At 67.8% G+C, this 55,943-nt stretch carries 57 protein-coding genes and 2 pseudogenes (1 of these 59 running past the window's edge); 39 read left to right on the forward strand and 20 right to left on the reverse strand.

The annotated features are described in order from the left end of the window. Positions 1–549: 549 nt before the first annotated feature. Entirely contained in the window at positions 550–921 is a 372-nt protein-coding gene (locus A3ES_RS0136420; protein ID WP_020391773.1) for an FKBP-type peptidyl-prolyl cis-trans isomerase, read from the reverse strand. A gap of 35 nt (positions 922–956) precedes the next feature. Next, positions 957–1,820 (reverse strand): alpha/beta fold hydrolase, encoded by an 864-nt coding sequence (locus A3ES_RS0136425; protein ID WP_020391774.1) that lies wholly within the window; start codon positions 1,818–1,820, stop codon positions 957–959. Positions 1,821–1,898: 78 nt separating this feature from the next. Between A3ES_RS0136425 and A3ES_RS0136430 the strand changes: the two genes are divergently transcribed. Beyond that, complete coding sequence (locus A3ES_RS0136430) at positions 1,899–2,606, forward strand: carbohydrate-binding protein (RefSeq protein ID WP_026163534.1); 708 nt, start codon at positions 1,899–1,901, stop codon at positions 2,604–2,606. A gap of 571 nt (positions 2,607–3,177) precedes the next feature. Here the strand turns inward: A3ES_RS0136430 and A3ES_RS57295 are convergent. Continuing rightward, the gene (locus A3ES_RS57295) at positions 3,178–3,513 is read right to left on the reverse strand and encodes a hypothetical protein (RefSeq protein WP_169501836.1); all 336 of its coding nucleotides are present in this window, start codon (positions 3,511–3,513) and stop codon (positions 3,178–3,180) included. Between A3ES_RS57295 and A3ES_RS57300 the strand changes: the two genes are divergently transcribed. From A3ES_RS57300 to purD, 6 genes and pseudogenes are all read left to right on the forward strand, one after another. Then, complete coding sequence (locus tag A3ES_RS57300) at positions 3,442–3,753, forward strand: lasso peptide biosynthesis B2 protein (protein WP_169501837.1); 312 nt, start codon at positions 3,442–3,444, stop codon at positions 3,751–3,753. The two genes, A3ES_RS57295 and A3ES_RS57300, sit on opposite strands and share 72 nt — an antisense overlap. A 23-nt stretch (positions 3,754–3,776) precedes the next feature. Further along, positions 3,777–4,481 (forward strand): protein-L-isoaspartate O-methyltransferase family protein, encoded by a 705-nt coding sequence (locus A3ES_RS51870; RefSeq protein ID WP_020391777.1) that lies wholly within the window; start codon positions 3,777–3,779, stop codon positions 4,479–4,481. Beyond that, a complete protein-coding gene (locus tag A3ES_RS0136445) occupies positions 4,481–4,825 on the forward strand; it encodes a hypothetical protein (protein WP_020391778.1) in 345 nt (114 codons plus the stop codon). The genes A3ES_RS51870 and A3ES_RS0136445 overlap by 1 nt, the downstream gene beginning before the upstream one ends. A gap of 92 nt (positions 4,826–4,917) precedes the next feature. Next, positions 4,918–5,109 (forward strand): annotated as a pseudogene (locus A3ES_RS57305) (Imm1 family immunity protein); the annotation flags it as partial. 206 nt (positions 5,110–5,315) lie between these two features. After that, a complete protein-coding gene (serS, locus tag A3ES_RS0136450) occupies positions 5,316–6,608 on the forward strand; it encodes a serine--tRNA ligase (RefSeq protein ID WP_026163535.1) in 1,293 nt (430 codons plus the stop codon). A gap of 355 nt (positions 6,609–6,963) precedes the next feature. Next, a complete protein-coding gene (gene purD / locus A3ES_RS0136460) occupies positions 6,964–8,253 on the forward strand; it encodes a phosphoribosylamine--glycine ligase (RefSeq protein ID WP_026163536.1) in 1,290 nt (429 codons plus the stop codon). Here purD and A3ES_RS0136465 read toward each other — a convergent pair. Then, positions 8,246–8,914: a TetR/AcrR family transcriptional regulator gene (locus A3ES_RS0136465; RefSeq protein ID WP_026163537.1), complete on the reverse strand. Its 669-nt coding sequence runs from the start codon at positions 8,912–8,914 to the stop codon at positions 8,246–8,248. The genes purD and A3ES_RS0136465 overlap by 8 nt on opposite strands. A gap of 90 nt (positions 8,915–9,004) precedes the next feature. Between A3ES_RS0136465 and A3ES_RS0136470 the strand changes: the two genes are divergently transcribed. From A3ES_RS0136470 to A3ES_RS0136510, 9 genes are all read left to right on the forward strand, one after another. Further along, positions 9,005–9,991 carry an NAD(P)-dependent alcohol dehydrogenase gene (locus tag A3ES_RS0136470; protein WP_237745159.1) on the forward strand — a complete coding sequence of 329 codons (987 nt, stop codon included), beginning with the start codon at positions 9,005–9,007 and terminating at the stop codon, positions 9,989–9,991. Positions 9,992–10,224: 233 nt separating this feature from the next. Further along, positions 10,225–10,728 carry an RNA polymerase sigma factor gene (locus A3ES_RS49675; protein WP_020391784.1) on the forward strand — a complete coding sequence of 168 codons (504 nt, stop codon included), beginning with the start codon at positions 10,225–10,227 and terminating at the stop codon, positions 10,726–10,728. After that, positions 10,721–11,290, forward strand: coding sequence for a hypothetical protein (locus tag A3ES_RS0136480; RefSeq protein WP_020391785.1), 570 nt, complete (start codon positions 10,721–10,723; stop codon positions 11,288–11,290). The genes A3ES_RS49675 and A3ES_RS0136480 overlap by 8 nt, the downstream gene beginning before the upstream one ends. Before the next feature lie 12 nt (positions 11,291–11,302). Continuing rightward, positions 11,303–12,748 (forward strand): adenylosuccinate lyase, encoded by a 1,446-nt coding sequence (gene purB / locus A3ES_RS0136485; RefSeq protein WP_020391786.1) that lies wholly within the window; start codon positions 11,303–11,305, stop codon positions 12,746–12,748. A 3-nt stretch (positions 12,749–12,751) separates the two neighbouring features. Next, on the forward strand, positions 12,752–13,108 hold the full coding sequence (locus A3ES_RS0136490; RefSeq protein WP_020391787.1) for a hypothetical protein: 357 nt from the start codon (positions 12,752–12,754) through the stop codon (positions 13,106–13,108). 1 nt (position 13,109) lies between these two features. Further along, on the forward strand, positions 13,110–13,502 hold the full coding sequence (locus A3ES_RS0136495) for a membrane protein (protein WP_020391788.1): 393 nt from the start codon (positions 13,110–13,112) through the stop codon (positions 13,500–13,502). Positions 13,503–13,573: 71 nt separating this feature from the next. Further along, the gene (locus A3ES_RS49680; protein ID WP_020391789.1) at positions 13,574–14,806 is read left to right on the forward strand and encodes a bifunctional glycosyltransferase family 2/GtrA family protein; all 1,233 of its coding nucleotides are present in this window, start codon (positions 13,574–13,576) and stop codon (positions 14,804–14,806) included. Then, positions 14,806–16,836 (forward strand): ArnT family glycosyltransferase, encoded by a 2,031-nt coding sequence (locus A3ES_RS0136505; protein ID WP_020391790.1) that lies wholly within the window; start codon positions 14,806–14,808, stop codon positions 16,834–16,836. The genes A3ES_RS49680 and A3ES_RS0136505 overlap by 1 nt, the downstream gene beginning before the upstream one ends. A gap of 510 nt (positions 16,837–17,346) precedes the next feature. Beyond that, positions 17,347–17,769: a hypothetical protein gene (locus A3ES_RS0136510; protein WP_020391791.1), complete on the forward strand. Its 423-nt coding sequence runs from the start codon at positions 17,347–17,349 to the stop codon at positions 17,767–17,769. Here A3ES_RS0136510 and A3ES_RS0136515 read toward each other — a convergent pair. After that, complete coding sequence (locus tag A3ES_RS0136515; protein ID WP_020391792.1) at positions 17,753–18,343, reverse strand: TetR/AcrR family transcriptional regulator; 591 nt, start codon at positions 18,341–18,343, stop codon at positions 17,753–17,755. The two genes, A3ES_RS0136510 and A3ES_RS0136515, sit on opposite strands and share 17 nt — an antisense overlap. A 47-nt stretch (positions 18,344–18,390) precedes the next feature. Here A3ES_RS0136515 and A3ES_RS49685 point away from each other — a divergent pair, with 47 nt between their 5' ends. Then, positions 18,391–19,479, forward strand: a complete 1,089-nt coding sequence (locus tag A3ES_RS49685; protein WP_020391793.1) for an FAD-dependent monooxygenase — start codon at positions 18,391–18,393, stop codon at positions 19,477–19,479. Then, positions 19,476–20,348 carry a phosphoribosylaminoimidazolesuccinocarboxamide synthase gene (locus A3ES_RS0136525; RefSeq protein ID WP_020391794.1) on the forward strand — a complete coding sequence of 291 codons (873 nt, stop codon included), beginning with the start codon at positions 19,476–19,478 and terminating at the stop codon, positions 20,346–20,348. The genes A3ES_RS49685 and A3ES_RS0136525 overlap by 4 nt, the downstream gene beginning before the upstream one ends. Positions 20,349–20,360: 12 nt before the next feature. Here the strand turns inward: A3ES_RS0136525 and A3ES_RS0136530 are convergent, their stop codons facing one another. From A3ES_RS0136530 to A3ES_RS0136540, 3 genes are all read right to left on the reverse strand, one after another. After that, on the reverse strand, positions 20,361–20,849 hold the full coding sequence (locus tag A3ES_RS0136530; RefSeq protein WP_020391795.1) for a VTT domain-containing protein: 489 nt from the start codon (positions 20,847–20,849) through the stop codon (positions 20,361–20,363). Positions 20,850–20,924: 75 nt separating this feature from the next. Next, entirely contained in the window at positions 20,925–21,920 is a 996-nt protein-coding gene (locus A3ES_RS0136535; RefSeq protein WP_157630946.1) for a hypothetical protein, read from the reverse strand. 61 nt (positions 21,921–21,981) lie between these two features. Beyond that, positions 21,982–22,509, reverse strand: a complete 528-nt coding sequence (locus tag A3ES_RS0136540; protein ID WP_020391797.1) for a PadR family transcriptional regulator — start codon at positions 22,507–22,509, stop codon at positions 21,982–21,984. A gap of 115 nt (positions 22,510–22,624) precedes the next feature. Here A3ES_RS0136540 and purS point away from each other — a divergent pair, with 115 nt between their 5' ends. The 6 genes and pseudogenes from purS (at position 22,625) to A3ES_RS0136570 (ending at position 29,002) form a co-directional block, all read left to right on the forward strand. Then, positions 22,625–22,879, forward strand: a complete 255-nt coding sequence (purS, locus tag A3ES_RS0136545) for a phosphoribosylformylglycinamidine synthase subunit PurS (protein WP_020391798.1) — start codon at positions 22,625–22,627, stop codon at positions 22,877–22,879. After that, positions 22,876–23,547: a phosphoribosylformylglycinamidine synthase subunit PurQ gene (purQ, locus tag A3ES_RS0136550; RefSeq protein ID WP_020391799.1), complete on the forward strand. Its 672-nt coding sequence runs from the start codon at positions 22,876–22,878 to the stop codon at positions 23,545–23,547. Before purS ends, purQ begins: the two co-directional genes overlap by 4 nt. Before the next feature lie 14 nt (positions 23,548–23,561). Next, the gene (locus tag A3ES_RS0136555) at positions 23,562–25,643 is read left to right on the forward strand and encodes a hypothetical protein (protein WP_020391800.1); all 2,082 of its coding nucleotides are present in this window, start codon (positions 23,562–23,564) and stop codon (positions 25,641–25,643) included. After that, positions 25,621–27,882, forward strand: a complete 2,262-nt coding sequence (gene purL / locus A3ES_RS0136560; RefSeq protein ID WP_020391801.1) for a phosphoribosylformylglycinamidine synthase subunit PurL — start codon at positions 25,621–25,623, stop codon at positions 27,880–27,882. Before A3ES_RS0136555 ends, purL begins: the two co-directional genes overlap by 23 nt. Before the next feature lie 18 nt (positions 27,883–27,900). Then, a pseudogene (locus A3ES_RS51875) lies at positions 27,901–28,446 on the forward strand (tyrosine-protein phosphatase); the annotation flags it as partial. Between the two features lie 58 nt (positions 28,447–28,504). Continuing rightward, positions 28,505–29,002, forward strand: a complete 498-nt coding sequence (locus A3ES_RS0136570) for a DUF1707 SHOCT-like domain-containing protein (RefSeq protein WP_020391803.1) — start codon at positions 28,505–28,507, stop codon at positions 29,000–29,002. A gap of 21 nt (positions 29,003–29,023) precedes the next feature. Here A3ES_RS0136570 and A3ES_RS0136575 read toward each other — a convergent pair whose 3' ends face one another. Together A3ES_RS0136575 and A3ES_RS0136580 are read right to left on the reverse strand one after the other, a co-directional pair. Further along, positions 29,024–29,884, reverse strand: a complete 861-nt coding sequence (locus tag A3ES_RS0136575) for a hypothetical protein (RefSeq protein ID WP_020391804.1) — start codon at positions 29,882–29,884, stop codon at positions 29,024–29,026. Continuing rightward, the gene (locus A3ES_RS0136580) at positions 29,871–30,446 is read right to left on the reverse strand and encodes an RNA polymerase sigma factor (protein WP_020391805.1); all 576 of its coding nucleotides are present in this window, start codon (positions 30,444–30,446) and stop codon (positions 29,871–29,873) included. Before A3ES_RS0136580 ends, A3ES_RS0136575 begins: the two co-directional genes overlap by 14 nt. A gap of 338 nt (positions 30,447–30,784) precedes the next feature. Between A3ES_RS0136580 and A3ES_RS51880 the strand changes: the two genes are divergently transcribed. Further along, positions 30,785–31,423, forward strand: coding sequence for a cupin domain-containing protein (locus A3ES_RS51880; RefSeq protein WP_020391806.1), 639 nt, complete (start codon positions 30,785–30,787; stop codon positions 31,421–31,423). A gap of 109 nt (positions 31,424–31,532) precedes the next feature. Here the strand turns inward: A3ES_RS51880 and ptsP are convergent, their stop codons facing one another. From ptsP to A3ES_RS0136605, 4 genes are all read right to left on the reverse strand, one after another. Continuing rightward, complete coding sequence (gene ptsP, locus A3ES_RS0136590) at positions 31,533–33,896, reverse strand: phosphoenolpyruvate--protein phosphotransferase (RefSeq protein ID WP_020391807.1); 2,364 nt, start codon at positions 33,894–33,896, stop codon at positions 31,533–31,535. A gap of 46 nt (positions 33,897–33,942) precedes the next feature. Next, entirely contained in the window at positions 33,943–34,563 is a 621-nt protein-coding gene (gene dhaL / locus A3ES_RS0136595) for a dihydroxyacetone kinase subunit DhaL (protein WP_020391808.1), read from the reverse strand. A 2-nt stretch (positions 34,564–34,565) separates the two neighbouring features. Beyond that, positions 34,566–35,570, reverse strand: a complete 1,005-nt coding sequence (gene dhaK, locus A3ES_RS0136600; protein WP_020391809.1) for a dihydroxyacetone kinase subunit DhaK — start codon at positions 35,568–35,570, stop codon at positions 34,566–34,568. Between the two features lie 70 nt (positions 35,571–35,640). Then, a complete protein-coding gene (locus A3ES_RS0136605) occupies positions 35,641–36,201 on the reverse strand; it encodes an RNA polymerase sigma factor (protein WP_040456388.1) in 561 nt (186 codons plus the stop codon). Positions 36,202–36,262: 61 nt separating this feature from the next. Here A3ES_RS0136605 and A3ES_RS51885 point away from each other — a divergent pair, with 61 nt between their 5' ends. Continuing rightward, the gene (locus A3ES_RS51885; RefSeq protein ID WP_237745160.1) at positions 36,263–38,008 is read left to right on the forward strand and encodes a serine/threonine-protein kinase; all 1,746 of its coding nucleotides are present in this window, start codon (positions 36,263–36,265) and stop codon (positions 38,006–38,008) included. A gap of 129 nt (positions 38,009–38,137) precedes the next feature. Here the strand turns inward: A3ES_RS51885 and A3ES_RS0136615 are convergent, their stop codons facing one another. The 3 genes from A3ES_RS0136615 to A3ES_RS0136625 all read right to left on the reverse strand — a co-directional run bounded on the left by A3ES_RS0136615 (position 38,138) and on the right by A3ES_RS0136625 (position 40,273). Then, the gene (locus A3ES_RS0136615; protein WP_157630948.1) at positions 38,138–38,833 is read right to left on the reverse strand and encodes a hypothetical protein; all 696 of its coding nucleotides are present in this window, start codon (positions 38,831–38,833) and stop codon (positions 38,138–38,140) included. Between the two features lie 106 nt (positions 38,834–38,939). Beyond that, the gene (locus A3ES_RS0136620; protein WP_020391813.1) at positions 38,940–39,665 is read right to left on the reverse strand and encodes a hypothetical protein; all 726 of its coding nucleotides are present in this window, start codon (positions 39,663–39,665) and stop codon (positions 38,940–38,942) included. Further along, positions 39,662–40,273 (reverse strand): thiaminase II/PqqC family protein, encoded by a 612-nt coding sequence (locus A3ES_RS0136625; RefSeq protein WP_020391814.1) that lies wholly within the window; start codon positions 40,271–40,273, stop codon positions 39,662–39,664. Before A3ES_RS0136625 ends, A3ES_RS0136620 begins: the two co-directional genes overlap by 4 nt. A gap of 195 nt (positions 40,274–40,468) precedes the next feature. Between A3ES_RS0136625 and A3ES_RS0136630 the strand changes: the two genes are divergently transcribed. The 5 genes from A3ES_RS0136630 to A3ES_RS0136650 are packed head-to-tail and all read left to right on the forward strand — an operon-like array spanning position 40,469 to position 45,959. Then, on the forward strand, positions 40,469–41,761 hold the full coding sequence (locus A3ES_RS0136630) for an ABC transporter substrate-binding protein (protein WP_020391815.1): 1,293 nt from the start codon (positions 40,469–40,471) through the stop codon (positions 41,759–41,761). Then, on the forward strand, positions 41,758–42,696 hold the full coding sequence (locus tag A3ES_RS0136635) for a carbohydrate ABC transporter permease (RefSeq protein WP_020391816.1): 939 nt from the start codon (positions 41,758–41,760) through the stop codon (positions 42,694–42,696). The genes A3ES_RS0136630 and A3ES_RS0136635 overlap by 4 nt, the downstream gene beginning before the upstream one ends. Continuing rightward, positions 42,693–43,520, forward strand: a complete 828-nt coding sequence (locus A3ES_RS0136640) for a carbohydrate ABC transporter permease (RefSeq protein WP_020391817.1) — start codon at positions 42,693–42,695, stop codon at positions 43,518–43,520. The genes A3ES_RS0136635 and A3ES_RS0136640 overlap by 4 nt, the downstream gene beginning before the upstream one ends. A gap of 4 nt (positions 43,521–43,524) precedes the next feature. Then, positions 43,525–45,120 carry an alkaline phosphatase D family protein gene (locus tag A3ES_RS0136645; RefSeq protein WP_020391818.1) on the forward strand — a complete coding sequence of 532 codons (1,596 nt, stop codon included), beginning with the start codon at positions 43,525–43,527 and terminating at the stop codon, positions 45,118–45,120. After that, positions 45,117–45,959: a discoidin domain-containing protein gene (locus A3ES_RS0136650; RefSeq protein ID WP_026163542.1), complete on the forward strand. Its 843-nt coding sequence runs from the start codon at positions 45,117–45,119 to the stop codon at positions 45,957–45,959. Before A3ES_RS0136645 ends, A3ES_RS0136650 begins: the two co-directional genes overlap by 4 nt. A gap of 62 nt (positions 45,960–46,021) precedes the next feature. On the opposite strand, the gene A3ES_RS49705 is transcribed toward A3ES_RS0136650, so the two are convergent. Both A3ES_RS49705 and A3ES_RS0136660 read right to left on the reverse strand, forming a co-directional pair. Then, positions 46,022–46,828 (reverse strand): hypothetical protein, encoded by an 807-nt coding sequence (locus tag A3ES_RS49705; protein WP_202806673.1) that lies wholly within the window; start codon positions 46,826–46,828, stop codon positions 46,022–46,024. Between the two features lie 230 nt (positions 46,829–47,058). Continuing rightward, entirely contained in the window at positions 47,059–48,501 is a 1,443-nt protein-coding gene (locus A3ES_RS0136660) for a family 43 glycosylhydrolase (RefSeq protein ID WP_020391821.1), read from the reverse strand. 116 nt (positions 48,502–48,617) lie between these two features. Between A3ES_RS0136660 and A3ES_RS0136665 the strand changes: the two genes are divergently transcribed. Beyond that, a complete protein-coding gene (locus tag A3ES_RS0136665; RefSeq protein ID WP_020391822.1) occupies positions 48,618–48,854 on the forward strand; it encodes a hypothetical protein in 237 nt (78 codons plus the stop codon). Here the strand turns inward: A3ES_RS0136665 and A3ES_RS0136670 are convergent. Continuing rightward, the gene (locus A3ES_RS0136670; RefSeq protein ID WP_020391823.1) at positions 48,815–49,525 is read right to left on the reverse strand and encodes a hypothetical protein; all 711 of its coding nucleotides are present in this window, start codon (positions 49,523–49,525) and stop codon (positions 48,815–48,817) included. The genes A3ES_RS0136665 and A3ES_RS0136670 overlap by 40 nt on opposite strands. Before the next feature lie 216 nt (positions 49,526–49,741). Between A3ES_RS0136670 and A3ES_RS0136675 the strand changes: the two genes are divergently transcribed. The 7 genes from A3ES_RS0136675 to A3ES_RS0136705 form a co-directional block, all read left to right on the forward strand. Continuing rightward, complete coding sequence (locus A3ES_RS0136675; RefSeq protein ID WP_020391824.1) at positions 49,742–49,975, forward strand: hypothetical protein; 234 nt, start codon at positions 49,742–49,744, stop codon at positions 49,973–49,975. 100 nt (positions 49,976–50,075) lie between these two features. Beyond that, entirely contained in the window at positions 50,076–51,440 is a 1,365-nt protein-coding gene (locus A3ES_RS0136680; protein WP_020391825.1) for an FGGY-family carbohydrate kinase, read from the forward strand. Further along, positions 51,437–52,054, forward strand: a complete 618-nt coding sequence (locus A3ES_RS0136685; RefSeq protein WP_020391826.1) for a histidine phosphatase family protein — start codon at positions 51,437–51,439, stop codon at positions 52,052–52,054. Before A3ES_RS0136680 ends, A3ES_RS0136685 begins: the two co-directional genes overlap by 4 nt. Beyond that, a complete protein-coding gene (locus A3ES_RS0136690; protein WP_020391827.1) occupies positions 52,051–52,848 on the forward strand; it encodes a DeoR/GlpR family DNA-binding transcription regulator in 798 nt (265 codons plus the stop codon). Before A3ES_RS0136685 ends, A3ES_RS0136690 begins: the two co-directional genes overlap by 4 nt. 35 nt (positions 52,849–52,883) lie before the next feature. Further along, positions 52,884–54,344, forward strand: a complete 1,461-nt coding sequence (locus tag A3ES_RS0136695; protein WP_020391828.1) for an FGGY family carbohydrate kinase — start codon at positions 52,884–52,886, stop codon at positions 54,342–54,344. Continuing rightward, the gene (locus A3ES_RS0136700) at positions 54,344–55,372 is read left to right on the forward strand and encodes a 2-hydroxyacid dehydrogenase (RefSeq protein WP_020391829.1); all 1,029 of its coding nucleotides are present in this window, start codon (positions 54,344–54,346) and stop codon (positions 55,370–55,372) included. Before A3ES_RS0136695 ends, A3ES_RS0136700 begins: the two co-directional genes overlap by 1 nt. A 40-nt stretch (positions 55,373–55,412) precedes the next feature. Beyond that, positions 55,413–55,943: the 5' portion of a carbohydrate ABC transporter permease gene (locus tag A3ES_RS0136705; RefSeq protein ID WP_020391830.1), read on the forward strand. It continues 375 nt past the right edge of the window; the window shows 531 of its 906 coding nt (coding positions 1–531); the start codon lies at positions 55,413–55,415; its stop codon lies off the right edge, out of view.

Below are 55,943 nucleotides of genomic sequence, written 5' to 3' on the forward strand. Positions count from 1 at the left end.
GCTGGTCCGACCTGCTATCGGAACTGTCGTAGCCACCACCTTCGTCATGCTCCCCAGTCAACCTGCTGGGCCGGTAACGCGGATGCGTAGTACTACGGAATTACGCTACTAAGCGGCAACGGTCCGGGACGGCTGGTCCACTAGCCGGTTGCTTGACCGATAGCGCCCTACAGGGCCTGTTGCGAATTGGCTCGGCAGCGGCCGATTGTGTACCGACCGACAGGAAGTAGTCGACCGTTCGGCCGCGCGCCACGCTCACGCAGGCCGCGGCCGGCCGCAGAACAGGCACTACTGCCTGTCGGTCGGAACACAACGCAAACCCCAGACCCACTTCCCAACAGGCTCTACAACCGGCCAGCCGTCCAACGACCGGCTAGCCGACCCGGCAATGCCGCCAGAGATGCCGACCGGGGAGGAAAATACGCCCGTCCGGCTTGCACCACCAGCCGGCGCAGGCAACACCGCGAGTGACCTACGGATCAGTCAGGAGAGCGCAGAAGCCCCCGGTCGCGTCACGGTGACGCAACCGGGGGCTGAGAGTTGGAGGGATCAGCTCACACTGAGCAGGTCGACCACGAAGATCAGCGTCTCACCGGGCTTGATCGCGCTGCCCGCGCCGCGGTCGCCGTAGCCCAGGTGCGGCGGGATGACGAGCTTGCGCCGGCCGCCCACCTTCATGCCCTGGACGCCGGTGTCCCAGCCCTGGATGACCTGGCCGACGCCGAGCTGGAAGGCCAGCGGCGTACCGCGGTTGTAGGAGGCGTCGAACTCCTCGCCGGTGGAGTGGGCGACGCCCACGTAGTGGACGTTCACCCGCGAGCCGGCCTTGGCCTCGGCGCCGTCGCCCGTGGTGATGTCGGTGATCTCCAGATCCGCCGGCGGCGGGCCATCCGGAAAGTCGATCTCAGGCTTGTCAGTCATGTCTCCAGCTAAGCAGATGGGTCGCCGGGGATGGGTCAGCGGGCCAGTACGTCGCGAAGTTTCGCGCCGAACTCGGCCGGCTTGCCGGGCATCCCGTACTCGTCGCCCAGGAACCCGCCGTGGTTGCTCGGGAACACCACCGGGGTCAGCCCGAGCCGCTCGGCCACCGCGTGCCCGCCGCGCCCGGCGAGCTGGTTCGTGGACTCCTCGCCGACCCCGACGATGATCCGGTCGCTCACCTTGGCGAGCGCGTCGAAGTCGGGCCGGTACGACGTACAGCCGCGGATGTTCTGTCCGAGCAGTGCATCGTCACGCGAGCCGTCGTCCTCGGCCGGCAGCCCGAACATCGCCGGGTCCGGCGCCGGCTGGTCGGTGTAGTCGGCCGGGATCTCGCCCTCGAAGCTGACGATGGCGATGAACTTCGCCATCCCCGCGCCCATCCCGTCGCGCTGGTAGGTCTGGTAGATGTCCTCGCAGGCCTTGAGTGCCGCCTCGCTGTCGGGGACCAGCCCGGCCAGCGGTGGCTCGTGTGCGATCAGCGTCTTGACCAGGTCCGGCCTTTGAGCCATCAACGCCAACGCGTTCACCGCACCGCCGCTGCTGGCGAACAGGTCGACCGGTCCGGCGCCGAGCGCCTCGATCAGGGCCGCCAGGTCACCGGCGTGGTCGTCCGGCGAGAGCTCACCCGTGCCATCGGTCCGCGTACTGCGCTCGACGCCGCGCGGGTCGTACGTCACGACCGTCCGGTCCTCGAAGTGCGAGGCCAGCGTCGGGAACCCGCTCGCGCCCATCGGCGAACCGATCATCAGCAGCACCGGCTGATCGGCGAGCTCACCGCGGACGTCGTAGGTCAGGACGGCACCAGGGACGTCCAGCGTGCGGCTGACAGGCTCAGGCATTTTGCGCTCCTCGGATCCAGGCTTTTCTGGACCTTAGACCGGCCCGGGTGCATCTGGACAGCACTACTCTCGGTGTTCATGCGGAAGAAAATCGCAGTACTGCTCGCCGCCGTCCTGCTCACCGCCGGTACTCCGGCCGCGGCGGCGCCGACCGAGAACTACGGCCAGTACTCCCTGATGTTCGAGCGCTCAGCCGGCCAGTACTGGGCGGGTGGCGCTGCAGCCGGTCAGTGGACGTGGTCACCGCTGAGCGCGACCGAGTCGGACATCTCCTGGGGCGACCCTCAGTCATGGCCGCCGAAGTCCGCGGAGCGCTTCATCCGCAACGGCGACTGGATCCTCCTGGACGGCTACAACGACGGCGCCGGCCGCCCGCTCACCCAGATCCAGCGAGTCACCTCGGAACAGATCGGGTCCGCCACCTGCACCGGCATGCAACCGATCCCGTCAGCCGGCGGCAAACAGCACTACGTGAAATGGAACATCCCGTCGACCGGCTACTGCCTTGACGCCACCGGCACGATCAAACCCCCCAACGGCTCCACCACCGTCAACTTCCGCCATGTCCAACGCTGGAGCCCGCCGCACCCCTGCTCCAACCCGTACTTCACCAACCAGACCTGCATCACCCAGCACGAACAATGGTGGGACGACAACAACCACGCCTACTCCCTCCAACTGGACCGCACCCTCGAACTGGCCCGCGGCCTCGGCCCCGCTTTCACAAACCACACAACGGTTCCCGTCCCATGGAACGCCAACGCCCGCTACTACTGGCACTACTAAGGCATACCGCAGCAGGCGTAGCGGGAAGGCCCTCCAGCGGGTGACGACTGGGCGCGACGCGCACCGATAGCTTGCCGGCAAGCCGCTGCTCAACAACCTCGCTGACGACCAAGGCGAGCGGCGCAACCTCGCAGTACGGCATCCGAAGCTGGTTCATCGGCTCACGCGGCTCGCCCGCCGTTTCGACACCCAGATTCAGGCACAGAAGGCCGAGCCCTGCAACGCGCCAGAGGCGAGTGATCAGTACCAGCAGAACGTCCAAGGAGCGCCAACTATCGCAAGCTGGGCGGTCGGAGCGGTCTCTAAGTACTACAGCCGGAGTTCGTGATGTTCAGCGTGCGGTCGTCGCGTTGGGCCGGACCGCCGCCACTCACAAACCTCAACTGATCACACCCGGCCAGGCGTGCACAGGCGTGCTCCCGGGCGGAAACTGGAGGTTTGTGAGTGGCGGAGGTCCGGGTCTGCCGCCCAACATCACGAACGCCGGCTGTCGTACTAGCTGACGACGGGTTCGGGGAGGGTATGCGAGGGGGACTCGTGTTGATCTCGATCGTGGTGCCGATTGGGAGGATTAGGGTTTCGACCTGGTGGCCGATCTCGCCGATCTGGATGACCGGGAATGTGTAGTCCGCCGTGTCTCCAGCACGATGTCGGCGATGTCTCGGTCATTGCCAGTTCCGGGTGCGTCGCTGCCCAGGCAGTAGCCGACTATCAAGCTGCGGATCGACTCGAAGACGCCTCTGAGTTTGAGGGTCGCGAGAAGCGCCTGAATGTGCCCCTTCTGGAGTCGGTAGGCCTCGAGGAAGAGGATCGGCCCACGACTGTCACTGCACCGTTGCGCCTCACTCTGAGTATCGCGAGAAGGGTCCAGTGGCTCGTCGGGCGCAGGCCTGCCTCGCGCGCTCATGCGGAGCTGGTCATCGCAGCTCGCGACTGGGCCGCCGCACGGTTCCCTGGACGCTCGGCCTGCCTGGAAGCCTCCCTCGCAGCGTTCCTGCTCACCGCGCTCACCGGCCGCGCCGTCGACTGGTGCATCGGATGTCGGTTCTCCCCGGCAGAATCCCACGCCTGGATCGAGACTGGGCAGCGACCGGTCGGCGAGCCAGACACCCCTGACCGTCCGTTCCACGTCACCATCCGAATCTGACCATGAACGCCGAGAGGAAATTCGTGTCCGACCTCATTGCTGCCGCCGTCAACGTCGTACCCCGCGACTACTACACCGACCACCCTGAGCTTGGCTCCGCTTGGAAGCGGACCGCGCAACCGGCGATCGAGCGGGACCTCGCGCGAGCCGGGGTGGAGCGGGGGATGCGGGTGATGGAGATCGGCACCGGCACCGGCTACACCGGCGCTCTGCTGGCCGAGATGGTCGGAGCTGAAGGCCACGTGGTCTCGATCGACATCGACCCCGAGCTGTCTGAGCGGGCAGCCGAGCTGCATGCCGAACGAGGCGTCACCAACCTGACGCTGATCACCCGTGACGGTCACGAAGGCGCAGCCGAGCACGGTCCTAATGACGTGATCGTCGCCTGGGCGACACCGACGCTTGTCCCGGCAAGTTGGGTTGCGCAGGCCCGCGTTGGTGGCCGAATTTCAACGCCGATCTACCTCGCGCCCGTCTCCCGGAACGTCGGACACGTTGTGGCCGTCGTCAACGATCAGGGCGAACCCTCGCGCCCGATCCTTGGCCCGGCGGTCTACATCGACATGGGGCCGGAAGTGAACATGACCAAGGGCATGCCGCTGTTCTATGTCGATGCCAGCACCGACGACGGACACTGGATCTCCGTTGGATGGCGGAACATGACGCCTGACCCGACCCGCACGAGACGCTGGACCTGCTGTGCAGCCCGAACTTTGCCCAGACTGTGATGTTCTCCGACGACGAACGAGAGCAAGCTGTCCACTGGCGCGACTTCCGCGCCTACTGCGTGGGCCGCGACAACGGCGAACGCTCCAATGTCACGGCCTACGGCACCGGCGAACCCGACTGGATCACCTCGATCGGATTCAGCAGCGGACACAACGCCGCCGTCCTCACGGCGGACGGTCAGCTGATCGCCAACGCTGAGGACTCACCGGCCCTCGCCAAACTGCGCGAGTTCATCCAGGACTGGTACGACGCCGGCAAGCCCGGACTTGAGTCACTCCACGGGGTCCTCAACCAGCGTCCCGACGGCTGGACAGTAACCGCGGTCCTGCGCGCCCAGCAGTGATCGCCCGGCCATTGCGCTGCTGAGAAGGCTTCAAGGAAACCTGCACACGTAGGAAGTTCGCCGGCACGGTCGAGGGGACGACCGGGGTCTGGTACGCGGCCGGGCAGCCAGCTCAGCACGACGAGGTCTTCTACGAGTACGTCGGCCATCCAGAAGACCTTCCTGTCGACTCCGAGCTCACTCTCGACCACGTCCGAGCGGCGATCAAGGAATTCCTTCGCGGCGGCGGCGGCAAGCGTCCAGCCTCGATCGAATGGCAGACCTGGCCAGAGGGCATCGCCTGAAGAGGTCCGGCGACCTGCGGCAAGACCAGCAACCACATCACCGTGTCATTTGGCGTCCGCCCAGCATGTTGAGATCGACCTGCCTGACGGTCAATTGGCTGACTTGGTAGCGACTCGGCTCCGCCGAATAGGGCAGCCAGAAAGTGCGCACCCGGCTGCTACCTTCGACGGCACTTGCCCGCTGCTGGAAATGAAGGACTCTCGCTATGCATGATGCTCGCGCTCTCCTTGAGATGGGATCCGAGGCGGTTCGCCGGTTGGCCCGTCGTGGATACACCCTCGATCTGTCCGCGTTGGAGGATCTGCAGTCGCGGCGGAACCGGAGTATCCACTCGATCGATGAACTCAGAGCAGAGTCCAAGCGGGTTGCCAATGAGGTTCAGCAGACGGTTCGTCAGGGCGGTGACATTGCCGCGCTGAAGGAGACCGCGCGCAAACTCAAGGAACAGATCCGCGAGATCGAAGTTGACCAAGACGTTGTCAAGAGGGAACTAACGGACCTCCTGCTCAGCATTCCGAACCTCCCGGACGACCGCACGCCTGAGGGTGACTCGGACGAGTTCGCGACTGAGATCCGGCGAGTAGGAGCTCAGCCTGCGTTCTCTTTCACTCCCAAGGACCATGTGGATCTTGGAGAGGCCACAGGAATCCTGGACCTCACCCGCGCAACGAAGCTGTCCGGCCCGCGTTTCGCGGTCACACGTGGCACTGGTGCAGCTCTCGAGCGTGCGCTGGGGACGCTCTTCCTGGACCTTCACACCCGTCGTCATGGTTACCTTGAGCACTCGGTCCCATACCTGGTCAATCGAAGGACAATGACAGGCACAGGACAGCTGCCCAAGTTTGAAGCAGACCTCTTCAAGACTGGCGTGGCTGACCGCGATCTGTTCCTGATCCCGACGGCCGAGGTTCCGCTGACGAACCTCTACGCCGACGAAATCCTCCAGGCGTCCGACCTGCCCGTTGCCATGACTGCGCAGACCCCTTGCTTCCGTTCGGAGGCCGGTTCGTACGGCAAGGACACTCGCGGTCTGATTCGTCAGCATCAGTTCATGAAGGTCGAGATCGTCCGGATCGTCGATCCTGAGCGGGCAGACGACGAACTGGAGAAGATGCTCGGTCACGCCGAGGCCTGCCTGAAGGAACTTGGTCTCGCGTACCGCGTGGTCATGCTGCCTGCCGGCGACACGGGCTTCTCGGCGCAGCTCACCTATGACATCGAAGTCTGGTTCCCGAGCCAGAACAACTATCGGGAGATCTCCTCGGTCTCCAACTTCGGCACCTTCCAGGCCCGCCGCGCGAACATTCGGACCCGTGGTGCCGACGGCAAGCCGAAGCTGGTGGCAACCCTCAACGGGTCAGGTCTGCCCATCGGCCGGACCCTGGCCGCGTTGATCGAGCAGTGCCAGCAAGAAGACGGCTCGATCCTGCTTCCTGAATGTCTTGTCCCCTATCTCGGCTTCCGCCGCATAGCGGCGAACGGATCACCGGACGAATAGTGCGTATCGGCGTCTGGGACTTCCCGAGCGACTGCCCGTTTCAGCCTGCCACCTACGGTGGCATCGCGTTGGATCTGGGCAGTTGCAGTCGGTGCTCGAGCCGCAGCCGCCGAGGTACATCTCCTGGGGCCGGCCTGGATTCCCGAAGACGAGTGGATCCGGAAGCCGGTTCGCCTGGAGGACGTCGTAGCCGGGTCCTTGGCTGAGCGCGAGCTACGCGATACGGCGTACGACCTTCTCGTTGTTGGGAACGAGGCTTCAATGCTCATGACGGAGGTGGCCGACTGACGTTCTGGTGCCATGACTCGCGCTATGCGTCGCGTGGGGATTTCTGGGTGCACTAGGCTCAATGCTCGTGAAGGTTTTAGTTGTTGGCACTGGCGGTCGTGAGCATGCACTCGTCTGGGCGTTGAGCCGGGACTCTGAGGTCGAGCAGGTTGTCGCGGCCCCGGGGAACCCTGGGATTAGTGCGTTGCAGCCGGCGTACGACGGGCAAACGATCGTTTGCCGGGCGGTGGATGTCTCGGACCACGACGCGGTTGTCGCGCTCGCGACCGAGTTGGGTTCTGACCTGGTTGTCGTCGGACCCGAGGCGCCGCTTGTCGCTGGGCTGGCCGATCCGCTCCGGGCGGCCGGCATCGCCGTCTTCGGCCCGTCGAAGGACGCGGCCGAGCTCGAGGGCTCGAAGGCTTTCGCCAAGGACGTGATGGCCACGGCGAGCGTGCCGACCGGACGGGCCTACGTCTGTACGACGCCGGAGCAGGCCGCCGAGGCGATCGATGCCTTCGGCCCCCCTTATGTGGTCAAGGACGACGGCCTTGCCGCCGGCAAGGGTGTGGTCGTCACCGCGGACCGCGCGGAGGCGCTCGAGCACGCCGCCGGCTGCGACCAGGTGCTGATCGAGGAGTTCCTGGACGGCCCCGAGGTGTCGCTGTTCGCGATCACCGACGGCGTCACCGTGCTGCCGATGCAGCCCGCGCAGGACTTCAAGCGCCTTGCGGACAACGACGAAGGCCCGAACACCGGCGGCATGGGCGCCTACACTCCGTTGCCCTGGGCACCGGAAAAGCTGGTCGAGGAGATCACCGAAAAGGTGCTCCAGCCAACAGTCGACGAAATGCGCCGCCGTGGTACGCCGTTCAGCGGCCTGCTGTACGCCGGACTGGCGCTGACGTCGCGTGGGGTCCGGGTGATCGAGTTCAACTGCCGCTTCGGCGACCCGGAGACCCAGGCCCTGCTGCCGTTGCTGAAGACGCCGCTCGGCGGACTCCTGTACGCCGCCGCGACGGGCAAGCTCGCCAATGTCCAACCGCTGAGCTGGAAGTCCGGCGCCTCGGTGGCCGTGGTCGTCGCAGCCAAGAAGTACCCGGCCAAGCCGCGCAGCGGTGACGTGATCACCGGGATCGACCAGGCCGAGGCCGGCGGCGTCCGCGTCTTCCACGCCGGTACCACGATCGAAGACGGTGAGGTCGTCACCGCAGGCGGCCGCGTCCTCGCTGTCAGCGCCACCGGCAAGGACCTCGACGAGGCTCGCCAGCGCGCCTATGCCGGGGTCGGCCAGATCCGCATCAAGGGTTCCCAGCATCGCACCGACATCGCCCTCAAGGCCGCCCGCGGCGAGATCGAGCTGCAGCCGGTCAGCTGACGGGCAGTGATCTCGCCAGGCCGTCGAGGATGAGGTCGAGGCCGAAGTCGAACTCGTCGCCGAAGGAGTAACCGGGCTGGAGGACGTGATCGGTCACCAGCTCGGTCAGGTGCGGGTACTGACCTGAGCTGAACTGGTCCATCATCGTCACGGCCACCTCGGCGGCGCCGTCGGTGCCTTCGAACGGCAGGGCCGCTTCCTGGAGCGCGAAACCGTAGATATAGGCGTCGAGCAAGGCGTAGGCATGCGCCGTCATCGGCACCGAGAAGCCGGCTCCGCGCAGGGTGCCGAGGTTCGCGTCGTGGTGCCGCAAGGTCGCCGGGCCGGAGCTGGTCCGCGAGTCCATCAAGGCGATCGCCCACGGGTGCTGCCGCAGTACTGCGCGGGCCGAGTGGGCGCGCTTCGTGATCTCCGCCCGCCAGTCGCCGTCCGGTGACGGCAGGTCGATCTCGGCGAAGACCAGGTCGACGATGCCGTCGAGGATCTCGTTCTTGTTCGCGACGTAGTGGTAGACCGACATCGGCTTGACGTCCAGCTGGATCGCCAGCGACCGGATCGTCAGCCCGGCCAGGCCGCCGCCGTCGGCGACCGCGATGGCGGCCCGGAGGACGCGTTCGCGGCTGAGCGGGGGGCGGTCCGGAGAACCCTCTGATCGTGGCATCGGTCGGACCATAGCAGTTTCGTACTAAGTACGATACCGTCCCGTACTAAGTACGGCGGACCCTGGTTCCGCCGGCCCGAGGGGGAGTGGATGAGGGTGGACGGCAAGATGCAGGCGGTCGTGCGCGACAGCTACGGTTCGGCCGACGGAGTGCGGGTGGCCGAGATCGCGCGGCCGGCGCCGGGTGCCGGCGAAGTACTGGTGCAGGTGGAGGCGGCAGGGCTCGATCGGGGCGTCTGGCACCTGATGACCGGGAAGCCGTACCTGCTGCGGCTGGTGTTCGGACTGCGGCGACCGAAGAATCCGGTGCTCGGGGCTGACCTCGCCGGCCGAGTGGTCGAGGTCGGCGCCGGGGTGACAGCGTTCTCCGAGGGCGACGAGGTGTTCGGTATCGGTACGGGGAGCTTCGCGGAGTACGCCGTCGCGCGGGCGGACAAGCTGGCCCTGAAGCCGCTCGACCTCAGCTTTCCGCAGGCGGCGGTGGTCGGCATCTCCGGCCTGACGGCTCTGCAAGCCCTCGACCTCGGCCGGGTCGAGGCGGGACAGCAGGTGCTGATCACGGGTGCATCTGGCGGCGTCGGCAGCTTCGCAGTACAGCTGGCCAAAGCCCTTGGAGCTGAAGTCACCGGCACAGCCAGTACTGCGAAACTCGCGCTGGTCCAGTCGCTCGGCGCCGACCACGTCGTCGACTACACCCAGGAAGACTTCGCGGACGGCGTCCATCGCTATGACCTGATCATCGACCTCGCGGGCAACCCGACCCTGTCACGCCTGCGTCGGGCGCTCACCAAGACCGGTACCGCGGTCATCGCGGGCGGCGAGGGTGGCGGTGCCGTGGCCGGCGGGATCGATCGGCAGCTCCGGGCGCGACTGCTGTCGCCGTTCGTCGGGCAGCGGCTGACCAGCCTGCTTTCCCAGGAGAAGGCCGCCGATCTCGAGCGGCTGAAGGAGTTCATCGAGGCCGGCCGGCTGACGTCGAGTATCGACAGCGTCGTGAAGCTGGCCGAGGTCCCGCAGGCCGTCCGCGACCTGGAAGCGGGCCTGATCAGCGGCAAGCTCGCGGTCACCACGTCCTGACGGTTACCTTAGCTCTTCGCGCCGGAAGTTCTTTTCGGTGGCAGGCAACGTTTCGGGGGGTCCACGGCGTGTACCTAGGTATGCCGACGCCCTGGGTCATCGAGGAAGTAGCCCTGGACGACTCGCCCACGGCCGACCCGCCACCGTCTGCCGCCGACGAGCCGTCCGACCAGCATGTTCGGTGGCTTTGGCGGTGAGGGAACCGTCGGCCCGGCCCGGGGGTGTAGAGGGGTATGAGGCTGACGGAAGCGGACGAGGCGGCGCTGCGCGAGTTCTACTCGGCACAGCAACCGCGGCTCGTCGGCGTGGTTTCGCTGCTGACCGGGTCCCGCGCCGAGGCTGAGGACATCGTTCAGGAGGCGTTCGTCCGGCTGGTACCGCGGTGGGCGAAGGTCTCCCGGTACGAGTCGCCCGAGGGCTGGTTGCGGCTGGTCGCGATGCGGCTGGCCGCCAACCGGCATCGCAACGCGACCCGATTCGCCTCACTCCTGCGCAGGGTGCCGACGTCCGACGTACCGGATCCGGCCGACGGGCAGGGGCTAGATCTCGAACGGGCACTCACGCAACTGCCGATGCCGGCCCGCCAGGCCGCCGTCCTGTACTACGTCTGCGACCTGCCCGTGCCCGAGATCGCGACCACGCTCGGAGTCGCCGAGGGGACCGTCAAGTCGCGGTTGTCCCGGGCCCGGGCGGCTCTTTCCCAGTCGCCGACTCTCAGAGGTGCCGACCATGAATGACCTGAAACACGATCTGCAGACCATCGCCGACCGGCACGCGCAACAGTCCGGCGGCGACTTCGAAACCATCCTCCGTACTGCGACCAGCCGGCGCCGGCGTCGTTTCGCGGGTGTGTCCGCCGCTGCGTGCGCAGTACTGGCTGTCGGTGGGATCGCCACTCTCGCGCCCTGGCAGAACGACGGGTCTCCCGCACCGGTCGCTTCGGGGCCGACGCTGGACCCGAGGTACCAGGGCACGATGACGATCACGCCGGCCACAGCGGCGCCGGGGGCGGAGATCGCTCTCACGTACCCAGCCGGGTACGGACGCGGTATCGGCTTCGTGCTCGTCCAGCCGGCCGACGGCAAGCAGCTCTACACTCTGATCGCAGGTCGCGGGAAGACGAAGCCGTCCTGGTACAGCGCGAAGGACGCCGAAGGGCGCGTCATCCAGAGCATCGGCATCAACGGCCCTGGACCGGACCAGCTTGTCGTACCGGACACGGCCGCGGACGGCACCTACCTGCTCTGTACTGCGAACGCCGCCACCAAGGCTTGTGCCCTGCTGACCGTGGCTCGCTGAGTCTGGGAGACAATGGGGTACGTGCCGACTCCCAGCAAGCCCCGGATCCCGAACGTTCTCGCCGCGCGCTACGCCAGCCTGTCGATGGCGCAGCTGTGGTCGCCGGAGTACAAGATCGTGCTCGAGCGGCAGCTGTGGCTCGCCGTCCTCGGGGCGCAGCGGGACTTCGGGGTTGATGTCCCGGACGGGGTGATCGAGGACTACCGCAGGGTGATCGACCAGGTCGACCTGGAGTCGATCGCGGCGCGTGAGCGGGTCACCCGGCACGACGTGAAGGCGCGGATCGAGGAGTTCAACGCGCTCGCCGGGCACGAGCACGTGCACAAGGGCATGACGAGCCGGGACCTCACCGAGAACGTCGAGCAGCTCCAGATCCGGGCCGGTCTGGAGCTGGTCCGCGACCGCGCCGTGGCGACCGCCGTCCAGCTCGGGCAGAAGGCTGCCGACCACGCGGCGCTGGTGATGACCGGCCGCTCGCACAACGTCGCGGCACAGGCGACCACGCTCGGCAAGCGGTTCGCCTCGGCGGCCGACGAGCTGCTGGCCGCTATCGCCCGGCTGGAAGACCTGATCGAGCGCTACCCGCTGCGCGGCATCAAGGGCCCGGTCGGTACTTCGCAGGACATGCTCGACCTGTTCGGCGGTCAGGAGAGGCTGCTCGCCGGGCTGGAGTCGGAGGTCGCGCAGCACCTGGGCTTCCGTCGCGTGCTGACCAGCGTCGGGCAGGTCTACCCGCGCTCGCTCGACTACGACGTCGTCTCGGCGCTCGTCCAGCTCGCCGCCGGGCCGTCCAGCCTGGCGACGACGATCCGGCTGATGGCCGGGCACGAGCTGGTCACCGAGGGTTTCAAGGACGGCCAGGTCGGTTCGTCCGCGATGCCGCACAAGATGAACACCCGGTCCTGTGAGCGGGTCAACGGGCTGGCCGTCATCCTGCGCGGCTACGCGTCGATGACCGGCGAGCTGGCCGGCAATCAATGGAACGAGGGCGACGTCTTCTGTTCCGTCGTACGCCGGGTCGCGCTGCCGGACGCCTTCTTCGCGCTGGACGGGTTGTTCGAGACGTTCCTGACGGTGCTGGACGAGTTCGGTGTGTATCCGGCCGTGGTGGAGCGGGAGCTGGAGCGGTACCTGCCGTTCCTGACCACCACGAAGGTGCTGATGGCCGCGGTCAAGAACGGCGTCGGCCGGGAGACCGCGCACGAGGTGATCAAGGAGCACGCCGTCGCGATGGCGCTCGACCTGCGCAAGGGCAGCTCGGACAACGACCTGTTCCGCCGGCTCGGTGAGGACGGCCGGCTGGGGCTGACCGAGGAGCAGATCGTCGGCATCGTCGGCGAACCGCTGTCGTTCACCGGAGCGGCCGTCGGGCAGGTCAACGCGGTCGTCACCAGGATCGACGAACTGGCCAAGCGCTACCCCGCAGCCGCGTCCTACACGCCGGGTGACATCCTCTAGTTCGTGTTCGAACCGCTCACCTGGGCCCTGGTGGCCCTGTCCCTGGCCGCGACGGTCTTCGCGCTGGTGCTGGCCGGGCTGGACCGCCGGATCAACTGGTGGCTGCTCGGGCTGCTCGGCGTGGTCGAGGTCGCCCTGCTGGCCCAGTTGGTGGTCGGGATCGTCCAGCTGGTTGGCACGGATCGCGATGTCTCCGGACCGTCCTTCATCGGCTACCTGATCGGCTCGTTGCTCATCCTGCCGATCGGGGCGCTGTGGGCGCTGGCCGAGAGCAGCCGCTGGGGTGCGGGGGCGCTGGCGATCGCGTGCATCGTGATCCCGGTGATCGAGCTGCGGCTGCACACCATCTGGGTCGCCTGAGATGACCGACGCCTCGGCGACCAGGCACGGGCCGGGCAGGATCCTGATCGCCGTCTATGGCGTCTTCGCGCTCTCGGCGACGGCGCGGGCCGCAGTACAGCTCGCGACGCAGTTCTCGGATGCGCCGATCGCGTACCTGCTGTCGGCCGTTGCCGCGATCATCTACTGCGCCGCCACCTTCGCGTTGGCCAAGGCAACGATCTTCTCCCGCCGGGTCGCGACGGCGGCGATCATCGTGGAACTCGTCGGAGTCGTCGCCATCGGCGCCTTCAGCTACGCCGTCCCCGACGACTTCCCCGACGCCACAGTCTGGTCCCACTTCGGCCAGGGCTACGGCTACGTCCCCCTCGTCCTACCAATCCTCGGCCTGCTCTGGCTTCGACGTACCCGTTAGGTGTGGGACTCCCAGGGAACTGCCAGGTGGGTACAGGGAGTGGCTAAGGTTCGCCGGACAGCATCGGTGACATGCAGATTTCAGGTCATCCTCGGGTCGAGATCGTCGTACCCGTTCGCAATGAGGAGTACGACCTCGGTCCCAATATCCGGCGGTTGCGCGCGTTTCTGGACACCGCGTTCCCGTTCACGGCCGAGGTCTGCATCGCCGACAACGGCAGTACCGACGCCACCTTGGAGATCGGCTCGCTGCTCGCGGCCGAGCTGCCCGGGGTCCGGATCGTCCGGATCGAGCAGCCGGGCCGCGGTCGCGCGCTGAAGCAGGTCTGGTCGGCCGGTCAGGCCGAGGTGCTGGCCTACATGGACGTCGATCTGTCGACAAATCTGAACGCCCTGCTGCCGTTGGTCGCGCCGCTGCTGGCCGGTCACAGCGACGTGGCGATCGGGTCCCGGCTGGCGCGCGGTTCGCGGGTGGTCCGGCGGCCGAAGCGGGAGGCGATCTCGCGCGGCTACAACTTGTTGCTACGGGCAACCTTGGGGACACGCTTCTCGGACGCGCAGTGCGGATTCAAGGCCATCCGGCGCGATGTGGCGGCCGAGTTGCTGCCGCTGGTCGAGGACACCAGCTGGTTCTTCGACACCGAGCTGCTGGTGCTGGCCGAGCGAGCCGGGCTGCGAATCCACGAAGTACCGGTCGACTGGGTCGACGACCTGGACTCGCGGGTCGCGATCGCCAAGACCGTGGTCGAGGATCTGCGCGGGATCGCCAGGCTGAGCAAGGATCTCGGCCGTGGACGGATCCCGCTGGAGCCGATCCGGGTGGCGTTCGGCCGGCCCGCCATCGCCGATCCACGCACCGCGCTGGCAGCTCGCGTACTGCGCTTCGCCGGGGTCGGCGTGGTCAGCACGCTCGCCTACATCTTGCTGTACCTCGCCCTGCGACATGCGATGCCAGCCCAATTCGCCAACGTGCTCGCGCTCCTGATCACCGCGATCGGCAACACCGCACTCAACCGACGCGTCACGTTCGGCGTACGGGGTGTGGAGAACCGTGGCCGGCATCAGTTGCGCGGGCTCGTCACCTTCGGCATCGGCTGGAGTCTCACCGCATCGTCGCTGTGGTTGCTGCACGCGGCCGTCGCAGTACCGGCGCACGGTCTGGAGATCGCCGTCCTGACGGTCGCCAACCTGGCCGCGACGGTGGTCCGGTTCAGCCTCTTCCAGAGCTGGGTCTTCGACGACGAGGCGCCCACCCTTCCCACCTTCGAACCCCCGGCGGTTCTCGACAGCACCCGGAGCAACTGATGAGCACTCTCACCGAACCGACCACCGCCCCGGCGCCACCGCGCGCCGAACGCACCAGACCGCGAACCCGCGTTACGGCGTACTCGATCAGCCGGGACAAGGCCCTGTACGCCGGCCTGCTGGTGCTGACCGCGATCGCCTATGTGTGGGGGCTGTCGAAGAACGGCTACGCCAACGAGTACTACGCCGCGGCGGTGCAGGCGGGGTCGACGAGCTGGAAGGCCTGGTTCTTCGGGGCTTTCGACTCGTCGAGCTTCATCACCGTGGACAAGACGCCGGCCTCGTTGTGGGTGATGGGACTGTCCGGGCGGATCTTCGGGTTCGGCGTGTGGAGCATGCTGATCCCGCAGGCGTTGATGGGAGTCGCGACCGTCGGCTTCCTCTATGTGTCCGTCCGTCGATGGTTCTCGGCCAACGCGGCGCTGCTCGCGGGGGCGGTGCTGGCACTCACACCGGTCGCCGTACTGATGTTCCGGTTCAACAACCCGGATGCGCTGCTGATCCTGCTGCTGGTTGCCGGTGCGTGGGCGGTCACCCGGGCGATCGACTCGGAGAAGTACGCCTGGCGGTGGATGGCGCTGGCCGGCGCGCTGGTCGGGTTCGGATTCCTCACGAAGATGATGCAGGCGTTCCTGGTACTGCCGGCCTTCGGTCTGGCCTACCTGATCGCGGGCAAGCCGGCGTTGGGCAAGCGGCTGCTGCACAGCCTGGTCGCGCTGGGTGCTCTGATCGTCAGCGCGGGCTGGTGGATCGCGATCGTGGAACTGGTGCCGGCGTCGGCCCGGCCGTACATCGGTGGGTCGTCGACGAACAGCATCATCGAACTGACCCTTGGCTACAACGGGCTTGGCCGGCTGAACGGCAACGAGACCGGCTCTGTCGGCGGTGGGACCGGAAACCCCGGCTGGGGTGGCGCGACTGGACTGCAGCGGTTGTTCGGCGGCGAGTTCGCGAGTCAGATCGCGTGGCTTCTGCCGGCCGCGCTGCTGGCGACTGCCGTACTGGTAGTTGCTGCAGGCAAAGCTGGGCGGACCGACAAGACGCGCGCCTTCGCTGTCCTGTGGGGCGGCTGGCTAGTGGTGACCGGGCTGGTCTTCAGCTTCATGCAGGGGATCATCCACAGCTACTACATGATCGCGTTGGCGCCGGCGGTTGGCGCGTTGGTCGGTGCCGCGGCGATGGTCCTGTGGCGGCGGCGCAACGAGTGGTTGCCTCGGGCGACACTTGCCGGAGGCACCTTGCTGACCGCTGGCTGGAGCTTCTCGTTGCTGAATGCAACGCCGACCTGGGTGCCATGGCTGCGCTGGTCGGTGCTGATCGCCGGCGTACTGGGGGCTGGGCTGGTGCTGATGCTCCCGGAGTTGAAGCTGCACCGGACCGCAGTACGGCGTACTGGGTTGTTCGGGGCGACGCTCCTCGCGTTGACGGCACTCGCTGGGCCGGCGGCGTACTCGGTGCAGACGATCAGCACGGCACACGCCGGCGCGATCCCGACGGCTGGACCGGCTAGCGCCGGCGGACGGATGGGCGGCGGTCCTGGCGGTGGCGGGCGGATGGGAACGCCTCCTGGGCAGACCGCCAACGGAACGCCTGGCACTACTACCGCGCCAGGCACCAACACGCAGGGCGCTCCGACCGGACGCACTGGCGGTGGAACGGGTGGATTCCTTGGTGGCGGTGGGATCAGCAGCGTGTCCAGCGATCTGGTCACGCTGCTCCAGCAGGGCGCGAAGGGATACACCTGGGCGGCCGCGGCGGTCACCGCGAATGGGGCGGCGCCGCTGCAGATCGCGGCCGAGGTCCCGGTGATGGCGATCGGCGGCTTCAACGGCACCGACACGGCACCGACACTCGCCGAGTTCCAGCAGATGGTTGCCCAGGGCAAGATCCACTACTTCGTCGGGAGCAGTGGCGGCGGCTTCGGTGGCGGGCGCGGCGGAGCCTCCAGCGAGATCAGCACCTGGGTCGCCGAGAACTTCCAGGCGACCACCGTCGGTAGCGCCACCGTCTACGACCTCGCCAGCAACTGACCTTTCGATACGGGAGCAAGAAGATGACCGAGACAACCAACCCGACCACAGCCCCGGACACTGCGGCGAAGGAGGGTGCCGGCCGGCCGAGTGGACTGGTGCTTGCCGGTGCCGGGTCGTTGCTGGCGGTGTTCGCCTTCCTCGGCGGGACAGCCGTCGGGCACGCCTGGGGCGGATCCGACGGCACCGGACAGACGCAGTTCAACGGCCCTGGAGGTGGACTCCGCCAATTCCCGGGCCAAGGGCAACAAGGAACGGTGCCCGGGCAAGGAACAACACCCGGGCAGGGAACCGTGCCAGGGCAGGGACAGCAGGGGACGGTACCCGGGCAAGGCCAGCAGGGGCAAGGGGTCACGCCACCCGGATCTGACACACAGAACTCGAGCGCGGTCCCTGGCCAGGCCAGAACCACTTGATCTGATGGTCTTCTGAGCGTGTCGTCCGGGTCCCAGCACACGGACGACACGCTCATGCGTTCGTTTCAGGTAGTTGTGGGGTAAGGATCGGGTCGTGGAATGGTCGAACATCACCTGGTTCCTGACCGCGCTCGGAGCGGTCGTCGTGCTGCTGACGCGTGTCCGGCTGGGCGGTGACAAAGGCGACGACACGGCCAGACCCAGCGGGGTGGCGAGTTTCTCGTCCGCCCTGGTGCGGATTCACACCACCGTCGGCGTCCTCACCCTGATCGTCTGGGTGGTTGCCCTCGTCATCGGCCGCCGCGAGATCGCGTTCGGTGCGCTGGCCGGCTGGTGGGCGCTGTCGGTCGTCGGGTTGTTGCTGCTGGCCCGCTGGTTGCCGAGCGCGAGCAAGCACGCCAAGGACAAGGCCACCGACGCCTGGGGCTCCGGCGCGGGCCTCTCCCTCCTCGGCCACGTCGGCATGGTTGTCGGCGTCACCTACTTCAGCTTCGTCACCTTCACCGACCGCCTCTAGCCAATCCGGCCAGCAATGCCGACAGGGCTTCCCGTACTGCGCTCTCCCACGCCTCGGCCGACAACGCCGTACCGGCTCCTGCGACGCGGTCGTAGAGCAGTCCGTCCATCATCGCCGCGACGGGCCAGGCGATCGTGTCGGCCTCCGGAATCCCCGAGCCGGCCAGCAGCTCCGCGAGACCTTCGCGGAGGCGGCGGCCGCCCTGGACGATCGCATCCCGCAGTTCGGGTTGGCGGCTGGCCTCCAGGGACAGTTCGTAGCGGGCGATCAGGTCGTCCGGACGGTCGCGGACCAGGTGGAGGACCATCCCGGCCAGGAGTTCTTCCAGCTCCAGGTCAGCGGGTGGTTCGGCGGATCCCCGGGCTAGGTCCTGCTCGAGCATGCGGTTGACGCAGGCGGTGAGCAGAGCGCCTCGGGTGCGCAGGTAGTACGACGTGGAGCCCGGTGGCAGGCCGGCTTCCTCGTCGACCGCGCGATGGGTAAGGCCACGCAGACCGCGGGTGGCTACGAGATGGATGGCGGCATCGGCGATGGCGGCCCGGCGGTCCTCGCCGAGCGGCACCTTTTTCGTCACAGGCTCCACTCTACTGAACTCGACTCTACAGATGTAGAGTCGAGGGCATGAAGACAGCGATCGTGGTGGGAGCGGGGATCGGTGGGGTGACGGCGGCCGTCGCGCTGGAGCAGTGCGGCTGGCAGGTCACAGTGCTGGAGCGAGCGCCGGAGCTCGGCGAGGTCGGCGCGGGCATCTCGGTCTGGCCGGGTGCCGTCGCCGTCCTGGAGAGCCTCGGCGTGGAGGGAGTCGCGCAGGCCGCACGAGTGGGCGAAGCCGCCGGGATGCGCCGAGCGGACGGTCGCTGGATCGTCGAGGCGGCCGAGCTCAACATCGAGCTGCCGGTGATGATCCATCGCGCGCAACTGCATGAGCTGATCACCAATCGCTTCGGCCTGGCCGTCAGCGTCCACACCGGCACCACTGTCACCGGCCTCACGCAGGACGCGACCGGCGTCACCGTGACAGCGGGCGAGCAGGAGTACCGCGCGGAGCTGGTGGTCGCCGCCGATGGGATTCGCAGTGTCGTCCGCGGACTGCTCTATCCCGAGTACCAGGGGCCGCGGTACTCCGGCTACACGGCGTACCGGGGGATCGCCGAGGTGGAGGTCGCCGACGGCGGTGGCGAGACTTGGGGCCGAGGGCAACGATTCGGGTTCGCGAAGCTGATCGACGGCCGGATCTACTGGTACGCAACGGCAAATCGTGAGGCCGGTGGCGCGGGCAATGACGTGGGGGAACGGTTCGCCGACTGGCACGAACCGATTCCGGCGTTGCTCGCGGCGACGCCCGCAGTACTGCGGAACGACATCTACGACCTGCCGACGCCGCTGGTCCCGTTCGTGCAAGGACGCGTGATCCTGCTCGGCGACGCGGCCCACGCGATGACGCCGAACATGGGTCGCGGCGGGTGCTCGGCGATCGAGGATGCCGGCGCCCTAGGCCGGGTGCTGCGGGATTCGCAGGCCCTGGCGGCCTACGACGCCGAGCGGCGGCCCGCGACGACCAAGCTGGTCAAGCGGTCCAGGTCGATCGGGGTGATGGGCCAGCTGGACAACCCGATCCTCTGCACGGTGCGTGACGGCCTGCTCGGTCTCGGTGGCAAAGCGGCCGGGTTGCTGGCCAAACGGCGGAAGGTGGAACAATCGCCGGTGTGATCACACCTCCGCAGGCTGTCGAGATCCCTGGCGCGAAGCATCTGCACTCCGGCAAGGTCCGCGACCTGTACGAGCTGGAGTCGGGTGACCTGCTGATGGTCGCCAGCGACCGGATGAGCGCGTTCGACTGGATCCTGGACCGGCCGATCCCGGACAAGGGCAAGGTGCTGACCGCGATGAGCCTGTGGTGGTTCGAGCAGTTCGGCGTCCCGAACCACCTCATCTCGACCGACGTACCGGCCGAGGTCGCCGGGCGTGCGGTGATCTGCGAGCGGCTGGACATGCTGCCGGTCGAGTGCGTCGCGCGCGGCTACCTGAGCGGCTCCGGCCTGCTGGACTACAACGCCACCGGCGAGGTCTGTGGCATCCCGCTGCGCGCCGGCCTGGTCGAGGGCTCACGGCTGGACGAGCCGATCTTCACCCCGGCGAGCAAGGCCGACCTCGGCGAACACGACGAGAACGTCTCGTACGACGCGGTGGTGGCGACCGTCGGCGCCCAGACGGCCGAAGCGTTGCGGAAGCTCACGCTGGACATCTACTCGCAGGCACACGTGATCGCCGAGCGCCGCGGGATCATCCTGGCCGACACCAAGTTCGAGTTCGGTACCCGCGCGGACGGCACGATCGTGCTCGCCGACGAGGTGCTGACGCCGGACTCGAGCCGGTACTGGCCGGCCTCCGAATGGGAGCCGGGCAAGCAGCAACCGTCGTACGACAAGCAGATCGTGCGTGACTGGCTGCAGTTCGAGTCCGGCTGGGACCGGCACTCCGGCGAAGCCCCGCCGCCGATGTCGGACGAGGTAGTCGAGCGGACCCGCGCGGCGTACGTCGACGCCTACGAGCGACTGACCGGCCAGACCTTCAGCTGAGCTCACCGCGGCTCAGAACAGGCTGACGCCCAGGGCGAGGGTGATGAAGCGGGCCAGGCGGCCGGCTAGGACTGAGAGGGTGAAGGTGGTTACGCCCATTCGGCTGGCGCCGGCGATCAGGGCCACGCCGTACAGGGGTGGGATGCCGACCGAGGAGCTCAGGAGGGTGACTGGGATGCCCCAGCGGCGGTCGCTGAGGGCGTCGAGCAGGCGTTTGCTGACGTCGCGGTTCCACTGGATGAAGCGGCCGCGGCGGGTGTCGAGGTTGGCCGGCTTGAGCGCCTTGGTCTTCCGTGCCGCGTAGCCGGGCCGGTATCGGACCGCCAGGAACATCGCCAGCTTGCCGATGGTCTGGCCGACCGAGACGCCGATCGCAGCGGCCACCGGGTCGAGCGCCCCAGAGGCGCCGGCGCCGACGACATAGACCTCGGCGTTCAGCACAGGGATGACGGCGGACCCGATCCCGAAGCCCACCGCCAGCACCAACTGCCACGCCCACATGTCCTAGAGGCTATGCGGCGATACCTGCCGAATCAGGGAGGCCAGCACCACTTCCGGGGGAACCCAGCACTACCCCTAGGTGGACCGCAGGTTCTCCGCGGCCACCGCTTCGTGCACCTGCCCACGCAGCAGGTACGCCGCCGCGTTCGCGGCCAGCCAGGTGAGCAGTGCGCCTCCGGCGATCGCAGCGGCCACCATCAGCGCCGCGCTGGACTTGTCGCCCCCGTAGAACAGCTGCACTGACGCGAGGTCGTAGTTGAGGACCACGCCGATGGCGAGTCCTGCAGTAACGGCCGGTGTGATGCAGGACGTCAACTGGTAGCGGACCGAGGTGCGTAGCTCGGCCTCTCCGACACCGAGGACGTTCAGCGCGGTCAACTGGCGCCGCTGGTCCAGCAGGTCGTCGGCAGTACCGGCCAGCAGTCCTACGCCCGCGATCAGCGCGATGAACATGGCGGCACCCGCTGCGAAGGCGAACCCGGCCAACTGGAAGCCGGTCGTGTGCCTGCTGTAGTCCTCCCGTGAGAGTTGCTCGGCCAGCGTGCCGGCCATGTAGCCGAGGGTCAGGCCGCAGAACGCCAGCAGTCCGAGCATCCGGCCGAGCGGGCGGATCGTCCGGAGCAGCCGTCCGCCGGCCAGCACCTTCAGCGGGTTCCCGGACCGGGTCAGCCGCCGGCCCTGCCAAGCCAGTACCGCGGTGGGCAGAGCTAGACAAATCACGATCGCGCTGAGAGCCGGTAGTGCGGAGACGGTGAAGAAGGAGACGCCCTGACGGTCGACGAGGCGACACAGCAACCAGACTCCCAGCGCGCCCACGACGACCAACGTCGCCCGGGTCGGCTTCTGCGCCTTCACCGGCTTGTCCCGGGGATCCGAGACGACACCGCGCCCGAACAACCCGCCGACCGCAGCTGCGGCCGCCGCCAGCACGAAAGCCACGATCGGCCAGGTCGCCAGATCCACTGCATTGCCTGGCGGCAGCATGCGCGCGGTCCTCGGCAGCAGCTGGATCGCCAGCACCAGCACGAGGTACAGCGGTCCCGCGAGGAGGCCACCGATGAGACCGCCCACCCCAGCCTCGACTGCGCCGAGCCCGCGCACCTGACGCGGAGCAGCTCCAGGGCGAGGTCGGTCATCGACGGGTCTCCTTCAGGTCGTTGATCCGGTCGAGCGCGCTGTCGAGCCAGCGCAGGTCGGCGTCCAGGTGGATGGCGACGAAGTCCCGGGCCAGCCGGGCCGGGGTGTCGTCCTCTTCGCCGGTGGAGGCGCTGCGGAGTTCGCGGATCCGGCGCAGGTGGCTGGACCGCTGCCGGGCCAGGAACGCGGTCGCGTCCTCGCCGGTGTGGATGGTCGCGATCACCTTGCGGACCATCTCGTCCACCGCCCCCAGCGCGGGCTGAATCGGCTCTGCCAGCCAGGCGGCAAGGTGCTCGCGGCCCTGCTGGGTGAGCCCGTAGACGGTCCGCTCGGGCCCTCCCTCCGAGCCGCGGTCCACCACCTCGACGAGTTGGTCGCGCTCCAGTCGGGACAGCGTCGTGTAGACCTGCCCGAACGCCAGCGGACGGCTGTCGGGGAACCACGCGTCGTGTCCGCGCTTCACGTCGTACCCGTGCGCGGGGCCGCCGTGCAGCAGGCCCAGAACGAGCTCAGCAGTTGCCATGCCGATGACTATACACACGATGTATGTACTGAGTGAATAGTCGTGCGATGCGGGTGAACTCCGGTTCGGTCGGTAGGATTCACCGCGTCAGCCGGATCGAAACCAGGAGTTATCAGTGGCTCGCGTTGTCGTCGACGTCATGCTCAAGCCCGAGATCCTCGACCCGCAGGGCAAGGCGGTGCACGGCGCGTTCGGCCGGCTCGGCTTCTCTCGTGTGGCCGACGTCCGCCAGGGCAAGCGCTTCGAGATCACCCTGGACGGTGAGGCGACCGAGGAACAGGTCGCCGAGATCCGCAAGGCCGCGGACACCCTGCTGGCCAACCCGGTGATCGAGGACTACACCCTGCACGTCGAGAGCGACGAACAGTGAAGATCGGGGTCGTCACCTTCCCGGGCTCGCTGGACGACGTCGACGCCCGCCGGGCCGCCGCGGTCGCGGGCGCCGAGGCGGTCGCGCTCTGGCACGGTGACGCCGACCTGCACGGCGTCGACGCGGTCGTCCTGCCGGGCGGCTTCTCGTACGGCGACTACCTGCGCGCCGGAGCGATCTCCCGGTTCGCGCCGGTGATGGACACGATCATCAAGAAGGCCGGCGGAGGCCTGCCGGTGCTCGGCATCTGCAACGGCTTCCAGGTGCTGTGCGAGTCGCACCTGCTGCCGGGCGCGCTGATCAAGAACCACCACCGCAAGTTCATCTGCAAGGACCAGGCGCTGCGGATCGAGAACAACCGCACCGCGTGGACCAGCGACTACGACGCGAACCACGAGATCACCATCGTGCTGAAGAATCAGGACGGGTCGTACGTCGCGGACGAGGCCACCCTGGACCGGCTCGAGGGCGAGGGCCTGGTGGTCGCCCGCTACCTGGACGAGAACCCGAACGGTTCGTACCGTGACATCGCCGGGATCAGCAACGAGCGCGGCAACGTGGTCGGCCTGATGCCGCACCCGGAGCACTGCGTCGAGACCCTGACCGGCCCGAGCACTGACGGCCTGGGCTTCTTCACCTCGGTCCTGAAGGCCGTCGTCGCCTCCTAATGACGTCACGGAGGGTGCGGCGCTTCCTGGCCCGCGCCCTGTTCCTAGCCGCCGCGGTTGCGACCTCAGCCGGTGCTGTCTCCGCCGGTACTGCGTCGGCCGTTCGGCCGCAGGACCCGCAAGCCCTGCTGGCGAAGGTTGTTGTGATCGGTGTTCCGGGGCTGAGCTGGTACGACGTGCAGGCTTCGCCTGAGCTGACGGCGCTGGTCGACCAGTCGCATGTCGGCTCGATCACCGTGAAGACCGCCGGACCGCACACCTGTCCGGTCGACGGCTGGCTGACGATCAGTGCCGGTACTCGTGCCTGGGGCAGCGTCCCTGACCAGCAGTGCGGTGACCTGCCGAGTGTGGTCGACGGCAAGGTGCAGAACTGGCAGACGTACGTCGACCGCCAGGCCGAGCACCACACCGGCGCGCCCATCGGCCGCCTTGCGGAGAGCCGAAGCCGAAACAACATCTGCGGCTTCGGCCCGGGTGCTGCTGTCGCCCTCGCCCGTACCGACGGCACGGTCGAGAACTGGCAGCCCCAGCTCGACCAGGCGAAGCTGGCGAGTCCTGCCTGCGGCTACGCGATCATCGACGCCGGTGCCCTGCCGCTGCGTGAAGGCCGGGAGGAAGCCCGCAAGAAGGTCGCCGACCTGGTTGCCCAAGCCCGTGCTGCCGATGGTTGGGTCCTGCTCGTCGGCATCAGCCAGTCGGCTGCCAATGCCCACCAAGAGCCCCTGGTCGCGATGCAGCTCCCGCCGGACGACGGCCCGCGCTGGCTGACCAGCGACTCCACTCGCCGGCCAGGCCTGATCCAGCTCACCGACCTCACCGCGACCGTACTGCGCGGCGCAGCGAAGCCCGTCGACCCAGCCGGCGCCGAAGAATCCGGCCCGCTCGACGGCAACGAGATCCACTTCACCGGCGACCGGCACACGGATGCAGCCGCCGTGATCGAGGACCGCCTCGACACGAACGAGCGCTTCGAGCACCCTCGCCCGATGCTGGTCGCCGTCGCGATGACCTTGCTGGTGGCGCAGCTGGCCGCCCTCGGCTGGTTCCTCAAGACCCGCAGCCGACGGGCCCGGAGCACGAGTGAATTCACCATGCTGGCCCAGGGCGGGTTCTTCATCGCCGTCTTCCTCTCCACGGCGACCGTCTGGTGGCGCTGGCCGGATCCAGGCCTCTCCCTGTACTTCGTGGTGCTTGCGATCAGCGCGGCCTTTGCCGGAGTGGCCCGGGCGGTGCTGAAGCAATGGGCCGGCCTGGGCATCCTGCTGGCGGCCTACCTGATCCTGTTGGCCGACGGGATGCTGGGGACGCCGCTGCAGTTCGGCAGCATGTTCACTGACGGCCCGGTCATCGGTGGGCGGTTCTACGGCTTCGGGAACTCCACCTTCGCCACCCTGGCGGTCGCTGCGCTCGTCACGGCCGGCTGGGTCGCCCAGCGGCTGCTGGACCAGAGCCGGGTCAAGGCGGCGCTCGCGGTACTGGCTATCGGCGGCCTCGCGATCATCGTGGACGGCAAGCCGGGCTGGGGGACCGACTTCGGCGGCATCATCGCGCTGACGCCCGCAGTACTGCTGATGGCGTGGCTGACCTGGCGAGGCGGCATCACGCTGAAGGCAGTGGTCGGCATCGGCCTTGCGGGAGTGCTTGCTGTCTCCGCTGTCGCCTTCCTGGACTACCTGCGGCCGGCGGACCAGCGCAGCCACTTTGGCACCTTCGTGGAGCGGCTGCTCGACGGTGACGTGGGCGATGTGCTGATCCGGAAGCTGCAGATGTCGCTGGGGTTCTTCCAGTCGCCGGCCGGCTGGTTCATGCTCGCCGGCGTCGTACTGGCGATGATCGCGACCGTGTGGCCGGACAAGGTCCCCTTCGAGAGCTACCGCCGTTTCTACGCCAGCCGGCCTATGGTTCGGCCGACGCTGCTCGCACTGTCGACCTGCGGTCTGGTCGGCATGCTGCTGAACGACGCCGGGGTCGCCCTGCCCGCGATCATGACCGGCTTCACCCTGCCCTTGTTAGTGGCCCACCTGCTGGCCGCTACCGTTTCACCCGAGTCCCACCTAGTTCAGGAGTCATCAAGTGTCGACCGACACCGTCAGTAACGCGACCAGTACGCCGGACGTGGAGCAGCCGTGGGCGGAGCTCGGGCTGAAGCCGGACGAGTACCAGCGGATCCGCGACATCCTGGACCGGCGGCCGACCAGCTGCGAGCTGGCGATGTACTCGGTGATGTGGAGCGAGCACTGCTCGTACAAGTCCTCCAAGGTGCACCTGAAGAAGTTCGGTGACATCCCGCAGGAGACCCCGGCCGGCAAGATGCTCGCCGGGATCGGCGAGAACGCCGGCGTGATCGACATCGGCGAGGGCTACGCCGTCACCTTCAAGGTCGAGTCGCACAACCACCCGTCGTACGTCGAGCCCTACCAGGGTGCGGCGACCGGCGTCGGCGGCATCGTCCGCGACATCCTGGCGATGGGCGCGCGCCCGGTCGCGGTGATGGACCCGCTGCGGTTCGGCCCGCTGGACGCCCCTGACACCAAGCGCGTACTGCCCGGCATCGTGTCCGGCGTCGGCGGCTACGGCAACAGCCTGGGCCTGCCCAACATCGGCGGCGAGGTCGTCTTCGACTCGACGTACCTGGGCAACCCGCTGGTCAACGCGCTCTGCGTCGGCGTGATGCGGCACGAGGACCTGCATCTGGCGAACGCGACCGGCATCGGCAACCAGATCATCCTGTACGGCGCCAAGACGGGTGGCGACGGCATCGGCGGCGTCTCCGTGCTCGCCAGCGAGACGTTTGCCGACGGCGGCCCGACCAAGCGCCCCGCAGTACAGGTCGGTGATCCGTTCATGGAGAAGCTGCTGATCGAGTGCACGCTCGAACTGTTCGCGGCGCGGATCGTCGAGGGTATCCAGGACCTCGGTGGCGCCGGGCTTTCGTGTGCGACCTCCGAGCTGGCCAGCGCGGGCGACGGTGGCATGCACGTGTCGCTCGACAAGGTGCCGCTACGCGACGCTTCCCTTGCTCCGGAAGAGATTCTGATGAGCGAGTCGCAGGAGCGGATGATGGCGGTCGTCACTCCGGCAGGAGTCGAGGAATTCCTGAAGATCTGCGCGAAATGGGATGTGCAGGCCGACGTGATCGGTGAGGTCACCGACACCGGGCTGCTGCAGATCGACTGGCACGGCGAGCGTGTGGTCGACGTACCGCCGCGGACCGTCGCGCACGACGGACCGGTCTACGAGCGCCCGATCGCGCGGCCGGCCTGGCAGGACGAGCTGCAGGCCGACGGTGCCGAGAAGTTGCCGCGGGCAACCACTGGCGAAGAGCTGCGGGACACGCTGCTCAAGCTGATCGCTTCGCCGAACCTGTGCGACAAGTCGTGGGTGACGGACCAGTACGACCGGTACGTGCTCGGCAACTCGGTGCTCGCACAGCCCGAGGACAGCGGGATGATCCGCGTCGACGAGACCAGCGGCCTCGGTGTCGCGGTCTCCACCGACTGCAACGGCCGTTTCGCGAAGCTCGACCCGTACACCGGCGCCAAGCTCGCGCTGGCCGAGTCGTACCGCAACGTCGCCACCACGGGCGCGCGGCCGGCCGCCGTCACGGACTGCCTCAACTTCGGTTCGCCGGAGGACGCGGGCGTGATGTGGCAGTTCAGCGAGGCCATCCGCGGCCTGGTCGACGGCTGCATCGAGCTGGGTATCCCGGTCACCGGCGGCAACGTGTCGTTCTACAACCAGACTGGCGAGACGCCGATCCTGCCGACGCCGGTGGTCGGCGTCCTCGGGGTCATCGACGACGTCACCCGGCGGACCCCGATCGGTTTCACCGCCGAGATGGAGGGCCACCAGCTCTACCTGCTCGGCGAGACCGAGGAGGAGCTGTCCGGTTCGGAGTGGGCGCACGTGATCCACGGTCACCTGGGTGGTCGCCCGCCGGCCGTCGACCTGGCGGTTGAGGCGCAGCTCGCGGACATCCTGATCAACGCGTCCCGCGACGGCCTGATCGACGCCGCCCACGACGTCAGCGACGGCGGTGTCGCTCAGGTCCTGGTCGAATCCACCCTCCGCGGCGGCACCGGCGCCCGCGTCTGGGCCCCGGACGGCCTCGACCCGTTCCTGTTCCTCTTCGCCGAATCAGCCGGCCGCGCCGTCGTCGCCGTACCGCGAACCGAAGAGGTCCGCTTCACCGACATGTGCACCGCCCGCCGCTTCCCCCACACCAAGATCGGCGTAGTAACCGGCGAATCCCTCGACGTCCAGGACCAGTTCGAGGTCTCGCTCACCGACCTCCGCGAAACCTGGACAGCCACCCTTCCGGCGGCGCTGGGCTGACGTGAGCCGCTCGCCGATGCCGGGGTCAGCACCGTCATCGACCTGCGGAACGACTACGAGCGGCTCGAAGTACGGGTGCTCGATGTCGTGCATCACCATCCCGTCGAGGATCAGCAGGACGCCGACTTCATGGCGGTGTGGGGTGAGCGGCTCGACACCCCGGCGTACTACGGCGAGGCGCTGCGCCGTTGGCCCGGGCTGATCACCTCGGTGTTCGCGCGGATCGCGGATGCGCCGCCGGGCGGCGTGCTCGTGCACTGCAAGGCCGGCCAGGACCGCACCGGGATGATCGTCGCGATGCTGCTTGCGCTCGTTGGTACGCCGGTTGCGGAGATTCTGGATGACTATGAGCTTGCCGTGCGGACTATGAACGCGTACTACGAAGAGCACCCCGGCGCCGGGGAAGAGGCGATGGGGGCGGAGGTGCTTGAGGCGCATTGTGCGGATGCGTGTCTGGCGATGGTCGCCTTCCTCGGGTCGACCGATGTGGCCGGTTATCTCACCAACAGTGGGCTCACCTTCGAGCAACTCGACCAGCTTCGGGAGCGGTTGCTGGTGGCTTGATCGGTTGGGTGTCGCCCTCCTGCCTGGCACACTCGGGTAGAGGGAGTGGGGTGTGAGGATGACCGATCGGTACAAGCCTCGGCCGAGAGCTGATCTGGCGAACCTGGCCGGGATGGCCGCAGCCGCGGGCCAGGAGGCTCGGGCGGTTGCCGCGCGCCGACGGCTGCAGCCGGTTCGGTTGACCGACGAGGAACGCCGGGTGAGCATCGACGAGCTCTCCGAGCAGTTCGCGATCGGGCGCCTCGACGAGGTCGAGCTGCACCGCCGCGTCGACATCGTCAACGAAGCCGTCACCCACGCCGATCTTCAGCCGGCCTTCAACGGTCTTCCGCAACCCGCGCTCTACGCGCCGAAACCACGCCAGCCAGGGCGCTGGCGCTGGGCCGCGTTCGTGGGTGCCGTCTGGATGGCACTGCCGTTCTTCCTGACCGGCTTGGTGTTCCTCGTCTTCGGCCGCGAGATCGCCGCCGCCATCTTCGGCCTGCCGGCGCTGGCCTGGGTCGCCGTGACGTGGCGCTGGGCCAAGGCCCCCACGCGCCGATCCCGCCGGACCTGAGGCCCGGCGGGAGTTCGGCGGCTACTTTGCGGGTTCGGAGCCGATCCAGAGCTGGACGACTCCCGGAGACTGCGGCCGAGCCTCGTGGACGTACCAGTCACCCGGTGCCGGGTCGACTTCCTTGGCGGTGGTGACGCCGTCGACCAGCTCCGTCTTCGAGTTGAGGTAGCTCCCGACGGTGACGCCGCGCGCCGCGATGAGCTTCTGTACCTCGGCCACCCGCTTGTTCTTGTACGCCATGCCCGCCAGCTCCTCGCCAGGAGCGTTGGATTCGCTCGGCATGTACTGGTACAGCTCACCAGGCTTGGCGGCCCGGCCGAACATGATCTCGGCCTTGCCCTTGAACTTCTTGCCCACCTCGACGCCGTACTGGCAACCGGGGTCGCTCGCGTTCAGCGTGCTCGGACAGTTCTCGCCCGGCTTGAGCAGCCCGAGTTTCGTCCCGTCGCTGCCGTCGTAGTACAGGAAGGTCGCGTACTTGCCGACCGCTGTCGGCGCGACGGGCACCATCCGCACCTTGATGTCCAGCCCGAGCTTCTTGAACTGCTGGTTGTAGGCCTCGGGGTCGGCGTACTGATCGACCACCCGGACGGTCAGCCACTCGCCCTGATCCGTCACGGACAGCGCCTGCGGAAGGTCCTGCCCCGGACGGTCCACCACGGCCGCGGCGACCACTCCGCCGATGAGCAGCGTGCAGGCGGCCACCAGCGCCAGCCGCGGACGGGCCGGCGTACGGCGTGGGGCCAGCTTGGTGACCCGGGTGGTGTCCTCGACGGTGGCGGTGATGCCGTCGGACAGTTCCGCCCAGGCGCTCTCACTGACCGAGGTGCCGGGGGAGGGGTTGAGCCCGCGGGTCACCGCGTCGATGTCATGCGTCTTCATGGGAGACCCCTCTCTCAGGGTGAACAGTTTTCAGTGAGACCAGGGATCGGTTGGCCAGTGGGGCGGTCAGCAACTTGGCGAACCGCTTCCTGGCCCGGTGCAACCTGATCCGTACTGCGTTGCGCGTGATGCCGAGCGTGATCGCGATCTGGGCGGTGTCGAGCTCTTCCCAAGCCACCAGGGACAGCAGCTCCCGGTCCTGCTCGGGCAAGCACCGGAAGGCGATGGCGGCGGGGGAGTCGTCGGGAAGCGTGCGGGCCGGTTCGTCCGGCTCGGCCAGTTCGCTGCGGAGCCGGTCGGCCAAGGCGTGGCGACGGCCTTCGCCGCGCAGATGGTTGGCGAGCACCCGCCTCGCCACGCCGTACAGCCAAGGTCTGGTCTGGTCGCCGGGCGGGACGTCGTCGAGCCGGCGCCAGGCGACCAGGAAAGTGTCGGCGAGCAGGTCGGCGGCGTCGTGCCGGTTCCCGGTCCGGCGGAGCAGGTAGCCGAGCACTGCCTCGCGATTGGCCGCGAAGAACTGCTCGAACCTCTCCCGCCGGCGGTCCCGCGGTCCGTCGCCCACGCCCGCCTCCCTGACCGGCCCCGGTCGGGCCCTTGTCGGTGTCTGCGTCATACCCCACACATGTCCGGCACCCGCACGGTCCATTTCACCCCGCCCACATTGCAGCAACCTGCAGGTTTGTCCTCGACTCGATGACCGTCCGGCGTGGACCTGGTCGTGGATGCATCCGGTAGCTGAAATAGCCTGGCGGCGTGGAGCCACAGCAGCGGTTGGCCGGGCCGGCTGTACAAGGCATTCGGCTTCACCGAGGTCGAGCCCGCCGAGCTGACGATGCCAGACGGCGTCGTCCTGCCCGCAGTAGCGATGGAACGCGCAGTTGATCAGAACGGAGACGCACGATGACCGCAGGCACCACCGTCCAGGCCCCCGACGGCACCGAGGTCGTGCTGGGAGAGATCGGCACCCGGGTGCTCCTGGAGAACTCCCGCGTCCGCGTCTGGGAGGTCTCTCTCGCGCCCGGCGAGGCACAGGGCTGGCACCTCCACCACAACCCGTACGTCGTCCTGTGCCTGGCGACGTCGCCGTGCCACATGGACTGGCTCGACGGCAGCCCGGCCCGCCAGCTCAGCGAGACCATCGGCGGCTCGGTATACCGTCCGGTTTCCCCGGTTCACATGCTCACGAACGACGGCGATTCGCCGTACCTGAACCGCCTGATCGAGCTGCTGGACCTGGGCGAGGAGGCGTCGGGCGAGCCGTACGCCAGCTCCGCCATGGGCGAGGGGAGCTTCGCCTCCATCGGCGAGGTCCCGGCCAAGGTGATCATCGACGACCCGGACGTTCAGGTCCTGCACGTAACCCCCGACGCGGGCGAGACCTACACCTGGATCGCGGGTGTGCACCCCACACTGGTGGTAGACCTCGATCTGGACAGCCCGGACGTCACCTACCTCCAGCCCGGCGAGTCCTACGACCTACCGGCCAAGGCGACCAGCACCAACGGCTACAACCTGGTCGAACTCCGCTACTACAGCTGATCTCGACGCCGCCGCGGACCGCCAGCACTACGTAACCCGTGCTGGCGCTGCGACACGCCGTGGGAAAGCGTTCGCTGGGGAGGTTCGGTAGTGGTGGCGGTCCGGCCCTTTATCCAGTCAGGGCGCGAACGGCCGCTGCGCTGTCGAGCTGGAGCGCCTTGGCGGCGAGTTTGGTGGCGTTCGCCAGGTTGGTTTTGCGGAGGCGGGCCTTGATGGTGGGGACCTGTGGGCCAACAGCGCTCAGCTCGTGGACGCCTAGTCCGGCTAGCAGGACGGCCGCGTCGGGGTCGCTTGCCAGGTCTCCGCAGACGGCGACCTCGACGCCCGCGGGGACTCCGCGGACCACTCGATCGATGAGCTGGAGGACTGCCGGATCCAGCCCATCGGCGAGCCCGGCGACCGCGCTGTTCCCGCGGTCAGAGGCCGTCGTGTACTGCGTGAGGTCGTTGGTCCCGATGCTGACGAAGTCGAGCCCGTCAGCCAGCGTGGCAATTCTCAACGCGGCGGCCGGCACCTCGACCATGATCCCGACCTTGAGCCCTTCCGGCGCACCGATCGCGGCGAGCTCCTCACGGGCCCAAGCGACCTCCTCGGCCGTCGTGACCATCGGGAACATCACCTGGACCGGCGTCTCGGCCGCCACCTGGCAGATCGCCCGCAGCTGATCCCGCAGCAGCTCCGGCTGCCGTCGAAACACCCTGATCCCACGCTCACCCAGGAACGGATTCGCCTCGCGCCCCTGAGGCAGGAACGCGAGCGGCTTGTCCCCACCGACATCCCAGGTGCGGATCGTGATCGGCTTCCCATCGAGGGCAGCCGCGATCGCCCGGAACGCCTCGACCTGTTCGTCCACGGTCGGCGCCACCCGCCGGTCGCCGAACAGCACCTCCGTCCGCACCAGCCCGGATCCGTCGGCGCCACGCGCATCCAGCGCGTCCTGCACCGACCCAACGTTTGCGAGTACTGCGATCGTCTGGCCGTCCACGGTCACTGCCGGCTGCTCGGCCTCCGCCAGAGCCACTTCCCGTTCGACGGCGCGCTCGCGTAGCGCAGTACGGAATCTCTTGCCGCCGTCTGCGGGGTCGACGACGAACTCGTGAGCGCGTGCGTCGAAGGCGACGAGTGCACCGCTCGGGACCGCCACGTCGCCGATCCCAGTGAAGACAGGGATTCCGCGGGACCGAGCGACGATCACCCCGTGCCCGGTAGTCCCGGCCGCCCGCACGGCAACCCCGACGATCCGCTCGGCGTCGACACTGGCCGCGGTGGCCGCATCCAGCTCCCGTACTACGAGCAGACCGCCATCGGCCGGGCTCGCTTCAACCGCGCCCACCAGAGCTCGCAGTACCCGGTCGCGGACGCTCCGGACGTCCTGAGCCCGCTCGCGTTGGTACGGATCGTCAAGCCCTTCGAAGGTCGAGGCGAGTTCATCCATCGCCGACTTCCAGGCGTCCGGCGCGCTTTTGTCGGCGTGCAACACGGCGTCGAGCAACACCGCGTCGTCCAGCAACGCCAACTGGGCATCGAAGATCGCGGCTTCCGCGGTGCCGACCGTCGCGGCTGTCTGGTCCCGCAGCGCGATCAACTGCACCTCAGCGGTCCGTCGCGCATCCTTCGAGCGTTGCCGCTCGACGTCGGCATCATCTGCTTGGTATCCGCTCAGGTCGATCTCTTGGTCAGCAACGATCGCCGGCCCGATCGCCACATCCAGCCCGGATCCACTCTTGCCAACTGCGGCCGGGGTCGTGGCTACCGGTACGTCGTCGAAGCCGCGATCAGCGAGCGCACCAAGCGCCGCCAAAGCTTCGTGCGCGTCCGGCCCGCTCGCGCCGACCCTCAGTCGATGGCCCTGCTGGACGTTGAGCGTCGCCACCATGCTCAGACTGCCCGCGTCGACCGGGCCCTTGCCGGTGGTCAGATTCGTCAGTGTCACCCGGGCTTCGAACTTCTGCGCCAACCCGACCACCTTCGCCGCGGGCCGGGCGTGCAGTCCATGCTCGTTGCTAACAGCAACTTCAATGACGTGGTCCGAGGCATCGTCGGTCGGTGAGGTTTCCGAGACGGCATCACCGAGGTGATCCTGCTTGCCCGCCAACCCGCGCGAAGCCTCGGCCAGTACTGCGTCCAGGGTCGCGCCGGTCGATGCCGTCACCACCGCCGCCACAAGCCCTTCAACCAAAGGCGCGCTGGACAGCTTCACCCGCTCGGCGACCTCGGGATCCACGAACTCCAAGGCCATCTCGGCGCTCAACACCGCACTGCCCAGATCGAGCAACACCAGCACGCCATCCGGGCTGTCGGCCACCGCGATCGCCTCGGCCACCGCCGCGGCATCCGTCCCGAACGTCGTCTCGTCCAGCCCGGCCGCCACCGCGATCACCGGCCGGTCGCCCTCGGCAACCATCTCGGATGCCAGCCCAACAACCGCCTCAGCCAGCGCCCGACTGTGCGATACGACCACGATCCCAATCATGCGACCACCGCATCGCGTCCAGCGTCAGGCGGTCCTGCGTTCGACGTCATGCCAGTGTGCGGGCAGCGGATTCCAGCAGGAGGGTTGTGCTGGTGGCTCCGGGGTCTTGGTGACCCGCGCTGCGTTCGCCGAGGTAGCTCGCTCGTCCCTTGCGTGCCACTAGCGGCGTGGTCGCATCCCGCCCCTTCGCAGCCGCCTCGGCCGCCGCCGCGAGCGCCCCACCGAGATCGGCCCCGCCCGCGACAGCATCGTCGTACGCGTCGAGCGCGGGTGCCCAGGCGTCGTACATGGTCTTGTCGCCAAGCTCCGCCTTGCCGCGCGCGAGGATGCCGCCGACGCCCGCCTTCAGCGCCTCGCCGACCGTCGCGGGCGTGATCTCCGCGCCCGCCAGTGCCGTCCCGAAGCGCAGGAAGAACGTCCCGTACAACGGTCCGCTCGCTCCGCCGACCTTGCTGACCAGCGTCATCCCGGCCTTCTTCATCAGTTCATCGACCGACTCGAAGGACACTTCGTCCAGCACCGCGACCACCGCCGCGAACCCGCGATCCATGTTGCTGCCGTGGTCGGCATCGCCGATCGCCGAGTCCAGCTCGGTCAGGTACGCCGCGTTCTCGTGCAGCGTGCTCGCGGCGTCGCGCAGCCAGTTCGTGAAGTTCTCGACTCCCATGCTCACGCGTTCCAGCGTAGGCCGGGGGTGTTCACTGGCGCGTCCCAGAGGCGTACCAGTTCGTCGTCCACCTTCAGCAGGGTGACCGAGCAACCGGCCATCTCCAGTGAGGTGATGTAGTTGCCGACCAGCGACCGGGCCACTGTGATGCCCGCGCGGTCCAGCAGTTGCTGCACCTCGTTGTACATCAAGTAGAGCTCGAGCAGCGGTGTCCCGCCCATCCCGTTGACGAAGGCAATCACCGAATCGCCTTGCTGGTAAGGCAGATCGCCGAGGACCGGATCGACCAGCATCGCGGCGATCTCCTTGGCCGGTGCCAGCGGCAACCGTTGCCGGCCGGGCTCGCCGTGGATGCCGATGCCGAGTTCCATCTCGTTCTCGGCCAGCTCGAAGGTCGGCTTGCCCGCGGCCGGCACGGTGCACGACGTCAGCGCCATCCCCATGCTGCGGCCGTTGTCGTTCACCCGCTTGGCCAGGTCGGCGACCTCCTGCAGGGGCCGGCCTTCCTCCGCCGCGGCACCGACGATCTTCTCCAGCAGCACGGTCACGCCAACGCCACGGCGTCCAGCGGTGTAGAGGCTGTCCTGTACTGCGACGTCGTCATCGGTGACGACGGACAGTACTTCGGTACCGGCGTCGGCGGCGGCCAGTTCGGCGGCCATCTCGAAGTTCATCACGTCGCCGGTGTAGTTCTTCACGATGTGCAGCACCCCGGCACCCGTGTCGACGGCCTTGGTCGCGGCCATCATCTGATCCGGCACCGGCGAGGTGAACACCTCACCCGCACACGCGGCGTCGAGCATCCCCAGCCCGACGAACCCGCCGTGCATCGGCTCATGCCCGGACCCACCACCCGAGATCAGCCCGACCTTCCCAGCCCTGGGCGCGTCCTTGCGATAGACGATCCGATTCTCCAGATCAACCTTCAATCGATCCGGATGCGCCGCCCCCATCCCACGCAACGCTTCACTCACAACATCGGCAGGTTCGTTGATGAGCTTCTTCATGCCCCCCATCTGAGCACACCGAACCCGCCAGCGGCAGCCCCTCGCGAGGATCGCTGACGGGCCGCTGCCATCAGTCCTTCGGGCGGAGGAGGGGGCGGACTACCTCGCGGGCGTCGTGGATGCGGGACTTGATGGTGCCGAGGGGGGCTCCGACCTCGGCGGCGATCTCTTCGTAGGAGAGGCCGTAGACGTCTCGGAGGACCAGCGGGGTCACCATCTGCGGGCGGTCGCGCTCCAGGGTCTCCAGGGCTTCCAGGAGGTCCAGGCGGGTGCCGGCGATCACGCTGGTGGTCCTCGGGTCCGGGCGGTCCATCTGCTCGGGGTTGTGGGCCGCCTGCGCGGTGCGCTTCAGCTTGCGGTACGTCGAGCGGGCCGAGTTGGCCGCGACCGAGTGCACCCAGGTCGAGAAGCTGCTCCGGCCGGAGTAGGTGTGGATCTTGGTGGCGATGTTGAGCAGCGCCTCCTGGGCCGCGTCCTCGGCGTCGGCGGAGTACGGCAGCACACTGCGGCAGATCCGCAGGACGCGCGGGTGGACCAGTCGGAGCAGGTCGTCCATCGCGTTCTTGTCACCACCGGCGGCACGCTCGGCCAGGACGGCCAGGTCGTCGGTCGGACTGCTGCTTTCGCTCATCTGCGCCTTCGTTGTCACGGTCCCCAGGGCGTGGGACTCCCAGTACTCCATAATGCCTTGTATGGGGGTCCCATCCAGACTAGGCCGGTACGTCGTGCGCCGCCGCCTGGGCTCAGGCGGTTTCGCAACGGTATGGCTCGCTCACGACGAGCAACTCGACGCCGAGGTGGCGGTCAAGGTGCTGGCCGACAACTGGGCTCACGACGACTCGGTCCGGCGCCGCTTCCTCGAGGAGGGACGATTCCTGCGCCGGGTCGAGTCCGAGCATGTCGTCCAGGTCCACGACGTGGGGGAACTGGAGGACGGCAGGCCGTTCCTGGTGCTCACGTACGCCGACCGCGGTACGCTCGCTGACCGGCTGAAGAAGGAGCCGCTGCAGCTGGATGCCGCCGTCGGGGTGATCGTCCAGGTCGGGCGCGGCCTGCAGGCGTTGCACCGGCGTGGGCTGCTGCACCGCGATGTGAAGCCGGCCAACGTGCTCTTCCGCAGTACCGACGACGACGGCGAGCGGGCCGTGCTGTCCGACCTGGGCCTGGGCAAGTCCCTCGACGAGGTGTCGAGGATCACTATGCCCGGCGGGACTCCGTCGTACGTCGCACCTGAGCAGGCGATGGGCGAGCGGCTCGACCAGCGCGCCGACCAGTACTCGCTGGGCGCGGTCGCCTATGCCGCGCTGACCGGGCGCTCGCCGCACCAGGTGGACGGCCTGGGCGCTGCCGGGCGGGTCAAGGCCGCGCCGCCGCCGAGTTCGCTGGGCTTCGACATCCCGGACAAGGTCGATGCGGCGATCGTCCGTGCGCTCGACCCCGACCGCGAGAAGCGCTGGCCGGACATCGCCTCCTTCACCCGCGAGCTGGTCGGCGCACTCAACGAGACCACCCACAGCTTCGCGCCGGGCGCCGCACCAGCCGGTACTGCGCTCCCGGGCGCCGCGCGCCCGACTACGGCGACGGACGAGACCGAGGTGGGCGAGAAGACCGCCCTGAGCGACTCCAACGCACCGACAGTCATCAAGTCCGGCGGCGCCACGACCGTCGCGGCTGACGCAGCGGGCAACCCCGCCGCCGAGGGCGATGAAGCCACCACAGCCGAAGCCGGAAGCCAGGCAGCTACCGGAAGCGCGACTGCAGCCGGAGCCGCGACTACAGCCGGAGCCGCGACTACAGCCGGAACAGAGGCAGCTGCCGGAGCCGCGACTACAGCCGGAAGTGAGGCAGCGGCCGACGCCCCGAAGCAGGCTGAAGCTGCGCCGGCCAAGCCCAAGCGCCGCCGGGGCCGCTGGGTGGTGGCCGCGCTGGTCGCGTTGATCGTCGGAGCCAGCGCCGGGTTCGGCGTTCAGCGGTATGTCGAGTCGGAGCAGTTCGCCAAGGTGAGCAAGGACAACTTCACGGTTGAGCTGCCACGAGAGTGGGCCACCGTGATCGCCACGTCGACCTGGCGTCCGCCGGGCGCCCAGGCGGACCAGCCGGCCCTGCGGGTCAGCCAGGACGATGGGTGGACCCGCTCCGGCAGTGACACTCCGGGCGTGTTCGTCGGGCTGATGAACCACAGCGCCGAACCGGCGAAGCTGCTCCCCGATCCGGGGAGCTACGGCTGCAAGAACGTCGGCCAGGCCGCGCCGACGTCCGAGGGCGGCGACGTAACCGTCCTGGACCAGATTTCGGAGAACTGCCTGCACGGTACTACGCTGTTGCAGCGAGTAGTCACCACGGGGGTTGGCCGCTCGATGCTCATCCAGGTGCACGTGCCTGGAGCCGAGAGGGATACGGCCATCAAGGTGGCTGACTCGGTCACCTTTTCGAGCTGAAGGATCCCCGTGAGAGTTGTTGTCGCCGACCGGCTCCGGCCGTCCCCTGCGTTGGTCCAGTCGAGCCGCCGCCGCTTCTACCGCTTGCGCTCAGCCATCTTCCGCACCATCTGGCCCCGCTGACCCGAGCTAGTTGAGTGGCGAGTCGGAGCGGGTGGCTGATTCGGCGGCGCGGTCGAGGATCTCTTCCAGCGCGGCCTTGTCCTGCGGCAGTCCGCTGACACCGATCTCGAAAGCGCATAAGCCGTCCTTGTTGGCGACCCAGCGGGTGATCACATGGCGGAGCGACAACTTCTCCGCGTAGGTGTAGACCAACGTCGCGTGCTGCGTGACCGGATCGACCGTGCGGGATTTGATCGTGACCATCTGGTCCGCTGAGAGTGCCTTCAGGACGCCGATCCGGATGTCCATCGACTCCTCGGGCGGGCGTTCGATGGTGAAGCCGGCCTGAATCCGGACCAAGCGCTTCCGGGCCGGCTCGTTGAACCGCATCTCCTTCGGCGGATCCTGCAGAGCCGGGTCCCAATTACCGGGCACCCGCACCTTGACCCGCGACTCGAGCCTGTAGATCACGGTGAACTCGCGGGTCTTGTAGCGGATGTCCTCCGCCTGGAGCGGCTCGCTGTCGTCCGGGATGAGCTTCTTGGGCGGCGGCGTGGTCGTCTTGGCCGAAGCGGCCGGCGCAAGTGGCGCGGCGGCGACACCCGCCGATGCCCGCTGGTCAGTCGTCAGCAGCCCCAGCCCGTAGCCCCCTGCTCCCCCCAGCAGAGTGACTACGAGCAGGCCAGAACCGAGCAGCGCGCGTCCGAACCCCCTGCCGGTCACGACCACCCCTCCTCACGGTCCGCCCCCGATATGTCCTTGGACACCGTAAACCGGGAAAAGGTTCGGCCTCGACCACAGATCGCTCGATCGGGCCGTACCGCCCGGGTCAGTCGCGGAACTTCACCGACCGGGTGGCCTGGTCGAGGACCTCGTTCAGCGCCTTCACGTCCTGCGGCAGCCCGGCGATGCTCATCTCCACGGTCGCCTTGTCGTCGTCCCCGGTCGCCACCCAGCGGACGATCACGTAGCGGACGACGTCGATCGGGATGTAGGTGTAGACCAGCGTCGACACCATCCGCATCCGGCCGTCGTCGCCCTCGACCTGGCTCTCACCCTGGAACTTGATCTGTACGTCGTTCTGGTACGGCTGGCTCTCCAGCAGTCCCTTGACGATCTCGAGCCGCGACTGCAGCACGGACTTGTCGGGCGGGAACCCGGACTGCACGCGAACCGCGCGTTCCTTCAGCGGGTCGAGGTACTTCACCTCGTCCGGGGTCTTCGGCGAGGACGTCAGTTGCCAGTTCGACGGCGTCTTGATCGACAGCCGGACCTGCTCCGCGGTCGTCCCCTCGACGGAGAAGTTGCGCGTCTTGAACCGCAGGTCGTCGGCCAGCAACGGCGAGATGGTGCTCGGCTTCGGCGTCTTTCGCGACAACGGGATGGACGGCGAGGCCGACGGCGTCTTGGTGGGCTCCTGCCCCGTCGCCAGTGGCCCGGCAGCGACGCCGATCGGGGTTGGACCGGGCTCAGTCAGCAGACCGCCGTAGTACCCCGCGCCTGCGCCGGCGATTCCGAGCAGCACGATGCCGACGACCAGGACCGGGGTCTTCACGCCGACACCAGATCCCAGAAGGCGATCTCGAAGCGGAGTACCCGGTCGAAGGCCAGGGTCATCGCCGGCGTCAGCGTCTCGCGATCGACGAGGCCGGCCAGTTGATCGACGTACGCCGCGAACTCCGGCGACGACCAGTTCGCGATGAAACCCGCGTACTGCGTATCGGCTCCGGTCGTGTCGCGCACGGAGGCCCAGGCGTCGTAGTACGCCTTCTCGACGGCGTAGAGCACGGTGATGCCGACAGGCCAACCTTCCTCGACAGAGGTGAACAGGTATGACGAGTAGCCCAGGTTGAGCAGCGAGGGCTCAGCGGTGAGGTCGACACCTCGCTCGGCGGCCGCCCGCTCGAACAGCGCGAGCTCTGGCGCCAGCGCAGCCAGCCCGCCGGCGAGGACCTTTCTGGCCTCGTCGTCAGGGGCCACCGCGGAGAGCGTTTCGAGGTACCGCTGGAAGGACCGGACGAAAAAACAGTCCTCGGCGATCCAGCGGTCGAAGGTGGCCTTGGGCAACGAGCCGGCGGAGGTCCGGGAGACGAACGGGTGGTCCAGGATCCGCTGCCAGGCGGCGGCCTGCGCGGTCAGCAGGGCACGAGTGGTCTCAGGCACCCCGCCATCTTCTCAGGCAACTACCAGCGCGGCCCTACTGAATCCTTTCAAGCGGTGACCCGCGAACCCTTGACAGGCCGTCTCGGCTCTTCGTAGCTTACGCCGAGTGGGGAATATAACACTTCTTCACGTTCTGTTCACATCCAGCGGTGATATTTCCCGCGGGGCCTCAGCGCCCCGGGCTCAGGAGGAACCGTGGCATCCGAGATCATCCGTACGCCGTTCAGCCGGCGGCGACTCCTGCAGTTGATGGGTGGCGCCGCGGCGGCCGGCGCCCTCGCGAGTTGCGGTGGTGGCAACTCGAGCGGCGGCAGCAGCGGCCCCTTGAAGGTCATCGGCGCGGGCAGTCAGGAGGCCGGCCTGCGCAAGGCGCTCGACGAGTACAAGAAGCAGAACGGCTCGTTCGAGTTCAACCTGTCCTTCTCGCCGGCCGACCAGCTGCAGACCGCTCTCCGCGCCCAGCTCGCGGCGGGCAACGCGCCGGACCTGCATGCCGTCTACCCCGGCAACGGCAGCGCGATGTCGATGGTCCAGCTCAGCAAGGCCAACCTGCTCGCGGACCTCAGCGAGCAGGCCTGGACCCAGAAGATCCCGGCTGGTTTCAAGGGCGCCTACCAGCAGGATGGCAAGACGCACATCTTCTCGCCGGGGACGAGCGTGCTCGGCGCGATCTACAACAAGAAGGCGTTCGCCAAGGCCGGGGTGGAGATCCCTACCACCTGGAGCGAGTTGCTCACGGTCTGCGAGACCCTGAAGAAGAAGGGCATCATCCCGCTCGCCCTCGGCGCCCAGACGCCCTGGGTGACTCAGCTGATCAACTACGCGCTCGTACCGGGCACCGTCTACGCCAAGCAGCCCGACTTCGACGACAAGATGGCGGCCGGGTCCGAGACCTTCGCCGGTTCCGGCTGGGCCGACGCGATGAACAAGTACCTCGAACTGCAGAAGCGCGGCTTCTTCAACGACAACCCGAACGGTACGACGTACGAGCAGGCCACCTCGATGGTCGGCACCGGCAAGGCCGCGATGGCCGTCCAGGTCTCCGCCGTCCTGCAGGCCTACCGCGCGGCCGCGCCGTCACCCGACGACCTCGGCATGTTCCCGCTCCCGGCGACCGACGTCGCCGCCGACAACTGGATCCCCGGCGGCATCGTGGTCGGCCTGGGCGTCAGCGCGAAGAGCAAGAAGGCCGACGAGGCGCGCAAGTTCCTCGAGTTCTGCGGGCAGCCCGAACAGATCAACGCCTGGGCCGAGGCAGTCGCCTGCGTTCCCCTGTACTCCGAAGGCGAGGCGAAGGTCGACCCGGTGCTCAAGCCCTTCCTGCCCTACCTGGCCGATGACAAGGCCGTCCCGTTCATGGACCAGCGCTGGCCCAACGCCGAGGTCCAGCCGACGCACTTCGCCGTAGTACAAGAGCTGCTGGGTGGGAAGACCACTGTCGAAGGCGCTCTGAAGAAAATGGACGACGCCTACAAGAAGACGGCATGACGGCAGTCATCACGCCGCCAGCTGCCAAGCCCCAGACGCCGGCGAAACGAGCGGGTCGCCGGAGTGGCATCGCGCCGCCGTGGTTGTTCGCGGCGCCGGCGTTGGTCGTCTACGCGCTGGTGATGCTCTATCCGAGCATCGTCGGCGCGGGGTCGGCCTTCACCGACTGGTCGGGTGTGGGGGAGCAGCGGTCCTTCGTCGGGCTCGCCAACTTCCAGCAGCTGATCCACGACGACCAGGCGCTCGGCGCGATCCGCAACACCCTGTTGCTGACCGCGGCGATCGTGGTGGTGCAGACGGGTCTCGGTCTGCTGCTCGCGCTAGGCGTGCACACCACGATCAAGAGCCGGATGATCCTGCGGGTGATCTTCTTCGCCCCGATGGTGGTTAGCCCGGTGATGGTGGCCTTCCTCTGGAAGTACGTCTACAACCCGGCGCCGGACGCGGGCCTGAACGCGGCCCTGAACGCGGTCGGGCTCGGCGCACTCCGGCAGGACTGGCTGGGCAATCCGTCGATCGCGATCTGGTCGGTCGCGTTCACGGTGATCTGGCAGTGCGCGGGCTACTCGATGGTGATCTTCCTGGCCGGCCTCGAAGGCGTCCCGCAAGAGCTACACGAGTCGGCGATGGTCGACGGTGCCGGCACCGCCGCCCGGTTCCGGCACATCACCTGGCCGTTGCTGGCTCCGGCGCTGACGATCAACGTCATGCTGTCGACCGTCGGCGGTCTGACCTTGTTCACCCAGATCATCGCGATGACGAACGGCGGTCCAGGCTACGCGACCGACACGTTGTCGACCGTGCTCTACAAGCAGGCGTTCGTGTTCGGGAAGTTCGGCTACAGCACCGCGGTCGCGCTGGTGCTGGCGCTCTTCGTCGCCGCCGTCTCGTTCATCCAGCTCGCCTATCTGCGTTCCCGGGAGACGGCAGCATGAGGACCAGGTACCGCCCGCGCACGTTCGTGCTGGAGATCGTGATGGTGGCGCTCGCCGTCGCCTTCCTGTTCCCCGTCTACGCGCTCGTGACGCTGGCCTTCAAAGACCCGGAGCAGATCGCGAACAAGCCGTTGTCGCTGCCGGATCCGCCCTCGGTGGGCAGCTTCGGTACCGCCTGGGAGTCGGCGTCGCTCAGCTCCGCTCTGCTCAACAGCACCTTGATCACGGTCGCCAGCGTGCTGGCGCTGATCGTGCTCGGCTCGCTCGCGGCGTACTTCCTGGCCAGGAAGGCCGGGAGGCTGAGCTACAGCCTCTACATCCTCTTCCTGGTCGGCATCATCCTGCCGTTCCAGCTGGGCATGATCCCGCTCTACCAGCTCGTCAACGATCTCGGCCTGCTCGGCACCTACCAGGGCATGATCCTTTTCTACACAGGGATCCAGCTGCCGTTCACCGTGTTCCTCTACACCGGCTTCATCCGCTCGCTGCCCGCCGACTACACCAATGCGGCGCTGATCGACGGCGCCTCCCACCTGCAGGCCTTCGTGCATGTGATCTTCCCGCTGCTCCGGCCGATCACGGGCACCGTGCTGATCCTCAACGCGGTGCACATCTGGAACGACTTCTTCACCCCGCTGCTCTACCTGGGCGGCTCCGGCCGCGAGACGGTACCGGTCCGGGTCTTCGCCTTCGTCAACGAGTACACCTCCGACTACGGCCTGGTCGCCGCCGGCCTCGTACTGGCCGCTTTGCCCATCCTGCTCGTCTTCCTGGTCCTCCAGCGCTACGTCATCCGCGGATTCTCCAGCGGACTGAAGGGTTGATCACGTGACCGAGAATCTCCGACCCGCGGTGAGGCTGGCCCGGCGTCGCTTCCTCACCCTCACCGGCGCCGCCACCGCGGTGGCGTTCGGTACCAACCTGCCAGGCACAGCGATCGGCAGTGGCGGGTCCGGTGGCCTCACCGGCAACCCGTTCACCCTCGGCGTGGCCTCCGGCGACCCACTGCCGGATGCAGTCGTCATCTGGACCCGCCTGGCGCCCAAGCCTTACGAGCCGCTCGGCGGAGCGCCGTACAAGGAGGTGGGAGTCGAGTGGCAAGTCGCCACCGACGAGCACTTCCGGCGTGTGGTGCGCGCCGGTCGTGCCACTGCCCGACCAGAGTTCGCCCATAGCGTGCACGTCGACGTACGAGGGCTAGAGGCCGGCCGCCACTACTGGTACCGCTTCCGAGTCGACGGCTACCTCAGCCCGACAGGCAGAACCCGTACTGCGCCCGCGCCCGGCCAGCAAGGCGGACAGCTCACGTTGGGTGTGAGCTCTTGCCAGGCTTGGACCGACGGCTACTACACGGCACAGCGGCACCTGGCGAACGAGGACGTCGACGCGGTGGTGTTCCTGGGCGACTACATCTACGAGTTCGGCATCTCCGCCGCCGGCGGCCTCCGCAACGTGACCACACCGGTGCCCAGCCAGTTCCGCACCGAGGCGGACACACTGGACCGCTACCGGCTCCAGTACGCGCTCTACAAGTCCGACCCCGACCTACAGGCCGCCCACCAGAACGCGGCCTGGATCACGACCTGGGACGACCACGAAGTACAGGACAACTATGCCGCGGCGGTGTCCAAGTCCAACGCTCCAGTAGAAGACTTCCTCGTACGCCGGGCCAACGCGTACCGCGCGTACTGGGAACACCTGCCGCTGCGTGGCCCAGCACCACAAGGTCCGAACTACCAGCTCTACAGGCGTTTCACCTTCGGGCGGCTGGCGGAGCTAAGTGTGCTGGACACACGCCAGTACAGGTCGGACCAGGCATCCGGTGATGGCTGGAAGGTCGACTCCGCTGCTCGCCGGGACCCGGCGCGTGTACTGGCCGGCCAGCAGCAGACGCAGTGGTACCTGCAAGGCCTCAACCGTTCCCGCACCACCTGGAACGTGCTGGCCAACCAGGTGATCATGAGCCGGATGGACCTGGACCCCACGCCGGCGGATCTCTACAACATGGACGCCTGGGACGGCTACGGCGCCGAGCAGAAGGTGATGCTCGACGGGCTCGCCGCCAACCGGCACCGCAATCCCGTCGTGCTGACCGGCGATGTGCACGCGGGGTACGCGCTGGAGATGAAGCGCGACTTCGCCGATCCCGACTCGCAGACCTATGGCGTGGAGATCGTGCCGACCTCGTTCAGCAGCGGCGGCAACGGCGTACCGGTGTCGGCCAACGGGCAGAAGTTCCTCGACGGCAACCCGCACCTCAAGTTCGTCGACGAACGCCGCGGCTATTCCGTCCTCCGCTTCGACGACTCGCAGCTCCAGGTCGACTGCCGGATGGTGCCCTACGTCGACAAACCAGGAGCGCCGATCTCGACGGTCCGCTCGTTCGTGGTGGAAGCCGGCAATCCTGGTCTGGAGGAGCGATGAGAAGCCGCACGCTTGCCCTGATAGTCGCCGTGGTCGCCGGGATCGCTACCACCGGCCCGGCCGTCGCAGACCGTTCTGTCCAACGAGGTCTGACCCTGTCCGCCGACGTCGCCCAAGTCGCCGTCACTCCGGTGCCATGCGCCAAGCAGGGCTTCGAGCTCCGCTTCGGCAACACCGGAAAAACCGCCGTGTACGCCGATGCGTTCCTCGAGGCGGCGACCCCGCTGACACTGTCGCGCAGCCTGGTGTCGAGCTACCTGCCACCCGGCTACACGCTCAAGGTCCGGATCGACGTCAACGCTCCTCGCGGGACTGCGCCGGGCAAGTACGCGATTTCCATCAAGGCAGGGGACCAGAAACTCACTCTGCCCGTCGAGGTCGGCGAGGCGCCGGTCGACACCACCGGCAACCTCGCCCGCTTCGTCCCCGTGACCGCATCCACTGAGCACCTGCCCAACTACCCGGCCTGCGGCGCGGTCGACGGCGACCGCGACTCAGAGCACTGGGGCAAGACCACCGGCTGGAACGACTCCACCCGAGGCAACTTCCCGGACTGGCTACAAGTCACCTTCGACCAGCCCCAGACCGTCGGCCGCGTAGACCTCTACACCCTCAACTCCAAGCAGTACCCGGCAGCGAAGTACGGCCTGAAGGACTGGGATGTCGTCGCCCAGGTCAATGGCAGCTGGCAGGCAGTCGCCCAGGTCCGCGGCAACATGTCCGGCCTGACCAGTTCGACGTTCACTCCGGTCACGGCCACCGCGGTCCGGATCCTCACCCTGGCCAGCAACGAAGGCCTGACGTATTCCCGTGTTGTAGAGCTGGAGGTCTACGGTTAGTGCCGGACCGCCCCCACTCACAAAGATCTGTTCTAGGGTCGTCGGCACGCTCAACGGAGTCGTCAGGCGGCCACCTGGAGCGGCTTTGTGAGTGGGGGAAGTCCGGTCGCCCCGCCAACCACCCCGGCCACCCAGTCCTTGTCGTACATGACGTCCTCCCAACTGAACCGAAGCAGAGTCCAGCCGCGGATGCTGAGGTTCACGTGCCGGCGGCAGTCCTTGACGAGCGCCTGCCGGGTGCCGTGAAACTCGAACCCCTCGGCCTCGAGAGCGAGCCTTAGCCTCGGATGACCGAGGTCGAGGCGCGCTGAGAAGTCACCGTCACGGACGGCGTACTGAGGTTCGAATCCTTCGATGCCGGCCTCGATCAGAATCGCTCGCAGGGCTGACTCCAGCACCGACTCGGCCCGCCGGTCGGCCAGCGCCACCACTTCCCGGATCCGCCGCCGATGCGCCCCGCGCAATGCTGCCGCGGCGGCGAACAAGTCGTCGGCGTCGACGATGTCCTGGCGCAGGGCGGAATCGGCGACCGCGAGAGCCTCTGCCAGGGGCAGGCTCCTGATGCAGTCGAGAACGGTGTGGGTGGGAGTGGTGACGTCGTCAATGGACGGCGCGGCCGACCAATGCAGCAAACACTTCTGCCCGGTCGCCAACCGGACCTGCCCGCGCGGCACCGTGACATGAGGCAGCGTTGGTGGAGTGATCATCTGCATCCCCCAGTGCTGTGCGGCGCTGAGGTGAGAAACGACCCCGCGCTGGCTCCGAGCCGCGGTCAACGCAGCCGGAGCCTCCGGGACCGCATAGACCCCCTTCGCCACCCGACGGATCTGGCCGGCCTGCAGCGCGTTCCGGATACTGCGCGCGGACACGGCAGCTCGCAGGTCCGCAAAGGCCCGCACTCCCGCCTCGCTGCGACAGCACCTCCACAACATCAGCCATCACACCAGGGTGCAGGAAACCGGCGCTGCGCGTCGGTGGTTGTCCACAGCCCCGGACCGCCCACACTCACAAAGCTCCGCGAAGGGCCACCTTCGCGGTCGTCCTGAGCGGCGGCGTCCTCCAGCGAACGACCTTTGTGAGTGTTGGCGGTCCGGGCTCTTCAGTACACCTCGATCCTGTCCAGGCTGATGACTGTGTTGGAGGATGACGGGTTCTTATCGCCTGTGACGCGTACCTTGAGGGTGTGGGGGCCGGCGGGCAGGGTCGGGCTGACGTAGACGAGCTGCTCGCCGACGCGGATTGAGCTGTAGTAGTCGATGCGTTGCTCGGCGCCGCCGTCGATGGAGATGCCGGCGATGCCGTTGCCTACGTCCACCACGCTGAGCAGCGCGACCTTGGTGCCGGTGAACCGGATCGTCGCCGAGGCGTTGACCTCGTTGCTCCAGTGGTCGTTGCTCCAGAAACACTGGTTCCCGCAACCGGAGCCGGACGACCAGTTGCCGGCGTACTGGATCTGGCTCTGGCCGGTGCCGACGTCGGTGTCGTTGATGACCGAGGTGGTGGCGCCGGGATCGCCCGAGGGCAGCGTCTGGGTGGCTCCAGCTGCGAGTGGGCTGCCGAGGTTCGGGGTGCCGTCGGCGTTCCAGCTGATCTTCTGGACCCGCGAGGTGCGGAAGCCGTAGGTGTAGGTGCTGGTGTTCTTGCCGTGGTACGCGATCCAGTCCTGGGTGCCGTCGGGGGACTGGAAGAACGAGTGATGCCCTGGTCCCCAGACCCCGGCCGCGTTGTTGCGGGAGAAGATCGGGCCCGCGTGCTGGACCCAGTTCGACGCGACCATCGGGTCAGCGCCGTTCGCGATGCTCTTCATCCACAGCTGGTAGTCCGGCTTCCCGGTGTCGCAGGTGGAGTAGGTGAGGAACGTCCGCCCGTTGCGATACAACGGCGTCGGACCCTCCCGTACTTCGGTGCAACCCCCGCTGGCGGGGATCGCGACCCGGGAGCCGGTCGCCGTCCACGGATTGCTCATCCGCACGATGTAGAGCTGCGCCGGTCCACCCTGACCACGACCGGGACCGGTCCAGACGAAGTACTGCTGACCGTTGTGCGTGATCGGTTCGCCGTCGATGGCGTACTGGCCGAAGTCCGCGATCTTCGCCTTGAAGCTGTACGGCCCGGTCGGGTCGTCGCCGGCTGACTCCAGGACGTACATCCGGTGGTTCGCGTCCACTCCGTCGGAAGCGGTGTAGTAGATGTACCAGCGGTTGCCGACGTGCCGGAACGCCGGCGCCCACATCTGGGTGTTCCGGCTCGGGTCGGAGTCCCGCCAGACCACCTTCTCCGGAGCGACCAGTAGCGTCGCCAAGCTCGGTGACGACCAGATGCCGATGTGGTCGCCGGTCGTGGTCGCCACGTGGTACCGGCCGCCGTAGTAGAACAGCGACGGATCGGCACCCGGGTTGACCGGGTTGCGGAAGGTCTGAGCGAGCACCGCGTTCTCCACGGGTTTCTCCATCGCCGGCGCGGGGGCGGCCGGCAGTCCAGTCATCAGCACGGCGGCGGCCAGGGCGGCCAGCGTGAGCACAGCGGGGCGGGTGAACTTCATGTGCCGTTTTACAACGATAGAACACCCGCCGTAAACAGTTCACACCATGATCAAATGGTTCGCCAGGTTCCGGCCGGCAGGGAACCATGGTGGATATGGGGGACGTCCTAGACCGCATGAAGCTCAAGGTTCGCGTGGTGCACTACTACTGCCGCGGCGGCATGGACTGCTGGTACGCCGACATCGACGATGCCGACGACCGCCAGCCCGACGACCCGTTCTGGTACGTCGACGGCTGCCGCACGCAGACCGAGGCACTGTCCGCCGCCTGCACCCAGCTGGCCGCCCTCGACCAGGCGATCGCGGCCGGCGTCTACCCGACCCGCTTGAGCGAAAGCGGTTTGGCCGCCTGAGCGTTGCCCGCCGAGATGTTGCTCAGCCGGAATTTGTTGCTCAAGGCAAGCAATGTCTCGGTCAGCAGCCCGGCGCGAGGCGCGACCAGGTCGTGCTCGAGCAGCTGGGTGTCGCCGGTCAGCTCGTACTCGCGGGCGCTGTCGGCGACCAGGTTCAGCAGTTCGGTATTGCTCCGCAGCGTCAGCCGTTGCAAGGCGATCCGGTACGCCGCGACGCCGTCCTGCCGCCGCTTCAGCCGTTCGCCCAGGACGAGCTCCGACCATGCCTCCGCGAGTTGGACGGACAGCCCGGTCAGCCACGGCTGGACCGCGACGCCGACGCGTTCCCGGTAGTCGTCGACCCAGGGTGAGCTGCCCCCGGATCCTGGGCTGACGGTGAAGGTGGCCGGCGTCGTGCCGTCCGCGACGATCGCGCGCACCAGCGCCACGTTGTCCCGGACGGTGGCGAACCTCGGCGATCCGCCGAACAGGTCGATCTCGTACTCGACCAGGATCCCGATCCGTCGCAGGGTCTGGACCGCGACCAGCAGTTCGTGCAGTTTGGCCGGATCGCCGGCGATGCCGGTCAGGTCCAGCCGGACGCGATAAAGCCCGCGCGCGCTCAATCCCTGGAAGTCCCCCGTCGCGATCTCCCGCGGCGTACAGGACGTGCTCCACAGATCAGAATCCATGGTCCCCCCACGATGCCGATCGATTGAGTTCACCGTCTGCCCGTGAGCCGCAGATGTCAAGGGTCACAGCCGTAGCCAGAGTAGCGCTCGAGCCAATAATCTTTACCAAGATTTAGGCGTGACGTTCGATCCAGCCGGTCGTTGACCTGTCAGACAACTGCTGATCATCATCGGATCTCCTGGGGATGTCACCGAATCTCTGGGGAAAGGCCACCCGTGCATCGATTCAACTCACCGCCCAGCTGGCCCGAGCCGCCGACCGCCGCCTGGCGGCCGCCGCTCGGCTGGGAGCCCGACCCCGAGTGGCCGGATGCTCCCGCGGGCTGGGGATTCTGGCTCAACCGGCACGGCCGCAAGGCCAGTGGCCCGATCGGCGCGTACGGCGCCGTCGACGCCGGCCGGCTCGAACTCGCGACCGCGGATCGGTCGCTCCTGCTGATGCACGGCTGAGCTGCTCTTATCGCGAACTGATGTTATGTTACCAACGTAACTAACATCAGCTTTGTCGCGGAGGGGAGTGCGGTCTGTGCGTCCTCCTGCGTGGATTGGTGTGGACCTTGGGACGCAGAGCGTTCGGTCCGTTCTGGTCGATGCCAGCGGTACCGTCCTCGCCCGCGCCTCCCGCCCGCTGACCAGCCGCCGCGACGGCGCCCGCCACGAGCAGAACCCGCGCGACTGGCTCGCCGCGGTCGACGCCACTCTCGCCGAGGTCGCGACGCCCGCAGTACAGGGTGTCGCCATCTGCTCCACCTCCGGAACGGTCCTGCTCACCGATGACTCGGGTGCGCCGACCACTCCGGCACTCATGTACGACGATGCGCGGGCCGCCTCGTATCTCGATCGCATCGTGAAGGCCGACCCCGATCGCTGGTCCACCGCGATGCAGCCGACCTGGGCGCTGCCCAAGATCCTCTGGCTTCTCGAGCAGCACGCCGGCCGCATCGCCCACAGCGCGGATGTCGTCGCGGCCCACCTGATCGGCGGGCCGGTCGCCACGGACACGAGTCACGCGCTCAAAACCGGCTACGACCTGATCGCCGACAGTTGGCCGGTGGACGCCTTCGACAGCCTCGGTATCCCGGCCGAGATCCTGCCCGAGGTCGTCCGCCCGGGAGCCGAGCTCGGCCGCGTCTACACGGCAAAAGCGCAGGTCACGGGGGTCCCCGCCGGTACGCCGGTCTACGCCGGCATGACCGACGGATGCGCCGCCCAGATCGCCGCGGGCGCGCTCGCTCCGGGCGCCTGGAACTCGGTCCTCGGCACCACTCTCGTCCTCAAAGGTGTCAGCAAGGACCTGCTGACCGACCCGACCGGAGCCGTCTACAGTCATCGCCATCCCGACGGCGGCTGGCTCCCCGGCGGCGCCTCCAACACCGGCGCCGGAGCGCTCACCGCGATGCTGCCCGGCGCTGACCTCGACGCTCTCGACCAGGCTGCTCGTGAGCTGGGTGCGATCGATGCGGTCATCTACCCGATCACCGGCCGAGGCGAGCGCTTCCCCTTCGTCGCGCCGACAGCCGAGCGGTTCGAGCTGGGCGACCTCCCTGACGACCTGCACCGGTACTGCGCGGTCCTGCAGGGCGTCGCCTTCATCGAGAAGCTCGCGTTCGAGCACCTGGAACACCTCGGTGCCGATCCGGTCCGATCCGTCTCGCTCACCGGGGGAGCGGTCCGGAGTGGCTACTGGAACCAGTTGCGCGCCGATTTCCTCGGCGTACCGGTCGAGCTCCCGGCCGCCGCGGACCCGGCGTACGGGATGGCTGTGCTCGCGGCCTCCGCCGGTGGGTCTGTGACCGAGACGGCCGCGCGGATGGTCCGCGTCGACCGCGTCCTCGAACCGCGACCGCAGGAACGACTGACCACCCTGTACGGCGAATTCGTGGCGGAGCTGGATCGGCGGGGGTATCGCGGATGAAGACGATCGTCGTACTCGCTCGGCACGGGCGGACCGAATGGCACCATGGCAACCGGTACACGGGGTCGACGGATCTGCCGATCGACGGGGTCGGCACGGTCCAGGCGCAGTACCTGAAGGAGTGGGCCGAGGACTTCGCTCCCGACGCGCTCTGGTCGTCGCCGATGCTGCGGGCGCGGCAGACCATCACGCCGACGGCTCAGGCGCTCGCCCTCACTCCGGTGCTGGACGACCGGCTGCGCGAGGTCGACTTCGGGTCGGCCGAAGGGCTCAGCCTCAGCGAGCTGCCGCCGGACGTCGCCAAGGCGTTCGAGCTCGATCCGGTCGGCCGGCACTTCCCGGGCGGCGAGGATCCGGCTGCCGCGGCGGATCGCGTCGAGGAGGCGTTCCACCAGATCGGTCGCGAGCACCAAGGCCGGAAGGTACTGGTGGTCGCGCACAACACGCTGATCCGGCTGCTCGTCTGCCGGGTGCTCGGGCTGGAGCTGAAGGAGTACCGCAGACTTCTTCCGGCCCTCGGTCCCGCGGCGCTGGTGCGGTTGCGCTGGCAGGACGGCACAGTGGGCCTCGAGGCGTTCAACACCCCAGCTGTGCGAATGGAGATCCCGCGATGAGTTCTGACACGGTCGACACCTCTGAGCTGAGCCGGCCCGCCCGGCGCCAGGCCGAGATCGCCGCGTACGTCGTCGAGCACGGCTCGGTCTCGGCGAACGACCTGGTCGAGGCGTTCGGGGTCAGCGTGATGACGGTGCACCGCGACCTCGACGAGCTGGAGCGCCAGGGCGTCGTCCGCAAGTACCGCGGCGGCGTGACGGCCCAGCCGACGAGCGTGTTCGAGAGCAACGTCGCGTACCGGCTGAACACCGCGCAGGCGGAGAAGGCCGCGCTGGCCCGGCATGCCCGCGCGATGATCGAGCCCGGGATGTCGGTGATGCTCGACGACTCGACCAGCGCACTCGCCCTGGTCGAGCTGTTCGAGGACATCACTCCATTGACTGTGGCAACGAATTTCCTGCCGGCCATCACCCGGCTGACCGAACTGCGCGACGTCACCCTGCTGGCGCTGGGCGGCATCTACTCGCCGACGCACGACTCGTTCGGCGGCATGCCGTGCGCGCAGGCGGTTGAGGCGCTGCACACCGACCTGCTGTTCTGCAGCGTGTCCGCGGTCTCGGCGACGCATGCCTTCCATCAGGAAGAGGAGATCGTGCTGGTCAAGCAGGCCATGCTGCGCTCGGCGCGCACGAAGGTGCTGCTCGTCGACCACGGCAAGCTGCAGCGGACCGCGCTGCACCGGTTGGCGCCACTGGCCGACTTCGACGTCGTCGTGGTGGACGAGAAGACGCCCGCCGACCTGATCAAGGCACTTCGCGACCACGGCACCACGGTGGAGGTCGCGCCGCTGTAGTTCTGCCGGCCTGGCTTCAGTGAGGGGAGTCTCGGATGGATGTGGGAGTTGATGTCGGTACGACGGTCACCAAGGCGGTGGCCTTCGACGAGTCGGGCCGCCAGGTGGCGGAGACCTCCAGGCCGACCCGCCTGAACCGTCCCGGTCCGGGCCGCTTCGAACACGACACCGACGAGATCGTTGCCTCGGTCAACGAGGTGGTCGCCGAGCTGATGGGTTCGGTGACTGCTGATCCTGAGCTGCTGGCGATCACCGCACAAGGCGACGGGTTGTGGCTCGTCGACTCCGACGGCAGACCCGTACGGCCGGCGATCTCGTGGCTGGACGCGCGCAGTAGCGCGATCCTCGAGCGCTGGACGTCCGATGGGGTTGCCGAGCAGGTCTTCCGGCGATCTGGCAATCGGATGTTTCCTGGCGCTTCCGGGCCGCTGCTGGCCGCAGTACTGGCTGAAGAGCCTGACGTACTGCGTCGCGCGGCGACCGCGGCCTACTGCAAGGACGTCGTGATGCAACGGCTCACCGGCGTACGGGCCACGGACGTCTCGGACGGGTCAGCGCCCTTCCTCGACCCACGCATCAACGTCTATGACGCCGATGCCCTGAGCGCCTGCGGTCTTACCGACTGGCAACACCTTCTCGCCCCCGTCGCTCCGGACGGCCCGGTCGGCGAACTCCGCGACCCATCACTCGGCCTCCCTTTGAACACTCGCGTGTCATCCGGCCCTTACGACCTTCCAGCCGCCGCACTAGGGGCCGGCGTGAGTGAAGTCGGCGATGCGCTCCTCACAGTCGGTACGACGCTCGCTTGCCAGGTGATCACCCGTGAGCTGCCGGTGGACGGTGAGCCTGCTGGTCTGTTCCTTGGTACTTGGACCCCTGGCGTGTGGTTGCGCGCGATGCCGGCGATGGTCGGTACGGCCGCTCTCGATCGGGTGCTCGCCCTGGTCGGCGTAGGCGTCGCGCAGTTGCCCGCCTTGCTCGCCGAGAGCCCAGCGGGAGCCAACGGCGTGACTGTGTTGCCCTATCTCTCCGAGGCAGGGGAGAGAGCACCCTTCGTGGACACCGGCGCCCGCGGAACCATCGACGGGATCTCCCTCTCCACCACGCAGGCTGACGTGGTCCGCGCGACCTGCGAAGGCATCGCGTACGCCGCTCGGCACTGCCTCGAAGCGGCAGGCTGGACGGGCAAGGTGACCGTCTGCGGCGGAGGTGCGAACAGTCGCGAGTGGACGCAGATCCTCGCCGACGTGTTGAACAGTCCGCTGCACACGACCGAGGCATCGCAGGTCGCCGCCCGCGGAGCCGTGATCGGCGCGCGGCTCGCCGCCAAGGTCACGACCGGCCCCGAATGGATCGCCGAGACCAGGCAGATCGACCCTGATCCTTCGCGTGCCGCCTTCTACGACGAGGGCTTCGCCCACTACCTGCGCCGCAGCGATGCGGCCCGTCCTCGCTGGGCCGACCCGGCCCCCACTGCCCGATCTTCTGGAGCTTGATGAGAACAATCAGCACCCTGCTCGCCGGCGACCACTTCGTCGGCAACGACCTTCTTGAAGCGGCGTTGACATCGGCCTTGCCAGACGTCGCCTTCGACTTCCGCCGGGTCACTCTGCCGTGGCCGCTCACGCCGTTCGGGCGGGTGGCCGAGGTGGACGAGGCGAGCGATGCCGAAGACCAGCTGATCGCCGCATTGCCCGGTGCCGAGCTGGCGATCACGCAGATGGGGCCCTTCACCGAAAGGGTGCTGGAATCCGCGCCGGACCTGCGGTTCCTGGTCTGCTGTCGCGGCGGCCCGGTCAACGTGAACGTGCCTGCGGCAACTAAACGCGGCGTGATCGTGTCGTCGACGCCCGGCAGGAACGCGGGCGCGGCCGCCGAGCATGCCGTCACGCTGATGTTGGGTGCCCTGCGCAACCTTCCCCGCTTGCAGAAGACGCTGGAGCAAGGGGAGTGGCGCAGCGATCTCTATGCGTACGACGATTGCGGGTCAGAGCTGGATGGCGCGACCGTCGGGCTGGTCGGGTACGGCGCGATCGGCCGCCGCGTCGCTCGCGTGATGATCGCTTTCGGGGCGCGGGTGCTCGTGGCGGATCCCTTTGTCGATCCCAACTCACCCGGCATGGAGGTGGTCTCGCTCGACGAGTTGCTCAGGCAATCGGATGTGGTCAGCCTGCATGCCCGGCTGACTGACCAGACGCGAGGGATGATCGGGGTTGCGGAGCTCGCGACGATGCGGCGGGGCGCAGTACTGGTGAACACGGCTCGTGGTGGCTTGCTCGACTACGACGCCACCGTGGATGCGCTGGAGTCCGGCCAGTTGGGCGCAGCGGCCTTCGACGTCTTCCCGGTCGAGCCGTTGCCGGCCGGCTCACGGTTGCTGACGGCACCCAATGTGGTGATGACCCCGCACTTGGCCGGTGCCACCAAGCAGACCGCTCACCGGGCCGGCTCCATCGCCGCCGAGGCGGTGGCCGCCTATCTGGAGGGTCGCGATCCTGTGGGTTTGGTCAGAAAATCACACTGATTATCTATACGTCACCATAAAACGATGGTAATTTCGCCGCGTGCTTACCAAACCGGCCGATGGCGCGCTCACCCGGCGGCGCCGTGAGTACGGGCTGTTCGCGCTGCTGGTGGCACCCAATCTGCTGGTCATCGCGGTGTTCGCCTACTGGCCGATCCTCTACAACGCGTTCCTCAGCCTGACCGACTGGAACATGATCGCGGCCCGGCCGACCTTCGTTGGACTGAGCAACTATCGCCGGACGCTGACCGATCCCGCCTTCCACCAGACGCTCTGGATCACGATTGTCTTCACCGGGCTGATCGTGGCCGGAAGTCTGCTGATCGGGCTGGCGCTGGCGCTGCTGTTCAACCTGCCGCTGAAGGGCCGCGGGGTGGTCCGGACGATCTCGTTCGCGCCGCACATCCTGTCCGGTGCGGCCGTCGCGACGATCTGGCTGTTCATCTTCGACCCGGGCTACGGCCTGGTGCGCGCGCTGATCGAACCGTTCGGCAGCGAGCCGCCGGACTGGATGAACAACTCCGACTGGGCACTGCCCGGCCTCGTCATCGTCTACCTGTGGAAGAACGCC

The sequence above is a fragment of the Kribbella catacumbae DSM 19601 genome, from assembly GCF_000372465.1.
GTDB classification, from domain to species: Bacteria; Actinomycetota; Actinomycetes; order Propionibacteriales; family Kribbellaceae; genus Kribbella; species Kribbella catacumbae.

Coding starts and splice junctions, on each gene's coding strand:
- A3ES_RS51885 (WP_237745160.1), top strand. CDS start 36,263: ATGGGGGTCCCATCCAGACTAGGCCGGTACGTCGTGCGCCGCCGCCTG.
- dhaL (WP_020391808.1), bottom strand. CDS start 34,563: ATGGGAGTCGAGAACTTCACGAACTGGCTGCGCGACGCCGCGAGCACG.
- A3ES_RS0136640 (WP_020391817.1), top strand. CDS start 42,693: ATGAGGACCAGGTACCGCCCGCGCACGTTCGTGCTGGAGATCGTGATG.
- A3ES_RS0136575 (WP_020391804.1), bottom strand. CDS start 29,884: ATGAAGACGCATGACATCGACGCGGTGACCCGCGGGCTCAACCCCTCC.
- A3ES_RS0136420 (WP_020391773.1), bottom strand. CDS start 921: ATGACTGACAAGCCTGAGATCGACTTTCCGGATGGCCCGCCGCCGGCG.
- A3ES_RS0136530 (WP_020391795.1), bottom strand. CDS start 20,849: ATGTGGGCGTGGCAGTTGGTGCTGGCGGTGGGCTTCGGGATCGGGTCC.
- A3ES_RS0136685 (WP_020391826.1), top strand. CDS start 51,437: ATGAAGACGATCGTCGTACTCGCTCGGCACGGGCGGACCGAATGGCAC.
- A3ES_RS0136670 (WP_020391823.1), bottom strand. CDS start 49,525: ATGGATTCTGATCTGTGGAGCACGTCCTGTACGCCGCGGGAGATCGCG.
- A3ES_RS0136495 (WP_020391788.1), top strand. CDS start 13,110: ATGACCGACGCCTCGGCGACCAGGCACGGGCCGGGCAGGATCCTGATC.
- ptsP (WP_020391807.1), bottom strand. CDS start 33,896: ATGATTGGGATCGTGGTCGTATCGCACAGTCGGGCGCTGGCTGAGGCG.
- A3ES_RS0136665 (WP_020391822.1), top strand. CDS start 48,618: ATGAAGCTCAAGGTTCGCGTGGTGCACTACTACTGCCGCGGCGGCATG.
- A3ES_RS0136480 (WP_020391785.1), top strand. CDS start 10,721: ATGAATGACCTGAAACACGATCTGCAGACCATCGCCGACCGGCACGCG.
- A3ES_RS0136650 (WP_026163542.1), top strand. CDS start 45,117: ATGAGAAGCCGCACGCTTGCCCTGATAGTCGCCGTGGTCGCCGGGATC.
- A3ES_RS0136540 (WP_020391797.1), bottom strand. CDS start 22,509: ATGGCAACTGCTGAGCTCGTTCTGGGCCTGCTGCACGGCGGCCCCGCG.
- A3ES_RS0136695 (WP_020391828.1), top strand. CDS start 52,884: ATGGATGTGGGAGTTGATGTCGGTACGACGGTCACCAAGGCGGTGGCC.
- A3ES_RS0136690 (WP_020391827.1), top strand. CDS start 52,051: ATGAGTTCTGACACGGTCGACACCTCTGAGCTGAGCCGGCCCGCCCGG.
- A3ES_RS0136605 (WP_040456388.1), bottom strand. CDS start 36,201: ATGAGCGAAAGCAGCAGTCCGACCGACGACCTGGCCGTCCTGGCCGAG.
- A3ES_RS49675 (WP_020391784.1), top strand. CDS start 10,225: ATGAGGCTGACGGAAGCGGACGAGGCGGCGCTGCGCGAGTTCTACTCG.
- A3ES_RS0136505 (WP_020391790.1), top strand. CDS start 14,806: ATGAGCACTCTCACCGAACCGACCACCGCCCCGGCGCCACCGCGCGCC.
- A3ES_RS51880 (WP_020391806.1), top strand. CDS start 30,785: ATGACCGCAGGCACCACCGTCCAGGCCCCCGACGGCACCGAGGTCGTG.
- A3ES_RS0136425 (WP_020391774.1), bottom strand. CDS start 1,820: ATGCCTGAGCCTGTCAGCCGCACGCTGGACGTCCCTGGTGCCGTCCTG.
- A3ES_RS0136660 (WP_020391821.1), bottom strand. CDS start 48,501: ATGAAGTTCACCCGCCCCGCTGTGCTCACGCTGGCCGCCCTGGCCGCC.
- A3ES_RS0136445 (WP_020391778.1), top strand. CDS start 4,481: ATGTTCTCCGACGACGAACGAGAGCAAGCTGTCCACTGGCGCGACTTC.
- A3ES_RS49680 (WP_020391789.1), top strand. CDS start 13,574: ATGCAGATTTCAGGTCATCCTCGGGTCGAGATCGTCGTACCCGTTCGC.
- serS (WP_026163535.1), top strand. CDS start 5,316: ATGCATGATGCTCGCGCTCTCCTTGAGATGGGATCCGAGGCGGTTCGC.
- A3ES_RS0136635 (WP_020391816.1), top strand. CDS start 41,758: ATGACGGCAGTCATCACGCCGCCAGCTGCCAAGCCCCAGACGCCGGCG.
- A3ES_RS0136570 (WP_020391803.1), top strand. CDS start 28,505: ATGACCGATCGGTACAAGCCTCGGCCGAGAGCTGATCTGGCGAACCTG.
- A3ES_RS0136430 (WP_026163534.1), top strand. CDS start 1,899: ATGCGGAAGAAAATCGCAGTACTGCTCGCCGCCGTCCTGCTCACCGCC.
- dhaK (WP_020391809.1), bottom strand. CDS start 35,570: ATGAAGAAGCTCATCAACGAACCTGCCGATGTTGTGAGTGAAGCGTTG.
- A3ES_RS57295 (WP_169501836.1), bottom strand. CDS start 3,513: ATGAGCGCGCGAGGCAGGCCTGCGCCCGACGAGCCACTGGACCCTTCT.
- A3ES_RS49685 (WP_020391793.1), top strand. CDS start 18,391: ATGAAGACAGCGATCGTGGTGGGAGCGGGGATCGGTGGGGTGACGGCG.
- A3ES_RS0136700 (WP_020391829.1), top strand. CDS start 54,344: ATGAGAACAATCAGCACCCTGCTCGCCGGCGACCACTTCGTCGGCAAC.
- A3ES_RS0136465 (WP_026163537.1), bottom strand. CDS start 8,914: ATGCCACGATCAGAGGGTTCTCCGGACCGCCCCCCGCTCAGCCGCGAA.
- purB (WP_020391786.1), top strand. CDS start 11,303: ATGGGGTACGTGCCGACTCCCAGCAAGCCCCGGATCCCGAACGTTCTC.
- A3ES_RS0136470 (WP_237745159.1), top strand. CDS start 9,005: ATGAGGGTGGACGGCAAGATGCAGGCGGTCGTGCGCGACAGCTACGGT.